Annotated in this window: 54 protein-coding genes and 1 pseudogene (2 of these 55 cut by a window edge); 14 read left to right on the top strand and 41 right to left on the bottom strand. The window is 62.6% G+C overall.

Annotated features, from left to right (window positions below):
• The 5 genes from phoU to ACRWQA_RS21920 form a co-directional block, all read right to left on the bottom strand.
• Window positions 1–511, bottom strand: the 5' portion of a protein-coding gene (gene phoU, locus ACRWQA_RS21900) for a phosphate signaling complex protein PhoU (protein WP_263581816.1). 218 nt of this gene lie to the left of the window's left edge; 511 of the gene's 729 nt are visible here — the first part of the coding sequence; the start codon lies at window positions 509–511; its stop codon lies off the left edge, out of view.
• Window positions 512–535: 24 nt separating this feature from the next.
• Window positions 536–1,348 carry a phosphate ABC transporter ATP-binding protein PstB gene (gene pstB / locus ACRWQA_RS21905; RefSeq protein WP_263581817.1) on the bottom strand — a complete coding sequence of 271 codons (813 nt, stop codon included), beginning with the start codon at window positions 1,346–1,348 and terminating at the stop codon, window positions 536–538.
• Window positions 1,349–1,365: 17 nt separating this feature from the next.
• Window positions 1,366–2,757, bottom strand: coding sequence for a phosphate ABC transporter permease PstA (gene pstA, locus ACRWQA_RS21910; RefSeq protein ID WP_434229024.1), 1,392 nt, complete (start codon window positions 2,755–2,757; stop codon window positions 1,366–1,368).
• Window positions 2,758–2,929: 172 nt separating this feature from the next.
• The gene (locus tag ACRWQA_RS21915; RefSeq protein ID WP_263581818.1) at window positions 2,930–4,063 is read right to left on the bottom strand and encodes an ABC transporter permease subunit; all 1,134 of its coding nucleotides are present in this window, start codon (window positions 4,061–4,063) and stop codon (window positions 2,930–2,932) included.
• Between the two features lie 43 nt (window positions 4,064–4,106).
• Complete coding sequence (locus ACRWQA_RS21920; RefSeq protein WP_263581819.1) at window positions 4,107–5,072, bottom strand: phosphate ABC transporter substrate-binding protein; 966 nt, start codon at window positions 5,070–5,072, stop codon at window positions 4,107–4,109.
• 165 nt (window positions 5,073–5,237) lie between these two features.
• Here ACRWQA_RS21920 and ACRWQA_RS21925 point away from each other — a divergent pair, with 165 nt between their 5' ends.
• Window positions 5,238–5,645, top strand: coding sequence for an acyl-CoA thioesterase (locus ACRWQA_RS21925; RefSeq protein WP_263581820.1), 408 nt, complete (start codon window positions 5,238–5,240; stop codon window positions 5,643–5,645).
• A gap of 66 nt (window positions 5,646–5,711) precedes the next feature.
• Here ACRWQA_RS21925 and ACRWQA_RS21930 read toward each other — a convergent pair whose 3' ends face one another.
• The 3 genes from ACRWQA_RS21930 to hexR form a co-directional block, all read right to left on the bottom strand.
• Complete coding sequence (locus tag ACRWQA_RS21930; RefSeq protein ID WP_263581821.1) at window positions 5,712–6,800, bottom strand: TRAP transporter substrate-binding protein; 1,089 nt, start codon at window positions 6,798–6,800, stop codon at window positions 5,712–5,714.
• A 145-nt stretch (window positions 6,801–6,945) separates the two neighbouring features.
• Window positions 6,946–9,153, bottom strand: a complete 2,208-nt coding sequence (uvrD, locus tag ACRWQA_RS21935) for a DNA helicase II (RefSeq protein WP_263581822.1) — start codon at window positions 9,151–9,153, stop codon at window positions 6,946–6,948.
• Between the two features lie 390 nt (window positions 9,154–9,543).
• Window positions 9,544–10,407, bottom strand: a complete 864-nt coding sequence (gene hexR, locus ACRWQA_RS21940; protein ID WP_263581823.1) for a transcriptional regulator HexR — start codon at window positions 10,405–10,407, stop codon at window positions 9,544–9,546.
• A 190-nt stretch (window positions 10,408–10,597) separates the two neighbouring features.
• Between hexR and ACRWQA_RS21945 the strand changes: the two genes are divergently transcribed.
• The gene (locus ACRWQA_RS21945) at window positions 10,598–10,798 is read left to right on the top strand and encodes a PA3496 family putative envelope integrity protein (protein ID WP_263581824.1); all 201 of its coding nucleotides are present in this window, start codon (window positions 10,598–10,600) and stop codon (window positions 10,796–10,798) included.
• An 83-nt stretch (window positions 10,799–10,881) separates the two neighbouring features.
• Here ACRWQA_RS21945 and ACRWQA_RS21950 read toward each other — a convergent pair whose 3' ends face one another.
• Both ACRWQA_RS21950 and ACRWQA_RS21955 read right to left on the bottom strand, forming a co-directional pair.
• Window positions 10,882–12,228 (bottom strand): sodium-dependent transporter, encoded by a 1,347-nt coding sequence (locus tag ACRWQA_RS21950; RefSeq protein ID WP_263581825.1) that lies wholly within the window; start codon window positions 12,226–12,228, stop codon window positions 10,882–10,884.
• A 130-nt stretch (window positions 12,229–12,358) separates the two neighbouring features.
• The gene (locus ACRWQA_RS21955) at window positions 12,359–13,225 is read right to left on the bottom strand and encodes a DUF72 domain-containing protein (protein ID WP_263581826.1); all 867 of its coding nucleotides are present in this window, start codon (window positions 13,223–13,225) and stop codon (window positions 12,359–12,361) included.
• Between the two features lie 103 nt (window positions 13,226–13,328).
• Here ACRWQA_RS21955 and ACRWQA_RS21960 point away from each other — a divergent pair, with 103 nt between their 5' ends.
• On the top strand, window positions 13,329–13,931 hold the full coding sequence (locus ACRWQA_RS21960) for a phosphatase PAP2 family protein (RefSeq protein ID WP_263581827.1): 603 nt from the start codon (window positions 13,329–13,331) through the stop codon (window positions 13,929–13,931).
• 32 nt (window positions 13,932–13,963) lie between these two features.
• Here ACRWQA_RS21960 and ACRWQA_RS21965 read toward each other — a convergent pair whose 3' ends face one another.
• From ACRWQA_RS21965 to ACRWQA_RS21985, 5 genes are all read right to left on the bottom strand, one after another.
• Window positions 13,964–15,673 carry a DUF945 family protein gene (locus ACRWQA_RS21965; protein WP_318153160.1) on the bottom strand — a complete coding sequence of 570 codons (1,710 nt, stop codon included), beginning with the start codon at window positions 15,671–15,673 and terminating at the stop codon, window positions 13,964–13,966.
• A 129-nt stretch (window positions 15,674–15,802) separates the two neighbouring features.
• Entirely contained in the window at window positions 15,803–17,638 is a 1,836-nt protein-coding gene (glmS, locus tag ACRWQA_RS21970; RefSeq protein ID WP_263581829.1) for a glutamine--fructose-6-phosphate transaminase (isomerizing), read from the bottom strand.
• 19 nt (window positions 17,639–17,657) lie between these two features.
• Complete coding sequence (glmU, locus tag ACRWQA_RS21975; RefSeq protein WP_263584038.1) at window positions 17,658–19,025, bottom strand: bifunctional UDP-N-acetylglucosamine diphosphorylase/glucosamine-1-phosphate N-acetyltransferase GlmU; 1,368 nt, start codon at window positions 19,023–19,025, stop codon at window positions 17,658–17,660.
• Window positions 19,026–19,127: 102 nt separating this feature from the next.
• Window positions 19,128–20,198, bottom strand: coding sequence for an FAD:protein FMN transferase (locus tag ACRWQA_RS21980; protein WP_263581830.1), 1,071 nt, complete (start codon window positions 20,196–20,198; stop codon window positions 19,128–19,130).
• A gap of 33 nt (window positions 20,199–20,231) precedes the next feature.
• Window positions 20,232–21,047, bottom strand: a complete 816-nt coding sequence (locus ACRWQA_RS21985) for an undecaprenyl-diphosphate phosphatase (protein WP_434228962.1) — start codon at window positions 21,045–21,047, stop codon at window positions 20,232–20,234.
• A 306-nt stretch (window positions 21,048–21,353) separates the two neighbouring features.
• Between ACRWQA_RS21985 and ACRWQA_RS21990 the strand changes: the two genes are divergently transcribed.
• On the top strand, window positions 21,354–22,523 hold the full coding sequence (locus ACRWQA_RS21990) for a cation diffusion facilitator family transporter (protein ID WP_263581832.1): 1,170 nt from the start codon (window positions 21,354–21,356) through the stop codon (window positions 22,521–22,523).
• A gap of 31 nt (window positions 22,524–22,554) precedes the next feature.
• Here the strand turns inward: ACRWQA_RS21990 and mgtE are convergent, their stop codons facing one another.
• From mgtE to argC, 19 genes are all read right to left on the bottom strand, one after another.
• Window positions 22,555–23,928 carry a magnesium transporter gene (gene mgtE, locus ACRWQA_RS21995; protein WP_434228960.1) on the bottom strand — a complete coding sequence of 458 codons (1,374 nt, stop codon included), beginning with the start codon at window positions 23,926–23,928 and terminating at the stop codon, window positions 22,555–22,557.
• 157 nt (window positions 23,929–24,085) lie between these two features.
• The gene (locus tag ACRWQA_RS22000; RefSeq protein WP_167112943.1) at window positions 24,086–24,514 is read right to left on the bottom strand and encodes a F0F1 ATP synthase subunit epsilon; all 429 of its coding nucleotides are present in this window, start codon (window positions 24,512–24,514) and stop codon (window positions 24,086–24,088) included.
• A gap of 24 nt (window positions 24,515–24,538) precedes the next feature.
• Complete coding sequence (atpD, locus tag ACRWQA_RS22005; protein WP_263581834.1) at window positions 24,539–25,915, bottom strand: F0F1 ATP synthase subunit beta; 1,377 nt, start codon at window positions 25,913–25,915, stop codon at window positions 24,539–24,541.
• A 68-nt stretch (window positions 25,916–25,983) separates the two neighbouring features.
• Entirely contained in the window at window positions 25,984–26,868 is an 885-nt protein-coding gene (gene atpG / locus ACRWQA_RS22010) for a F0F1 ATP synthase subunit gamma (RefSeq protein ID WP_263581835.1), read from the bottom strand.
• Window positions 26,869–26,936: 68 nt separating this feature from the next.
• On the bottom strand, window positions 26,937–28,481 hold the full coding sequence (gene atpA / locus ACRWQA_RS22015; protein WP_263581836.1) for a F0F1 ATP synthase subunit alpha: 1,545 nt from the start codon (window positions 28,479–28,481) through the stop codon (window positions 26,937–26,939).
• A gap of 16 nt (window positions 28,482–28,497) precedes the next feature.
• Window positions 28,498–29,034: a F0F1 ATP synthase subunit delta gene (locus ACRWQA_RS22020; protein WP_263581837.1), complete on the bottom strand. Its 537-nt coding sequence runs from the start codon at window positions 29,032–29,034 to the stop codon at window positions 28,498–28,500.
• An 11-nt stretch (window positions 29,035–29,045) separates the two neighbouring features.
• Complete coding sequence (locus tag ACRWQA_RS22025) at window positions 29,046–29,516, bottom strand: F0F1 ATP synthase subunit B (RefSeq protein ID WP_167112954.1); 471 nt, start codon at window positions 29,514–29,516, stop codon at window positions 29,046–29,048.
• 73 nt (window positions 29,517–29,589) lie between these two features.
• On the bottom strand, window positions 29,590–29,817 hold the full coding sequence (gene atpE / locus ACRWQA_RS22030; RefSeq protein WP_111415139.1) for a F0F1 ATP synthase subunit C: 228 nt from the start codon (window positions 29,815–29,817) through the stop codon (window positions 29,590–29,592).
• A gap of 66 nt (window positions 29,818–29,883) precedes the next feature.
• Window positions 29,884–30,711: a F0F1 ATP synthase subunit A gene (gene atpB, locus ACRWQA_RS22035; protein WP_263581838.1), complete on the bottom strand. Its 828-nt coding sequence runs from the start codon at window positions 30,709–30,711 to the stop codon at window positions 29,884–29,886.
• Window positions 30,712–30,718: 7 nt separating this feature from the next.
• Window positions 30,719–31,126 carry an ATP synthase subunit I gene (locus tag ACRWQA_RS22040; protein ID WP_412031185.1) on the bottom strand — a complete coding sequence of 136 codons (408 nt, stop codon included), beginning with the start codon at window positions 31,124–31,126 and terminating at the stop codon, window positions 30,719–30,721.
• Window positions 31,127–31,312: 186 nt separating this feature from the next.
• Entirely contained in the window at window positions 31,313–32,230 is a 918-nt protein-coding gene (locus tag ACRWQA_RS22045; RefSeq protein WP_434232594.1) for a ParB/RepB/Spo0J family partition protein, read from the bottom strand.
• A gap of 53 nt (window positions 32,231–32,283) precedes the next feature.
• Complete coding sequence (locus ACRWQA_RS22050; protein ID WP_263581841.1) at window positions 32,284–33,054, bottom strand: ParA family protein; 771 nt, start codon at window positions 33,052–33,054, stop codon at window positions 32,284–32,286.
• A gap of 28 nt (window positions 33,055–33,082) precedes the next feature.
• Complete coding sequence (gene rsmG / locus ACRWQA_RS22055; RefSeq protein ID WP_434232596.1) at window positions 33,083–33,748, bottom strand: 16S rRNA (guanine(527)-N(7))-methyltransferase RsmG; 666 nt, start codon at window positions 33,746–33,748, stop codon at window positions 33,083–33,085.
• Entirely contained in the window at window positions 33,745–35,640 is a 1,896-nt protein-coding gene (mnmG, locus tag ACRWQA_RS22060) for a tRNA uridine-5-carboxymethylaminomethyl(34) synthesis enzyme MnmG (RefSeq protein ID WP_434232599.1), read from the bottom strand. Before mnmG ends, rsmG begins: the two co-directional genes overlap by 4 nt.
• Before the next feature lie 527 nt (window positions 35,641–36,167).
• Window positions 36,168–36,941 carry an amino acid ABC transporter ATP-binding protein gene (locus ACRWQA_RS22065; protein ID WP_318153161.1) on the bottom strand — a complete coding sequence of 258 codons (774 nt, stop codon included), beginning with the start codon at window positions 36,939–36,941 and terminating at the stop codon, window positions 36,168–36,170.
• A 10-nt stretch (window positions 36,942–36,951) separates the two neighbouring features.
• Complete coding sequence (locus ACRWQA_RS22070; RefSeq protein ID WP_434232600.1) at window positions 36,952–37,623, bottom strand: amino acid ABC transporter permease; 672 nt, start codon at window positions 37,621–37,623, stop codon at window positions 36,952–36,954.
• A gap of 111 nt (window positions 37,624–37,734) precedes the next feature.
• On the bottom strand, window positions 37,735–38,499 hold the full coding sequence (locus ACRWQA_RS22075; RefSeq protein WP_263581845.1) for a transporter substrate-binding domain-containing protein: 765 nt from the start codon (window positions 38,497–38,499) through the stop codon (window positions 37,735–37,737).
• A 78-nt stretch (window positions 38,500–38,577) separates the two neighbouring features.
• On the bottom strand, window positions 38,578–38,931 hold the full coding sequence (erpA, locus tag ACRWQA_RS22080; protein WP_263581846.1) for an iron-sulfur cluster insertion protein ErpA: 354 nt from the start codon (window positions 38,929–38,931) through the stop codon (window positions 38,578–38,580).
• Window positions 38,932–39,185: 254 nt separating this feature from the next.
• Window positions 39,186–40,220 carry an N-acetyl-gamma-glutamyl-phosphate reductase gene (gene argC / locus ACRWQA_RS22085; protein ID WP_434232657.1) on the bottom strand — a complete coding sequence of 345 codons (1,035 nt, stop codon included), beginning with the start codon at window positions 40,218–40,220 and terminating at the stop codon, window positions 39,186–39,188.
• Between the two features lie 142 nt (window positions 40,221–40,362).
• On the opposite strand from argC, the gene ACRWQA_RS22090 reads away from it, so the two are divergent.
• The 6 genes and pseudogenes from ACRWQA_RS22090 to ACRWQA_RS22115 all read left to right on the top strand — a co-directional run bounded on the left by ACRWQA_RS22090 (window position 40,363) and on the right by ACRWQA_RS22115 (window position 46,531).
• Window positions 40,363–42,120, top strand: a complete 1,758-nt coding sequence (locus tag ACRWQA_RS22090) for a chloride channel protein (RefSeq protein ID WP_263581848.1) — start codon at window positions 40,363–40,365, stop codon at window positions 42,118–42,120.
• Between the two features lie 55 nt (window positions 42,121–42,175).
• Entirely contained in the window at window positions 42,176–42,607 is a 432-nt protein-coding gene (gene hemJ / locus ACRWQA_RS22095; RefSeq protein WP_263581849.1) for a protoporphyrinogen oxidase HemJ, read from the top strand.
• A 1-nt stretch (window position 42,608) separates the two neighbouring features.
• Window positions 42,609–43,397: pseudogene (gene thiD, locus ACRWQA_RS22100) on the top strand (bifunctional hydroxymethylpyrimidine kinase/phosphomethylpyrimidine kinase); the annotation flags it as partial.
• A 189-nt stretch (window positions 43,398–43,586) separates the two neighbouring features.
• On the top strand, window positions 43,587–44,876 hold the full coding sequence (gene hemL / locus ACRWQA_RS22105; RefSeq protein WP_263584040.1) for a glutamate-1-semialdehyde 2,1-aminomutase: 1,290 nt from the start codon (window positions 43,587–43,589) through the stop codon (window positions 44,874–44,876).
• Between the two features lie 28 nt (window positions 44,877–44,904).
• Window positions 44,905–46,149: a P-loop nucleotide/nucleoside kinase family protein gene (locus ACRWQA_RS22110; protein ID WP_434232489.1), complete on the top strand. Its 1,245-nt coding sequence runs from the start codon at window positions 44,905–44,907 to the stop codon at window positions 46,147–46,149.
• A gap of 7 nt (window positions 46,150–46,156) precedes the next feature.
• Window positions 46,157–46,531: a hypothetical protein gene (locus tag ACRWQA_RS22115; protein WP_434232491.1), complete on the top strand. Its 375-nt coding sequence runs from the start codon at window positions 46,157–46,159 to the stop codon at window positions 46,529–46,531.
• 74 nt (window positions 46,532–46,605) lie between these two features.
• Here the strand turns inward: ACRWQA_RS22115 and ACRWQA_RS22120 are convergent, their stop codons facing one another.
• From ACRWQA_RS22120 to ACRWQA_RS22150, 7 genes are all read right to left on the bottom strand, one after another.
• Window positions 46,606–47,571, bottom strand: coding sequence for a hypothetical protein (locus ACRWQA_RS22120; RefSeq protein ID WP_434232493.1), 966 nt, complete (start codon window positions 47,569–47,571; stop codon window positions 46,606–46,608).
• A 171-nt stretch (window positions 47,572–47,742) separates the two neighbouring features.
• Window positions 47,743–48,231, bottom strand: a complete 489-nt coding sequence (locus tag ACRWQA_RS22125; protein WP_434232495.1) for a hypothetical protein — start codon at window positions 48,229–48,231, stop codon at window positions 47,743–47,745.
• 210 nt (window positions 48,232–48,441) lie between these two features.
• Window positions 48,442–49,254 (bottom strand): CsgG/HfaB family protein, encoded by an 813-nt coding sequence (locus ACRWQA_RS22130; protein ID WP_446326229.1) that lies wholly within the window; start codon window positions 49,252–49,254, stop codon window positions 48,442–48,444.
• A gap of 35 nt (window positions 49,255–49,289) precedes the next feature.
• The gene (locus tag ACRWQA_RS22135; protein ID WP_434232501.1) at window positions 49,290–49,718 is read right to left on the bottom strand and encodes a curli assembly protein CsgF; all 429 of its coding nucleotides are present in this window, start codon (window positions 49,716–49,718) and stop codon (window positions 49,290–49,292) included.
• A gap of 29 nt (window positions 49,719–49,747) precedes the next feature.
• The gene (locus ACRWQA_RS22140; RefSeq protein ID WP_446326230.1) at window positions 49,748–50,254 is read right to left on the bottom strand and encodes a CsgE family curli-type amyloid fiber assembly protein; all 507 of its coding nucleotides are present in this window, start codon (window positions 50,252–50,254) and stop codon (window positions 49,748–49,750) included.
• A 46-nt stretch (window positions 50,255–50,300) separates the two neighbouring features.
• Complete coding sequence (locus ACRWQA_RS22145; RefSeq protein ID WP_434232506.1) at window positions 50,301–51,080, bottom strand: LuxR C-terminal-related transcriptional regulator; 780 nt, start codon at window positions 51,078–51,080, stop codon at window positions 50,301–50,303.
• Between the two features lie 635 nt (window positions 51,081–51,715).
• On the bottom strand, window positions 51,716–52,378 hold the full coding sequence (locus ACRWQA_RS22150) for a LuxR C-terminal-related transcriptional regulator (protein ID WP_434232509.1): 663 nt from the start codon (window positions 52,376–52,378) through the stop codon (window positions 51,716–51,718).
• A 1,241-nt stretch (window positions 52,379–53,619) separates the two neighbouring features.
• Between ACRWQA_RS22150 and rdgB the strand changes: the two genes are divergently transcribed.
• From rdgB to ACRWQA_RS22170, 4 genes are all read left to right on the top strand, one after another.
• Window positions 53,620–54,231 (top strand): RdgB/HAM1 family non-canonical purine NTP pyrophosphatase, encoded by a 612-nt coding sequence (gene rdgB / locus ACRWQA_RS22155; RefSeq protein ID WP_434232512.1) that lies wholly within the window; start codon window positions 53,620–53,622, stop codon window positions 54,229–54,231.
• A complete protein-coding gene (hemW, locus tag ACRWQA_RS22160) occupies window positions 54,231–55,430 on the top strand; it encodes a radical SAM family heme chaperone HemW (protein WP_434232515.1) in 1,200 nt (399 codons plus the stop codon). Before rdgB ends, hemW begins: the two co-directional genes overlap by 1 nt.
• Before the next feature lie 27 nt (window positions 55,431–55,457).
• Window positions 55,458–56,141: a YiaD family glycine zipper/OmpA-like lipoprotein gene (locus ACRWQA_RS22165; RefSeq protein WP_263581860.1), complete on the top strand. Its 684-nt coding sequence runs from the start codon at window positions 55,458–55,460 to the stop codon at window positions 56,139–56,141.
• 94 nt (window positions 56,142–56,235) lie between these two features.
• A protein-coding gene (locus ACRWQA_RS22170) for a 23S rRNA (adenine(2030)-N(6))-methyltransferase RlmJ (protein WP_434232518.1) crosses the window boundary here: on the top strand, window positions 56,236–56,563 show its 5' portion. The gene runs 515 nt beyond the window's last position; 328 of the gene's 843 nt are visible here — the first part of the coding sequence; the start codon lies at window positions 56,236–56,238; its stop codon lies off the right edge, out of view.

Raw genomic sequence — 56,563 nt, forward strand, 5'->3', positions numbered from 1 at the left:
ACTCGTCGTCCACCGATTCGTCCTCGTGCACCACCTGCAGGGCCAGCTCGGTGTCGAAGCGGGCGAAGGCGGTCAGCGCATCGCGCAGCATGCGCCGCACGTGCTCGCTGATATGGCGTACTTCGACCAGGCCGCGCACATTGTTGCCGCCGTCGATCAGGGTCAGGGCGTTGCGTGCGATCTTGCTCGCCTCGTCGCCGATCCGCTCCAGGTCGGCGGTGGCACGAATCACCGCCAGCACCAGGCGCAGGTCGGAGGCCGCTGGCTGGCGCCGCGCCAGCACGCGAGTGCACTCGTCGTCGATCTTGAGCTGCATGGCGTTGACGTCGCGATCTCGGTCGCGCACCTTCTCGGCCAGGCGACTGTCGCCCTCGAGCAGTGCCTGGATCGCCTCCTGGACCTGCTGCTCGACCAGCCCACCCATGGTCATCAGGTGGGTCTTGAGCGCTTCCAGCTCCTGGTTGAACTGACGGGAGATGTGCTGGCTGTGGGTATCGCTGGTAATGTCCATCGTTCGCTCCTCGGGCGGCCTCGGTCAGGCCATGCGGCCGGTGATGTAGTTTTCGGTACGACGCAGGCTGGGGTTGGTGAACAGGGTGTCGGTGGGGGCGTACTCCACCAGTTCGCCGTCCTGCAGGAAGGCGGTGTAGTCGGAGACCCGCGCCGCCTGCTGCATGTTGTGGGTCACGAGTATCAGCGTCAGCTGCGACTTCAGGCTGCGAATCAGCTCCTCGATCTTCAGCGTCGAGATCGGGTCCAGCGCCGAAGCCGGCTCATCGAGCAGCAGCACCTCGGGGCGCACCGCCAACGAGCGGGCAATCACCAGGCGCTGCTGCTGGCCGCCGGAGAGCGACCAGGCCGAGGCGCGCAGGCGATCCTTCACCTCGTCCCACAGCGCCGCGGCATGCAGCGCCCACTCGACGATATCGTCCATGCGCCGTCGCGTCAGCCCGCCTTGCAGACGCAGGCCGAAGGCCACGTTCTCGTAGATCGACATGGGGAACGGGTTGGGCACCTGGAACACCATGCCGACGCGTCGACGCAGTTCGTCCACGGCCACCTCTGGCGCATGGATGTCCTCGCCTTCGAGCAGAATCCTGCCCTCGTGGCTTACCTCCTCGTTGAGGTCGTGCAGGCGGTTGAGCGCACGCAGCAGGGTCGACTTGCCACACCCCGACGGGCCGATGAAGGCCGTGACCCGGTGCCGAGGCACCCGCAGCGAGACCCCCCGCAGCGCAGGCTTGCCGCCATAGGCCAGGCCCAGACCCTCGATCTGGAAACAGCTGGCCTCGGGGGGGAAATCGATGATCGAACCCGGGGCGGGTTGGAAGCGGGACGGCAAGGTCATCGGTGGGTGTTACCTCCTCAGGGACGCGGCTGCACACCGTGACGCACGCGAAAATAGTGCCGCAGAAAGATGGCAGTCAGATTAAGCACCACGATGACCAGCACCAGGAGCAGCGCCGTGGCGTATACCAGCGGCATGGCTGCCTGCACGTCGCTGCCGTGAAACGCCGTATCGTAGATGTGATAGCCCAGATGCATGAACTTGCGCTCAAGATGGAGGAAAGGGAACACGCCATCCACCGGCACCTGGGGCGCCAGCTTGGCCACGCCGACCAGCAGCAGCGGCGCCACCTCGCCGGCGGCCCGGGCCACCGCCAGGATCACCCCCGTCAGCATGGCCGGCACCGCCATCGGCAGCACCACCCGAGCCAATGTCTCGAATCGGGTGGCACCCAGCGCCAGGGCACCTTCGCGCTGCTCGACGGGGATCCGCGCCAGGCCCTCCTCGGTGGCCACGATCACCACCGGCAGCGTCAGCAGCGCCAGCGTCAGAGATGCCCACAGCAGCCCCCCGGTGCCGAAAGTGGGAGAAGGCAGAGCATCGCTGAAGAACCACTCGTCCAGTGAGCCGCCGATACCGTAGACGAACACCCCGAGGCCGAACACGCCATAAACGATCGACGGCACCCCCGCCAGGTTGCGCACGGCAATGCGTACCAGATTCGTCATCCTGCCCTGATGCGCCACCTCGTTGAGGTAGACCGCCGCCAGCACCCCGAAGGGCGTGACCAACAATGACATCAACATCACCATCAGCACGGTACCGAAGATTGCCGGCCATACGCCGCCGGCCGCGTTGCCGTCACGCGGGCCCTCGGCCAGGAAGCGCCATACGCCGCCTGCCCAGGCGGCCAGCTTCTGCGGCAGCGACATGGCGTTGGGCTGCCAGGCGCGCAGTACCTCGTCGAGGGGCTGGCGCAAGCGCCGCCCGTCAGCGCTCTCCAGCAACACCACTTCTCCGCGCATCGCCTCCTGTAGCTCGTGCACTCGGGCGTTGGCCTCGGCCAGCGCCCGTTGGGCGTCGATATCACCCGGGTCGGCGTCGAGCTGGCGGATCAACGGCCTGAGCACTTCCTGACGCAACCGTTCGCGCTCGACGCGCAGCCGCTCCAGCGCCGCCAGGCTGGCCTGGAGTCTGGCCCAGACGGCCTGTTGGGGCTCATGGCCTGGTGTCGCTCCGACGTCTCCCACGGCGACCAGTCGGCCGATGAACTGACCGTGGCGTCGGCGCTCCAGTACCGTCAGCTCCTCAGGCCGCTCGGTCGCGGCAATACCGTTTACCGACAACCAATGCCAGACATGGCCGTCGAGATCCCGGTTACCGGTGAAATAGAGCCGTTCGCGCCCTTGCCCTTGCTCCAGCGGCAGCTCGCGCACCGCGCGGCCAGCCAGTACCCGGCCATCCTCCATTTCGATCTGCACCACCGCTGCCGGCCAGAAGTGAGCCAGTCCGCGCACGGCGATGAACAGCAGCAGCCCACCCAACATCAACAGCGATAGCGCCACGCTACCGGCGGCGAGCCAGGCCCAGGGACCTTCCGAACGTGGCAGGCGACGCTTGCCGAGCCTCACGCGGGCGCCCTCATGCCGAACCACCGAGCCAGCGGTAGCGACGCCGCAATCGGCCCCTCACCACCTCGGCCAGGGTATTGACCAGAAAGGTGAACAGGAACAGCAGCAGCGCCGCCAGCAGCAGCAGCAGGTAGGCCTCGCTGCCGGGCACCGCCTCGGGCAGCTCGACGGCGATGCCCGCTGCCATGGTCCGCATACCCTCGAAGGGGCTGAGGCTCATCAAGGCGGTGTTGCCACTGGCCATCAGCACGATCATGGTCTCGCCCACGGCGCGGCCGGTGCCGATCATCACCGCGGCGAAGATACCCGGCGATGCTGCCGGCAGCACCACCCGCCACAGGGTCTGCCAGCGCGTCGCACCCAGCGCGTGCGCTCCCTCGCCGAGCCGACCCGGCACGCCTGAGAGCGCATCTTCGGCCAGAGCGTAGACGCTCGGCATCACGGCGAACCCCATCGCCAGACCCACGATCATGGCGTTGCGCGTGGCGTAGTCGAGCCCCAGCTCGGCATCCAGCCAGCCGCGCAGATCGCCGCCGAACAGCAGCGACTCGACCCAGGGCGAGAGCACCAGGGTGAACGATGCCAGTAGCGCCAACCAAGGCACCAGCCACAGCCCGGCCCGGGCCAGCGACAGCCGTCGGCGCCCTGCCGAAGGCAGACGCCGCCACACCGCGGCAGCCAGCAGCACGCTCAGCGGCAACACCAGCAATAGCGCCAGCGAACCCGTCAGGTGACGCTCCACCCAGGGGGCCAGAACCAGGCCGGCGACGAAACCGATCACCACCCCGGGGAGCGCCTCCATCATCTCCAGGGTAGGTTTCATGCGGCTGCGCAGCCGCTGCGACATGAACAGCGCCGAATGAACCGCCGCAGCCAGTGCCAGGGGAACGGCGAAGGCCATCGCCCAGAAGGCCGCCTTCAGCGTACCCCAGGCCATGGGCGTCAGCGTCATGCGGATGCGCGCCGAATCGAGGGCACCCCCCAGCAGTGCCGGCATGACCTCCATCACCAGGAACACACCGATGGCCAGCACTGCCACGATCACCCCGATGCCTCCGGCCGTGATCAGGACGGTAGCCAGCCGATCGCGCTGACGGCGCCACAGGGGCCGTGAGGTGGAGAGAGCGGGAGAGGGTTCTATCATGATCGGCAGCCTATAACGGCTTGATGACAGTTGGATGACAGCGTCACGGCAGCAAGGTGTCCAGCCCCAGCCGCTCACGCTGGAACGCCAATGCCGCATCAGACAGCGCCACGAAGCCCAGCTCCGACACCGTCTGCTGGCCCTCCGGCGAGAGAATGAGCTCCAGCAACGCCCGCTCCGGCCCCGAAAGCGCCTCTCCGGGCGGCAGGTTGGCATAGAGGTAGAGCGCCCGGCTCAGCGGATAGTCGCCGCGGCGAACCTGCTCGGCGTCGGGGAGTCGCAGCGTGCCCTCGGCATCTTCCAGGGCCAAGGGCTTCACCCCGGGTGTCAGATGGTTGAGGCCAACATAGCCGATCGCCTCGCGACTCTCGGTCACTGCCGCTACCACGGCGGCCGATCCGGGATGTTCATTGAGACGTTGGCGGTATTCACCCCCGCACAGAGCACGCTGTCGAAACAGGCCATAGCTGCCCGATGCCGGGTTACGCCCGTGCAGTTCGATTCGTCCGGCCCGGCCATCGATGGAAAGCTGCTCCCAGCGGGAGATGTCGCGCTCACCACCGCAGCGTCGGGTGCGCGAGAAGATGGCATCGACCTCGGCCAGCCGCAGCGACTCCAGTGCATGGTGACGGTGGACGATGACCGCCAGCGCATCCCGGGCCACCTCCACTTCCACCGGCGCATAGCCGTGGCGCTGGATGAAGGCCTGGCGCTCCTCCTCGTCCATCGGGCGCGACATGGGGCCGAGCCGGGTGGTGCCGGCCGCCAGGGCCGGGGGGGCGCTGGCCGATCCGCTGGCCTGAAGCTGCACGCGAATACCCGGGTGGCGCTCGCCAAGTTGCTCGCCCCAGCGCAACATCAGCCCCGCCATGGTGTCGGAGCCCACCACCCCCAGGGTGCCGACGGACGGCTCGCTCGCCTGGGCCACCGACACCGGTAGTGACAGCAGCACAGCGAGGCAGACGTGGCATAGTCCGCGCCAGCCATGCGTCTTGCCGAAGGGAATCATGCCGGTCTCCTTGTGGCTGTCTAAGGTTGCGATGGAATGAACGCATCGCCCATGGCGTCTTGTCGCAGCGCTGGTGAGCACCGATCTTGGCGTATAAGATGGCCACTGAGATCGCTGCGATGCAATATCACCGCCCACAACAACAAGCCGAGCTTACGACATTCCATGACCGACCTCGACGACGTCCCCGCCCCCCAGGGACAACTGACACTCAAGTTACTGGCCAATCGGCAGGATACCAACCTCTACGGCGACATTCCCGGTGGCTGGCTGGTACGCCACATGGATCAGGCCGCCGAGCTGATGGCAGGTCGTGAAGCGCATGGCCGCACCGCGACCGTCGCCATCGAGACCATGGACTTCCTGTGTCCGGTGCGCGTCGGCTCGATGGTCAACATCTTTACCGCCGTACGCGAAATCGGCCACAGTTCGATCAAGATCGACGTGGAGGTGTGGATCCGCCATCCCCACGAGCGTGAGACCAGCGAATTGCACAAGGTCACCGAAGCTCGCTTCGTGATGGTGGCGCTCGACGACAAGGGACGCATTCGCGCCGTGCGCCAGGCCGGCTGAGGGCCGTACACCCAAAAACGACAGGGGCGCCGTCTGGCGCCCCTGTCGAGTTCGTCGCCTGAACGATCAGACGCCGACGTTCTCGCGAGTCTTGAGGTAGTGATACTCGCCCACGTCGCTGAAGTTGCGCACCAGCTTCTGGAAGGCCTGGTAGGACTCGTAGACCTTGGCCGAATCGGGATCGCTCTCCACCTGTTCCTGGATGGCGCGCTGCGAGGACTCGTAGAGCGCCTGCATGACATCCTCCGGGAAGCTGCGCAGCTGCACGCCATGCTCCTCCACCAGGGTGGCGAGCGCCTGAGCGTTGCGATAGGCGAACTCGCTGATCATCGCCAGGTTGGAGGCGCGGGCCGCCTCGGTCACCACCGCCTTGAGATCGTCGGGTAGTTCATTCCATGCATCCAGGTTGACGGTGCCCTCGAGTACTGCAGAAGGCTCGTTCCAGGCCGAGGTGTAGTAGTAATCGGCTACCTGGTGCAGACCGAAGGCCATGTCGTTGTAGGGGCCGACCCAGTCCGCGGCGTCGAGTACCCCGGTCTGCATCGAGGTGAAGATCTCGCCGCCCGGCATGTTCACCGTGGTCACGCCGATGCCGTTCATGGCCTCGCCGGCCAGGCCCGGCAGGCGCAGCTTGAGCCCCTGCATGTCCTCGAGCGAATTGATCTCCTTCTTGAACCAGCCGGCCATCTGGGCGCCGGTGTTGCCGACGGCGAACGGCTTGAGGTTGTGCTTGCCGTAGACCTCGTCCCACAGCTCCTGACCTCCGCCGTGGTAGAGCCAGGCGTTGGTTTCGGTGGTGTTCATGCCGAACGGCACGGCAGTAAAGAACTGCGAGGCAGCAACCTTGCCACGCCAGTAGTAGGCCGCGGAGTGGCCCATCTCGGCGGTGCCTGCGGCAACGGCATCGAAGACTTCCAGTGGCGGCACCAGCTCGCCGGCACCGTGGACGCGAATGCGCATGCGGCCGTTGGAGAGCCGTTCGATGCGCTGGGCAAACTCGTTGGCGCCGGTGCCCAGCGCCGGGAAATTGGTCGGCCAGGAAGTGACCATGTCCCAGGTGATGGTTTCCTGCGCCTTGGCGGTGGAAACGAATGGCGCGGCGACGACACCGGCGGCGCCGAGACCGGCGGTCTTGAGGAATTTGCGGCGTTGCATGGCGAGCATGACTCCTGTGGTTATTCTGAGTCGCGTCTAATCAAGCGCGATATGTCCGCCTGTGAGTATGCTTAATGCCAATTTGGGCAGCAAGCGCGCCTTTTGACGTAGACGTCAACGTACCCATGGATACGCTGATTTACCTCTACAAAGGGGTGAGCTTGGCGAATCCCAACACCAGCCACTTGTCGCCCTCCCCCTCGAAGCTGACCTGCACCCGGGCACGCGCACCCTCACCCTCGGCATTGAGGATGACCCCCTCGCCGAAGACCGGATGCTGCACCCGCTGGCCGAGGCTCAGGCTGGGCAAGTCGCCGCCAGGGTCTACCGAGGTCTGCCGCGATAGCCCCACCGCCGGGCGCGTGGCCGTCACCGGCCGCGAGATCTGGCCGCGCAGGCGCACCTCCTCCAGGTACTCGGCGGGGATCTCGCGCAGGAAACGCGACGGCCGCTGGAAGGTCTCCTTGCCGTGCAGCCGGCGAATCTCGGCGTAAGTGAGATAGAGCTTGCGCATGGCCCGGGTCAGGCCGACGTAGCACAGGCGACGCTCCTCCTCGAGGCGTCCGGGCTCTTCCAGCGACATCTTGTGCGGGAACAGCCCCTCCTCGACTCCGGCGATGAAGACCACCGGAAACTCCAGCCCTTTCGCCGAGTGCAGCGTCATCAGCTGTACGCTGTCCTCGAACTCGTCGGCCTCGTGATCGCCGGCGTTGAGTGCCGCCTCGGCCAGGAAGGCCTCGAGCGCCACGCCCCCCTCCCCGGCTTCGGGCGGGTCGAAGGACTCGCCCTGGGTAAAGGCCCGGGCGGCGTTGATCAGCTCTTCCAGGTTTTCGACCCGGGCCTGGCCCTTCTCGCCCTTCTCGTTCTGGTGATGCTCGATGAGCCCCGATATCTCGTTCACATGCGCGATGATCTCGTGCAGTGCCATGCCAGCGGTGTCGTTGTCGAGCCGCTCGATCATATCGGCGAAGGCCTGCAGCGACGCGCCGGCACGCCCCTTCAGCGAACCGTCGGCGAGGCCGTCGTGCAGCGCCTGCCACAGCGACACCTCGGCCAGCCGAGCGCGCTCGCGCAGTTGCTCCACGGTGCGGGTACCGATGCCGCGGGGCGGCACGTTGACGATGCGCTCGAGCGAAGCATCGTCGTCGCGGTTGAGCAGCAGCCGCAGGTAGGCCAGGGCGTTCTTGATCTCCAGGCGTTCGTAGAAGCGTTGGCCGCCATAGATGCGATAGGGCATACCCTGGCGGATCAGGATCTCCTCGAGCACCCGGGACTGGGCGTTGGAGCGGTAGAGGATGGCCACGTCGCGACGGCGATAGCCCTCGTCGACCTTCTCCTTGATGGTATCGACGATGAAACGCGCTTCGTCGAGGTCGTTGAAGCCGGCATATACCGAGATCGGCTCGCCGCGGGCGCCGGCCGTCCACAGCTCCTTGCCCATGCGCTCGGCGTTGTGGCTGATCAACGCATTGGCGGCATCGAGAATGGCGCTGGTGGAGCGGTAGTTCTGCTCCAGCCGCACCGTCTTCGTCTCGGTGAACTCCCGCTCGAAGCGGCGGATGTTCTCGATCCGCGCCCCGCGCCAGCCGTAGATCGACTGGTCGTCGTCGCCGACCACGGTCATCGGCGTCTTCATACCGGTGAGCAGCTTGAGCCAGGCGTACTGCAGGGTATTGGTATCCTGGAACTCGTCGACCAGCACGTGGGCGAAGCGCTCCTGGTAGTGGGCCAGCAGCGCCGGGGTGTCGCGCAGCAGTTCCAGGCTTCGCAGCAGCAGTTCGCCGAAGTCGACCAGGCCGCCGCGCTCGCAGGTGAGCTGATAGCGCTCGTAGAGCTCGACCATCTGGGCCATGTAGGCGTCGCCGTGTACGTCGACCTGATGCGGGCGCAGCCCCTCCTCCTTGCAGCCGGAGATGAAGTACTGCACCTGGCGCGGCGGGAAGCGCTCGTCGTCGACCCGATGCTCCTTGAGCAGGCGCTTGACCAGACGCAGCTGGTCGTCGGAGTCGATGATCTGGAAGTGCTGCGGCAGCCGCGCATCCTGCCAGTGGGTGCGCAACAGGCGGTGGGAAATCGAGTGGAAGGTGCCGACCCAGACGTTACGCAGCGACAGGCCCAGCAGCGCTTCGAGGCGCGTGCGCATCTCGCGCGCGGCCTTGTTGGTGAAGGTCACGGCCAGCACGGCATAGGGCGACAAGCCCTCGGCCTGCATCAGCCAGGCGATGCGATGCACCAGCACCCGGGTCTTGCCAGAGCCGGCACCGGCCAGCACCAGCATGTTGCCCTGGGGCGCGCTCACCGCCTCGCGCTGAGCCGGATTCAACTGATCGAGAATCGCCGTGACGTCATCCATGGAAGGGGTCTGCCGCTGGAAAATTGATCGCCCAGCTTAGCATATTGAACCCCATGAGGCCTGGAGTTGGCAGGCGCGGTACGATTCGCGACACACTCGGAAGAAACCCTGACGCGGCACTGGCCGCCTGCGCGTCGCGTCGGAACAAGGTCCCTCTTGCCGACGCTAAATCGACATTCCTGTCGATTTCCGCGCGCGGCTGCGTTGACGTCAGCGTCCTCGCCAAGGTCGCTACATTTGCACCGCGCCCGCCCCGCTCTCGAGGCGAACGGCGCCGGGGACAGATCGAAGCGGAGGTCATCCTTCAGGGATGAAGGAGGTAGCGCCCAGGGACGGGTTCACAGCGCCTCCGCCTTGACCTGCCCCCGGAAAAGCCGCGTGTTCAGGCTGCTAGGGCTTCCCTTCCTGCTCCGGAAACCTCAGCGGCGTCAGGCTCTTCTTCACCGCCTTGAGCTGCTCGGCGAGCCTCGGCCCGCGGGTCTTGGCCACGCCCACGGCGAGCACGTCGACCAATACAAGGTGGGCGATACGCGAGCTCATCGGTGTATAGATCTCGGTGTCCTCGTGCACGTCGATATAGAGCGGCAGGGTCACCTCTTCGGCCAATGGCGAGCCGCTGGGGCACAGGCCGATCACCGTGGCACCCGCCTCGCGGGCCAGTCGCACGCTGGCCACCAGGGCGCGGGTGCGGCCGGTCTGGGAGATCGCCACCACCACGTCACCCTCCTTGAGCGTCACCGCCGACATGTTCTGCATGTGGGGGTCGGCATAAGCGGCGGTGGATATCTGCAGGCGGAAGAACTTGTGCTGGGCGTCAAAAGCCACCGCACCGGAGGCGCCGAAGCCGTAGAACTCGACCCGGTTGGCCATGGCCAGGGACTGGATCGCCCGACTCATGGCATCGTTGTCGAGACGATCGCGCACCGACAGCAGTGTGCCCACGGTAGAGTCGAAGATGCTCTGCGAGAACTCGGCGACCGAGTCGTCGTCGTTCATTGTGAACTGAGCGAACTGGCTACCCGATGCCAGCATCTGCGCCAGTTTGAGCTTGAAATCCTGGAAGCCGTTGCAGCCCAGCGCCCGACAGAAACGCACCACGGTCGGTTCGCTCACCTTGGCCTCGGTGGCCAGGTCGACAATGCGCATGTGGATGACTTCATCGGGGTTACGCAGCACGAAGCGCGCCACTTTCTGCTCGGAGCGGCGGAAATGCTCCATGCGGCGTCTCATTTCATCGAACAGGGCGCGGCTCACGCGGAACTCCTTGGTAGACGAACGCAGGGACTCAGTATGCCTGATCCGACTCGCTTGGGGGAATTTCCGTGAAAGCGTGAAATGGCCCACTTCGTCATGAAACTGTCAAGTAGGGTATAGTAAAGATGCTGTGATTTGGTCTTGCTGCACGAGAGAAGATAAGACACAGAAGAAGAAGGGAGAGTCGATCATGAGTAAGGTCGAACGGGTCACTTCCGTCAAGAACGAACTTCTCGACATCTTCATGAGCATCAACGTGGCCGAACACGAAAAACGCTCCCGCAGCGCCGCCCAGCGCAACCTGCGCGCCCGACGCGGTATCGAGCTGCATCAGGAGTTCAAGCAGTTGGAGCGCGACATCGCCGAACTGGCCGACGAAGAGAAACACTGAAACGGCCGCCCAGAGGCGGCCGTTAAGGCAGGCAACTCAAGCCCCGCCCGGCGGGGCTTGGGGGTGTCGTCACCCCAGCAGCGTCACCCCAGCAGAGAGTGAATGAACACCGCGATCACGCCCAGCGGCGCCACGTAGCGTGCCACCACGAGCCACAGCGACTCGCTGGCACCGGAGAGATTGAGTTCGGCGGCCACGCTTTTGCGGTCCAGGCACCAGGCAACGAACAGGATCGCGCCGAGGCCTGTCAGGGGCAGCAGGATCTTGCTGGTGAAGGTATCCAGCAGGTCGAAGATGTTGAGCCCCAGAATCAGGACATCTCCCAGCATATTGAACGAGAGCAGGGCGAGGATACCCAGTATCCATACCGCCACCCCGCTGATCAGGGTCGCCACGACGCGCGAGAGCGGCGTGCGCTCCTCGACGAACTCCACCACCGGTTCCAGCAGCGAGATCGCCGAGGTCAGCGCCGCGAAGGTCAGCAGCAAAAAGAAAGCCAGGCCGAGCAAGGTACCGCCGGCCATGTTGCCGAAGGCCAGCGGCAGCGTGACGAAGATCAGCCCCGGACCGGAAGCGAGGTCCAGTCCATTGGCGAAGACGATGGGGAAGATCGCCAGGCCCGCCAGCAAGGCGATGCCGGTATCGAGAAGAATGACCGTCCGGGCGGTACCCAGCAGGTTGACCTCCTCTCCCAGGTAGGAGCCGTAGGCCATCATGATGCCCATGCCCAGCGACAGGGTGAAGAAGGCTTGCCCCATGGCAGCCAGCACCACCTCGCCGTTGATGGCGCCCCAGTCGGGTCGGAACATGAAGGAGAGCGCCTCACCGAAGTGACCTGTCGTCATGCCGTAGCCCACCAGAACCAGCATCAGGATCACCAGCGCCGGCATCATGGTGCGTACTGCACCTTCGAGCCCCTTGGTCACGCCGCGTGCCACGATGCCGATGACCAGCACCATGAAGAGGGTGTGCCATAGCAGCAGCGCACCAGGGCTGGCCAGCATCCCGGTGAAGACGCCACCGACTTCTTCAGCGTTCTGACCGCGGAATGTACCGGTAATCGAACCCAGCGTGTAGGAGAGCGACCAGCCACCGATAACGCTGTAAAAGGAGAGGATCAGAAAGGCGCCGAGAACGCCGCTGACACCGACCAGCACCCAGGCCGGCAAGTGTCCGCCCCGGCGCGCGAGTTCAGACATGGCATTGATCGGATTTTCCTGACCGCGCCGACCGATCAGCCACTCTGCTACCAGGATCGGCAAACCGATGACGGCGATGCAAAGCAGATAGACCAGGACAAAAGCCGCCCCTCCGCTCTCGCCCACCATATAGGGAAACTTCCAGATATTGCCGAGCCCCACGGCCGAGCCAGCAGCCGCGAGCACGAAAGTCATCTTCGATGACCATTGTGCATGTACGAGTTTAGACATGGTTCACCTATTGTTGTGTGTCTGGTCGTTGATCTTTCTCAAGCGCAAAAACACAGCAGATAGCTAGGTTTTTGGCTCGAATGCCGGCAAATCTATCCGATCATACGCTCGAACGCCAGCAACGATAGGGTCAAAACAGGCTCGTTTGCCGTTCCCCGGCGAAGTCACCCAGCGGCAGTAGGCCGGCATCGTCGGCAAAGGCTTGATAAAGCCGCCTGGCCAACTGCGGCGCCTGACGGTTGTTGGCGGTATGCACAAACAAAAAAGGGGTTTTCCCCTGTTTTATCCACAGCCTGATCTGGTTTACCCAAGGCTGGAAATAATGCCAGTTGATGGCCTCGTCAAGATGCCCGATGAAGCGAATCAGCGGCTGCTCTCCCGTGGAAAGCACGTGTAATGGGCATCTTGGCTTTTCATTTTGCGCGTGGGCCAGGGCCGGGCTACCCTCCGCCGGAGTCGAGAACAGGGCGCGGACGTCGAGCATGGCGCGGTTGGCGCCGTGAGTTATCAACAGGCGGTTCAAGGCAACTTCTGCCGCCCCCTTGTGGAAAAACTCGGGATGACGAACCTCTACGGCACAGGGAAGGTCGGTCGGCCAGCGTGCGAGCAGCGCCTCGAGACGGGGCAGTTCTGCAAAGCCGAAATCCCGCGGCAGCTGAACGAGTAGCGGGCCCAGGCGATCGCGCAGCGGGGCGAGCGCGTCGAGAAAGACATCGAAACCCGCTTCGATGCCCTGCAGCCGCTGTTCATGGGTCAGGGTCGCCGGCAACTTGAAGCAGAAGCGGAAATGGGCAGGGGCTTGGCGCGACCAGCCTGCCACCGTCTCCGCCCTGGGCGCGCCGCTGTAGAAGGTCGTATTGCCTTCCACTGCGGAGAAGACCCGGGCATAGTCAGCCAGCCAGCTCTCTTGACCGGCGTAGGGCGGGTAAAGGGAGCCACACCACTCGGAGTTGGCCCACATGGGCAAACCCAGATACAGTCCGGACAACCTTGTCATGCTCCTGTAACAAAAATAATCGGAAACGGCGCGCGGCGAGTGGCAGCATGAGCGGCTCGCCCATGCTGCTCAAGGAAGAAGCGCTACCGCTGCGCCAACGTCCATGGAAACGACGCTCAATCTTGCCCTGTTTGCCCAGCTCAACGCTGCGCCCGACAGCGACCCTCGCCTGCTGCTGCTGGCGGAGGTCTTCGCCGTTTACCTGATCTGGCTGGTGCCGGCCCTGCTGGTCATCGGCTGGCTACGCGGCAGCGATCGCCTGAAACGTCCCCTACTCGAGGCCTTCGTAGCCACCCTGCTCGCCCTGACGGCGAGCTGGCTGATCGGGCAGCTCTGGCCCAGCCCGCGGCCGTTCATGATTCCGCTTGGCCAGACGTTCCTGGAACACGAGCCTACCCCGGCCTTTCCCAGCAATCATGCCACGATCATGCTGACCATGGCCTTCAGCCTGCTGCTGCATGCCGGCACCCGACGCATCGGGCGCTACCTGCTGCTGTTGGCGATTCCGGTTGCCTGGGCGCGGATCTTCCTCGGCGTGCATTTCCCCCAGGACATGCTCGGTGCCCTGCTGCTAGCCGCAAGCATGGCCACGCTGGTCGGCGCTAGCCGCGCCTGGCTGATCCTGCCGCTCTACCATCATGTGGCCATGCGGCTCTATCACCTGCTGTTCGCCCCGCTGATTCGCCGTGGCTGGGTGGAGCGCTGAGCGCCCCACCCCGGTGCGACAGGGTTGAGGATTCAGAACTGCCCCAGCAGCCAATCGCCGGGTTCGTCGTTCATCAGCAACTGGCCGTCCTGAAGCAACAGGTGCAAGGAGTAACGATCCTCCTTGTCGCGACGCACGACGCCAAGCTCCAGCATCGGCTGCAAGCTTTCGGCGACCAGCTCCTTGGCCATCGCATCGAGTTCGTTGCCCGAAACCATCCCGCTGTATTGCTGACGCAGCGACTCCCGGGCAACTTTGTGCAGCAGCACCGCTGGAGCATTCACATTCAGGTCCAAGCGGTTTTCAGGGGCCAGCAACAGGTGCTCGTCGAAGGTGCCAAAATCCTCGAAGCCGAGGTCGGCTTCCAGCTCCAGGTCCGCCCTCGCTTCACCGATACTGAACGACACCGGCTTGAAGCTGAAAACAGAGCGGCCTGATACCAATGTCTCTCCGACGTGTTCCATGCGCTCGAAAACGGGTAGCACGACCTCAGGGTCGTCCAGTTGGAAGACATCGATGGCTTCGTAAATCAGGCTCCACAGGGTGTCGTATTCCGTACGCGGCAGCTGCCCATAGCTCGACTCGACATGAAACGCGACCGGCTCCTCCATGCCCTGGATTCGCAGATCGCTGGCCGACCACAGTTGAGCGACCTGGAAGTGCGCCTCGGATTCCGGCGCCAGTCCCAGGCGGAAGTTGGCGCTTTGCGCCGTCACGCCCGGTGAATGCTGCTCGCGAACCGTCAGCCCATCGAGGCTGATACCCAGTTGGCCATACCAGCTGTTACCGCCCTGGCGGGATGCGTCGATATCGGCACTGATACCGTCCATGGCCAAGTAGAGAGCCGGCTCCTCCGATTCGAAGCCCTCTAGCTCGAAGTGCGTCGTGAAGTGCTCGAAACGTCCCTGCTCATCGAAGAGCAGCTTGATCTCGACGCGTTGCCCTTCGACTCGCGAGTCACTCACCTGCTGCAGATCGCGGCTTTTCGTCAGCATCGGAGCATCGTGCGTCCGAAACGAGATTTCACGCAGCATGCCCTGGGGAAAGGACGCCACGAGATTCGAGGTGGAACCCTCGAAGGTATGGATGGCGGTGGGCTCCACCAGCCGGGCCTGTCCCAGGCGATTGGTGCTGCGATACTCGCCACGGGCCGGGTCATAGCGGAATTCACCACCTTGATAATCGGCCTCATAGCGGATATCCAGCCCGGCATCGGTGAGCAGCGGTCCAGCAACCAGCGCCATCGCCGTGGGCTCCCATTCGCCCTGTACCACCCGGTCGAAGCCGACCCTTGCCTGGTAGCGAGAGAGATCTGAGCCCTCTTCCAGCCTGATCAACTGCTCGAACAGCCAGCCCGAGGCCTCGACTCGCCCTTCGAGACTGGCCAAGGCGCCCATGAAGGGGCCATGAGTGATCCGATCCCCGACGGCGATCCTCAACGGCTCCCCGTCGAACTCCAGCGCCATGTTGGCGGCAAGAAGCTGCTGGTATTCCTGGGCAAATTGCGGCTCGAGAACGAGTTCATAACTGGCTCGTGCTTCGAACCAATCACGCTCATAAGTCAGGTTCTCGATCTGGATATAATCGAAGTTCTCTAGTTGCTGCAGATGAGCGGCGTACTGCTGCTCTATCTGACGCCCCATCCAGTAGGGGGCTCCCAAGCCTGCGATTAGCGCTAACCCTACGATGACCGCCACTGATTTCTTCAGGGCGCTTCCCCGTTGATTCTGTCCTTTCCCCACGTCGATGTCCTTTTCTCGTTCTTCGTTTAATTGAAATTAGGCAGCAATAAGCCAAGCTTATTGCTGCCGGACTTCAATCACGAAGTTTAACGACAGGAAACGAGAAAAGTAAGTTTACTCACGCTAGTTTCATTCCACCGTCACCGACTTGGCCAGGTTACGCGGCTGGTCGACGTCCGTGCCCTTGAGTACCGCCACGTGATAACTCAACAGCTGCAGCGGCACGGTGTACAGGATCGGAGCAAGGGCATCGTGAACGTGAGGTAGCCGCAATACCCGGACGCCTTCTTCCTCGGTGATACCGACTCGTTCGTCGGCAAATACGAAGAGCTCGCCGCCCCTTGCCTTCACTTCCTGAAGGTTGGACTTCAGCTTGTCGAGCAGCTCATCGTTGGGGGCGACGGAAACGACCGGCATCTCGCTGTCGACCAGGGCCAGCGGCCCGTGCTTGAGTTCCCCGGCGGGATAGGCCTCGGCGTGGATGTAGGAGATCTCCTTGAGCTTGAGGGCCCCCTCCAGGGCTATCGGGTAATGCGCGCCGCGACCGAGAAACAGCGCATGGTGCTTCTCGGCGAAAGCCGTCGACAACGCCTCGATGTCGCCATCCAGCTCCAGTACGCGACTCACCAGCTGTGGCAGGGCTCGCAGCCCGGCCACAACGTCGGCCTGGGTCTCGGCGGCGAGCCCCTTGACCCGCCCCACGGCCAGGGTCAGCAGCATCAGGGCGGTGAGCTGGGTGGTAAAGGCCTTGGTAGAAGCGACGCCGATCTCAGGGCCGGCATGGGTCATCAGGGTCAGGTCCGACTCCCGCACCAGGGAGCTGCCCGGCACGTTGCAGATCGCCAGACTGCCGAGGTAGCCCTGCTCACGGGCGAAGCGCAGCGCCGCCAGGGTATCGGCGGTCTCGCCGGACTGCGACAGGGTGACGAACAGGGTGTTCTGAGGCACCACCACGGTGCGATAGCGATACTCCGAAGCCACCTCCACCTGCACGGGTATACCGGCATAGCGCTCGAGCCAGTAGCGCGCCACCAGCCCGGCGTGATAGCTGGTACCGCAGGCCACGATATGCATCTGCTCGACCCGCTCGAACAGCGCCTCGGCATCGGGGCCGAAGCATTCGGCCGGCACCGAGCGTTCGCCCAGCCGCCCTTCGAGGGCCGCCGCGATGACCGCTGGCTGTTCGAAGATCTCTTTCAGCATGAAGTGGCGATACTCGCCCTTGCTGGCGACGCCGTCCCCGTGTTCGAAGGTCTGCACCGGGCGCTGCACGGCGTGTCCCTTGGCGTCGAGGATCTCGACGCGAGCGCCGGCGGCGAGCCGCACCACGTCGCCTTCCTGGAGATAGATGAAGCGATCGGTGACCTGTAGCAGCGCCAGCGGGTCCGAGCCGAGGAAGGCCTCATCGATGCCCACCCCCACCACCAGGGGGCTGCCCTTGCGCGCGCCGACGATGACATCGGGCTCGTCGGCGTGCACCACCGCCAAGGCATAGGCGCCTTCGAGACGTGCCAGGCCCCGCTGCACGGCGGCCAGCAGCCCGTCGCCGCGCCGGTACTCCTGCTCCAGCAGATGGGCCACCACCTCGGTATCGGTTTGCGAGGAGAAGGTATAGCCGGCTGCCTCCAGCTCCCGCCGCAGCGGCTCGTGGTTCTCGATGATGCCGTTGTGCACCAGCGCCAGCCGATCGCCCGATTGGTGCGGGTGGGCATTGTCCTCGCTGGGCTTGCCGTGAGTAGCCCAACGGGTATGGGCAATGCCACAGCGGCCCGGCAGGGCGGCTTCCTCGAGCATGGCCTCGAGAGCGGCCACCTTGCCCAGCGCCCGGCGGCGGCGAAGCTCACCGCCACTGGTGAGCACGGCCATGCCGGCCGAGTCGTAGCCGCGGTATTCCAGCCGCCTGAGCCCCTCGAGCAGGATGCCTTCCACGTTGCGCTCGGCAACGGCACCAACGATTCCACACATGACGATTCCTCGCGCTTGCTTAGTCTCGGGTCTTCTTGGCCGGCCGCACCCAGTCGGTCTTGCCGATCTGGCGCCCACGGGAGACGGCCAGGGCGTTGTCGGGTACGTCCTTGCTGATGGTCGAGCCGGCACCGACCGTGGCGCCACGGCCGACACTGACCGGCGCCACCAGGGCGGTGTTGGAGCCAATGAAGGCGTCATCGCCGATTTCGGTGCGATGCTTGTTGGCACCGTCGTAGTTGCAGGTGATGGTTCCGGCGCCGACGTTGACGTCGCGTCCCAGCCGGGCATCGCCCACATAGCTGAGGTGGTTGATCTTGCTGCCCTCGCCCACTTCGGCGTTCTTGGTCTCGACGAAGTTGCCCACCTTCGCGCCCACCGCCAGGCGGGTGCCGGGACGCAGTCGGGCAAAGGGGCCGATACGGTTGCGTCCGGCCGCCACGGCGCCCTCGATCACGCTGTGGGGCTCGATGACGCTTTCGGCACCGATATGGCTGTCCCGCACGACACAGTGGGGCCCGATACGCACGCCTTCACCCAATTCCACTTCGCCCTCGAACACGCAGCCGACATCGATCTCGACGTCGTGCCCGCAGCTCAGGCGCCCACGCACGTCGATACGTGACGGGTCGAGCAGCGCCACCCCCTGGACCATGAGCTGCTCGGCGATGTGCATCTGGTGGGCGCGCTCCAGCCGGGCCATCTGTAACCGGTTGTTGACCCCTTCCACCTCCAGCGCATCGGCAGGCTGGGCAGTGGCGATGGCGACACCCTCGGCGGCGGCCATGGCGATGACGTCGGTCAGGTAATACTCGCCCTGGGCGTTGTCGGCGGAAAGCCGCGGCAGCCAGCGCTTCAGTTGGGATGCGGTCATGGCCATGATGCCGGTATTGCATTCGCGGATCGCCAGCTCGTTCTCGCTGGCATCCTTCTGTTCGACGATGGCCACCGCCTCGCCGCTCTCGTTGCGCACGATGCGACCATAGCCGCTCGGATCGTCCAGGGTCACGGTAAGCAGCCCCATGCGTGACTCGTTCACTTCACTCAGCAGGGCAGCCAAGGTCTCACGACGGATCAGCGGCACGTCGCCATACAGCACCAGCACCTTGCCGTCACCCAGGCCATCAAGGGCCTGAGCCACCGCATGGCCGGTACCCTTCTGTTCGGCCTGAAGCGCAAAGCGCACCGAATAGTCGCAGAGCGCCTCGCGCACCCGCTCGGCGCCATGGCCGACCACCACGTGCAGGCGATCCGCCTCGAGCTCTCGTGCGGTGTCGAGTACATGGCGCACCATCGGCTTACCGGCCAGGCGATGCAGCACCTTGGGCAGGGTCGAACGCATCCGCGTGCCCTGTCCGGCTGCCAGAATTACCACATCCAGGGTCATCGAAGACTCCTTGTCCATTCGATCGGCTCCAGTTCATCGGGGCCCGGCATCTCGCCTGTCCTCACATAATGAGCTTCGCTCGCACCGTTCTCAACGCGGCGCTCAGCGTACTTCCAGGCCCAACTCATCGCTCAGTTCCCCGCCCAGGAAATCGGCAAAGGCGGGACTCGCCACACTGCTCCAGCCTTCACCTTCACGTACCAGCAGCAGCACCTTCAGGTTCTGTTCCCGTGCCAGCACCAGACCTTCCTCGTCACCCAGCACATTCATTGCCGTGGCCCAGGCATCGGCCCAGGCATTGGAGGGGTGGGCCACCGTCACCGATGCCACCCGATGCTCGATGGGACGGCCGGTACGCGGGTCGATGGTGTGCGAGAAACGCTTTCCATTCTCTTCGAAGTAGTTGCGATAGTCGCCGGAAGTGGCAACAGACATATCATGCAGAGACACGATATGAGTAGCCTCCTGACGATCGTCGAGCGGCGCCTCGATGCCGATGCGCCACGGCTCACCGTCGCCATCGCGATAGCCGCGTGCGATCAGGTCGCCACCCAGGTTGACCAGGTAGTGCTCGATGCCCTCGGCGTCGAGGTAGGCGGCGACCCGATCGGTGGCGTGACCCTTGGCCACGCCACCGAGATTGATGAACACGTCGCGCAGGCGTCGCGCCTGCATGGCATTCTCGTCGATCTCGATACTGTCGGGCCCGACCTCGGCCAGGCGCGCCTGCAGGGTCTCGTCATCGGGAACCTCCTTCGGACGCGCCTCGGAGCCGAAGCTCCACAGGTTGACCAGCCCGCCGATGGTCACGTCGAAGGCGCCGTTGCTCGCCTCGGCCACCGATTGGCTGATCGCCAATACCTCGATCAGCTCGTTGGAGAGCGGCTGCCACTCCTCGAGCGGCGCCTGGTTGAAAGCCATCAGCTCCGAGTCGTCACGATAGATCGACATGGATGCATCCACCTGCTCGAGCACGTCGAGCAGGCCCTCCTCCAGTTCACGCGCCTGGCCCTGGGTCAGGCTGTCGGCAACGGTCACCTGGTAGAAAGAACCGAAGATCCCCCCCTCCAGGCGAACCGGCGCATCCAGCGGGCGGTCGTTCTCGGAGCAGCCGGCGAGCAGCAGCACCAGGCACAGCGCGAAGGCCACCACGGGACGCAGGACAGAGTTCATGGTAACAGGACTCCTCGATAGAGTGGTTCATGGCTACCAGAAGATCCACAGCAGCCATAGCCCGAGCACGATGCGATAGACAACGAAGGGCTGCATGCCGATCCGTTTGATGAAGGCGATGAAGTAGTGGATGCAGAGATAGGCGCTCAGCCCCGACAGGACCACTCCAACCGACAAGGCTTGCCAGTCGATGTCATTCGTTGCCTGCATCAGGCTGACGATCTCCAGCCCTGATGCCAGGACAATCACCGGAATCGACAGCAAAAAAGAGAAGCGCGCCGCGCCCTCGCGGCTCATGCCCAGCAGCAGTGCCGCGGTAATGGTGATGCCGGAGCGCGACGTGCCGGGAATCAGTGCCAGTGCTTGGGCAAGACCGATGATCATGGCGTCGCGCAGCATGAGCTGGTACTCGTTGCGGCCCTCTCGCTTTCGCCAGTCGGCATAGCTGAGCAGCAGGCCGAAGCCAATCAGCCCTACCGCGATCAGGAGAGGGGAACGCATGCCAACTTCGATCACGTCATGCAGGGCGAGGCCCACTACGCACACCGGAATGGTGGCCAGCAGCACCCACCAGGCCAGTCGGGCATCGGGATCGAGATTCGTACCTTGGCGCCGCATCACTCCACCCAGCGAACCGATCCAGCTCACCGCCATGCGCTGCAGGTCGTGGCGGAAGTAGAACACCACCGCCAGCAGGCTACCCAGATGCACCGCAACGTCGAAGACCAACCCCTGGTCGTTCCAGCCGGTCAGCACGGGCACCAGAATCAAGTGGGCCGAACTCGAGATGGGCAGGAATTCGGTCAGGCCCTGGACCACCGACAGAACGACGACTTGAAGCCAATCCATATGGCGCTCTCCTGTTAGCCAACGCACGGCAGGACGCGAAGAGGATACACGTCCCCTTGCCGCTTGTCCGCCGCGTCTCGTTACAATTCTGTTCGGCTACCTCCTGTGTTGCGCATCGCCGACACCTGGTCTTCAGCCGCCCGATGAATGTCGATCGGCGTCACGGTTCCAGTGCTGAGCCCGCCGGTCCAGCTTCAACTGAACCGGCGGGAGTGCGAGAATGAAAGAGAATCGTTCGCTTTCACCGAACCCATGAGCGGGCCGGGAATCCAGCCCGGTGCCAGCGCGATACGGAGCCACCGCAGCATGATCGCCACCCCTGACCTGGCCGTGAACAACCGCGACGCCAAGCGCGCCACCTGTGTGGCAGCCTGGCTGGATGGCCTGCTGGGTTGTGTCAAGGTCGTCGTCGGCAGCCTGGTCGGGTCGACGGCCCTGATCGCCGACGGCATTCACTCCTTTTCCGACCTGGTGACCGACGGCTTCGTGCTGGCGGCGACCCACTACGGTCGCCAGGGGCCGGACCAGGACCATCACTATGGCCACGGCCGCATCGAAACGCTGGCTACCCTGCTGCTGGGCAGCGTGCTCATCTTCGTCGCCGGTGCCATCGCCTGGTCGAGCCTGCAACGCCTGTTCGGCGACACCCAGGCCCCCGCCCCGGGCATCTGGGCCATGCTGCTGGCGCTGGCCGCCCTGCTCGTCAAGGAAGCCCTGTTCCACTACACCATGCGCGTCGCCAGGAGGGTGAAGTCGAAGCTGCTCGAGGCGAATGCCTGGCACTCGCGCTCCGACGTGCTCTCCACGGCCGTGGTTCTGATTGCACTGCTGGGCGCCCAATTCGGTATCGGCTGGCTCGACGCCGTGGCCGCGGTGATCGTCGGCCTGCTGGTGGGCAAGGTGGGCTGGGATCTGCTGTGGGAGTCGGCGCGCGAGCTGGTCGACACCGCCCTGCCCGCGGACGCCCAGCAACGTATGTATGAGGTAGCCTGTGGCGTGCCGGGCGTGGACAGCGTGCACGACCTGCGAACGCGGCAGTCGGCCGGCTGGGTCATGGTCGATCTACACATCGTGGTGGGTCCCATGGTGAGCGTGTCCGAGGCGCACGAGATCGGCAACGAAGTGAGCCGTCGCCTGCGCCATTCCTTCCCGGCCCTCACCGACGTGACCTTTCATATCGACCCCGAGGATGACGCAGGGGAAGGCGATCCCAGCCGCTTCCCGGGTCTCCCGCTGAGGCCGGCAGTGGTCGCCGCCCTGGACGCGCGCTGGAACTCTCACCCGGCCTGGCGCAACCTGACCGACCTGCAGCTCCACTACCTGGACGGCAAGGTCTCCGTGTCACTGATCATCGATGACACGGTCCATCAGCCGCCCCAATGCCTCGCCAGCCAGCTGAAGGCCCAAGCCAGCGATATCGAGTGGCTGGGCCATGTCGAGGTGCTGTACATTACCCGCGCCGCGAGCCCCCGTTAGGCCGACCCCCATCGCGTAGTTCCGATTCGTGTCAAAGTCCGGTCAGTACCGCGGTGGCGATGGAGAAGTAGATCAGCACCCCGCAGGCGTCGATCACCGTGGTCACCAGCGGCGCCGAGGCGGTCGCCGGGTCCCAGCCGACGCGGTTGAGCACGAACGGCAGGCACATGCCCAGCAGGCTGCCGAACAGCACGATGGTGACCATGCTGGCGGCAACTATCATGGCCACGGCCTCGCCGCCGCGCATCACGCCGATGGGCGCCACTGCCAGCGCCATGGTCAGCCCCAGGGAGCCGGCCACCAGCAGCTCGCGGCCGAGCAACTTGCCCCAGTCCTTGACGCCGACGTCGCCGGTGGCCATACCGCGGACCGTGAGCGTGGCGGCCTGAGCGCCGGCGTTGCCGCCGCTGCCGATCAGCAGCGGCAGGAAGAACACCAGCGCCACCTGGGCCGCAATGGTGTCCTCGAAGTAGGCGATGCCGGCACCGGAGAAGAGGTTGGCGAACACCAGCAGTACCAGCCAGGTCACGCGCTTGCGGTAGAGGCTCCAGAGCGGCACCCGGCTGACGCCATCTTCGAGCTGGCCGATGGACATCCCCTTGTGGAAATCCTCGGTGGCCTCCTCCTCGGCCACGTCCATGGCATCGTCGTGGGTGACGATGCCGATCAGACGCTCGTCGTGGTCGATGACCGGCACGGCCAGCATGTCATAACGGGCCACCAGGCGAGCGACCTCCTCCTGCGCCTCGTCCACCGACACGCTGATCACGTCCTTGATCATCAGGTCATCGACCTGTGCGCCTGGGCGGGCCACCATCAGCTGGCGCAGCGACAGCGTACCGGCCAGCTTGCCTTCCGGATCGATGATGTAAAGCTGGTAGACCGTCTCTGCGTCGGGTGCGGTCTGCCGTACCCGCATCATCGCCTGGGAGACGGTCATACCGCTGGGGATGGCGACGTAGTCCGAAGTCATGATCGCCCCGGCAGTGCCCTCCTCATAACTGGCCAGGCGCTTGAGATCCTCGCGCTCCTGGCGTGCCATTCGCCTCAGCAGCACTTCCTGACGATCCTCACCGAGCAGGTTGAACAGGTCGGCCCGTTCGTCCGAGCCCATCTCTTCCAGCACCGAGAGCAGCAGTTCGTCGGACATGGCTTCGGCAACGTCAACCTGGACCTCACCCGCAAGGTAACCCAGGACGTTGGCGCGGCGTTCCAGCGGCAGGCAGTCGAGTAGTTTGAGGACGGTGGGGAGATCGTCGTCCTCCTCGGCCATCTCCTCGAGTATCTCGGAGAGATCCGCGGCACGCAGTTCCGGCAGCCATTGGTCGAGGCGTTCGCGATCATCCTGCTCGACGGCGAGGATCAGGGTTTCCTTGTGTTCCTGCAGCTGTTCGCTCAACGACATGGCGTTCTCCTGGGGCCACGCAGAGGGAAGAGTCATCACGGCATGGCGGCATGAGTATGGGCTGGGACTCTCCCGATACCAGTTCGCTCATGATAACAGAGACGAAAACGCCCCCCGAACAGTGTTCGGGGGGCGTTTCGTGGCATACAGGCTGGATTCAGCCCTTGCCACCCTTCTTGCGCAATTGCTGGATCGTGCGCAGCTGGGCCACGGCTTCCGCGAGTTCGGCGGCAGCGCGGGTGTAGTCCATCTCCGCCGACTTCTCGTTGAAGGCACGCAGCGCATGCTGGCGGGCCTCCTCGGCAGCAGCCTCGTCGAGATCACTTGCCCGCGCGGCCGAATCGGCCAGCACGGTCACCACGTCCGGCTGCACTTCGAGGAAGCCGCCTGACACGTAGTAGTTCTCTTCCTGCCCGCCATCGTGGATGACACGAACGGGGCCTGGCTGCAGCTCGGTCAGCAGCGGGGCGTGCCCGGGCAGGATGCCCAGGTCGCCCATGATGCCCGAAGCCACGATCTGCTCGACCTCACCGGAGAAGATCGAGGCCTCGGCGCTGACGATGTTGCATGTGAAGCTTTTCGCCATAGCGAAGTCCCCCAGTGGACGGGATTACTTCATCTGGTTGGCTTTCTCGACGGCTTCGTCGATGCTGCCCACCATGTAGAAGGCCTGCTCGGGCAGGTTGTCGTACTCGCCGTCGAGGATGCCCTGGAAGCCGCGGATGGTGTCCTTCAGCGACACGTACTTGCCCGGAGAACCGGTGAAGACTTCGGCAACGAAGAACGGCTGCGACAGGAAGCGCTGGATCTTACGCGCCCGTGACACGGCCAGCTTGTCCTCATCGGACAGCTCGTCCATGCCCAGGATCGCGATGATGTCCTTGAGCTCCTTGTAGCGCTGCAGCACGTTCTGCACACCGCGAGCGGTGTTGTAGTGCTCCTCGCCGACCACCAGCGGATCCAGCTGACGCGAGGTGGAGTCCAGCGGATCGATGGCCGGATAGATACCCAGCTCGGCGATGGAGCGCGCCAGTACCACGGTGGCGTCCAGGTGCGAGAAGGTGGTTGCCGGCGACGGGTCGGTCAGGTCGTCCGCGGGCACGTAGACGGCCTGGACGGAGGTGATCGAGCCGGTCTTGGTGGAGGTGATACGCTCCTGCAGAACGCCCATCTCCTCGGCCAGGGTCGGCTGATAGCCCACCGCAGAGGGCATACGGCCCAGCAGTGCGGAGACCTCGGTGCCGGCCAGGGTATAACGGTAGATGTTGTCGACGAACAGCAGCACGTCGCGGCCTTCATCGCGGAACTTCTCGGCGATGGTCAGGCCGGTCAATGCCACGCGCAGACGGTTGCCCGGCGGCTCGTTCATCTGACCGTAGACCAGCGATACCTTGTCGATAACGTTGGATTCGGTCATCTCGTGAAAGAAGTCGTTACCCTCACGCGTCCGCTCACCCACACCGGCGAACACGGAGTAACCGCTGTGCTCGGTGGCGATGTTGCGGATCAGCTCCATCATGTTGACCGTCTTGCCCACCCCGGCGCCGCCGAACAGGCCGACCTTGCCGCCCTTGGCGAACGGGCAGACCAAGTCGATGACCTTGATGCCGGTCTCGAGCAGCTCGTTGGAAGCCGCCTGCTCGGCATAGGTCGGGGGCTTGCGGTGGATCGGCATCCGCTCCTGCTCACCGATCTCACCCGCTTCGTCGATCGGCTCGCCGAGCACGTTCATGATACGACCCAGCGTCTCCTTGCCCACGGGCACGGAGATGGCGGCACCAGTGTTGGCGACCTCCATACCACGCTTGAGGCCCTCGGTGGAGCCCATGGCGATGGTACGCACCACGCCGTCGCCCAACTGCTGCTGGGTTTCCAGCACGGTCTCGGCAGTCGAGACCTTCAGCGCGTCGTAGACCTTGGGAACATCGTCCCGCGGAAACTCTACGTCAATCACCGCGCCGATGATTTGTACGATACGTCCGCTCATCTTGGTTCCTCTCAAAAACCTGCAAATGAAACCTGTGTGCCGGGAGCGCTCGCTGCGCTCCCGAGGCGCTATACGGCAGCGGCGCCGCCGACGATCTCGGAAATCTCCTGGGTGATGGCGGCCTGACGGGCCTTGTTGTACACCATCTCCAGATCGTCGATCAGGCCGCCGGCGTTGTCGGTGGCGTTCTTCATGGCGATCATCCGGGCCGCCTGTTCGCAGGCCCCGTTCTCGACCACCGCCTGATACACCTGGGATTCGATGAAACGAATCAGCAGGCTATCCAACAGCGCCTTGGCATCCGGCTCATACAGGTAGTCCCAGCTACCGGGACGCTTGTTGTCCTCATCGTCCGCATCGGTTCCCATATCGGGAGCGAGCGGCAGCAACTGGCGAACCACCGGCCTTTGCGTCATGGTGTTGACGAACTCGTTGTACACCACGTAGAGGCGGTCCACTCGGCCCTCGTCGTAGGCATCCAGCATCACCTTGACGCTACCGATCAGATCCTCCATCTCGGGCGATTCGCCCAACCCGCTCTTGGCCGCGACCAGGTTGCCACCATAGTTGCGGAAGAAACCGCCGGCCTTGCTGCCCAGAGCGCAGAAGTCGAGCTCCGCGCCCTCGCTGCGCCACGCCACGGCGCTCTTGACCACGGCCTTGAACAGGTTGACGTTCAGACCGCCGCACAGGCCGCGGTCGGTGGACACCACGATGTAACCGACCCGCTTCACCTCGTCGCGCTCGACCATGTAGTCGTGCTTGTACTCGGGGTTGGCGTCGGCAAGGTGGCTGGCCACGTTGCGGATCTGCCGGGCATAAGGCTGGCTGGCCCTCATCAGATCTTGTGCTTTACGCATCTTCGACGCAGCGACCATTTCCATGGCGCTGGTGATCTTCTGCGTATTCTTGATGCTCCCGATCTGGGTGCGTATCTCTTTTGCAGCTGCCATAGCGATCTACCTCGTTCGTGGCCCTCAGAAGATGTCCATGGCCCGCCCTGACGGGCGGGCCGGCGGATTTACCAGCTCTGAGTGGCCTTGAACTGCTCGAGACCCTGCTTCAGCCCTTGCTGGATCTCGTCGCTGTAGTCGCCGGTCTGGTTGATCTTGTCGAGCAGCTCGGCGTGCTCGGACCTCATGTAGTCGTGCAGGGCACGCTCGAAGTCCAGCACCTTGCTGACATCGACGTCATCCAGGAAGCCTTCGTTGGCGGCGTACAGCGTCACGCCCATCTCGGCCACCGACAGCGGCGAATACTGCTTCTGCTTCATCAGCTCGGTGACGCGCTGACCGTGCTCCAGCTGCTTGCGGGTGGCTTCGTCCAGGTCGGAAGCGAACTGGGAGAAGGCCGCCAGCTCGCGGTACTGGGCGAGAGCCAGACGCACACCGCCGCCGAGCTTCTTGATGATCTTGGTCTGGGCCGCACCACCCACGCGGGATACCGACAGACCGGCGTTGATGGCCGGACGGACACCCGCATTGAACAGGTCGGTCTCGAGGAAGATCTGGCCGTCGGTGATCGAGATCACGTTGGTCGGAACGAACGCCGAAACGTCGCCGCCCTGGGTCTCGATGATCGGCAGCGCAGTCAGCGAGCCGGTCTTGCCGGTCACTTCACCGTTGGTGAACTTCTCGACGTAATCGACGTTGACGCGAGCGGCACGCTCGAGCAGACGCGAGTGGAGATAGAAGACGTCACCCGGGTAGGCTTCGCGGCCCGGCGGACGACGCAGCAGCAAGGACACCTGACGGTAGGCCCAGGCCTGCTTGGTCAGGTCGTCATAGACGATCAGGGCGTCCTGGCCGCGGTCACGGAAGTACTCGCCCATGGTGCAACCGGCGTAGGGTGCCAGGAACTGCATCGGGGCCGGGTCGGCGGCGCCGGCGGCGACCACGATGGTGTGCTCCATGGCACCGTGCTCTTCGAGCTTGCGCACCACGTTGGCAATGGTCGACTGCTTCTGACCGATGGCCACGTAGATACAGGTGACGCCCTTGCCCTTCTGGTTGATGATGGCATCGACGGCGATGGCGGACTTACCGATCTGGCGGTCGCCGATGATCAGCTCACGCTGACCGCGGCCGATCGGCACCATGGCGTCGATCGACTTGAGACCGGTCTGGATCGGCTGGTCCACCGACTGACGGGTGATGACGCCCGGGGCGACCTTTTCCACCGCGTCGGTCAACTTGGCGTCGATGTCACCCTTGCCGTCGATGGGGTTGCCCAGCGGGTCGACCACGCGGCCGATCAGCTCGGGACCCACCGGCACCTCGAGGATACGACCGGTACAGCTGGCGGTCATGCCCTCTTCGAGCTGCAGGTAGTCGCCCAACACCACGGCGCCCACGGAGTCGCGCTCGAGGTTGAGCACCATGCCGTAGATGCTGCCGGGAAATTCGATCATTTCACCGAACATCGCGTCCTCGAGGCCGTGAATACGCACGATGCCGTCGGAGACACTGACGATGGTGCCCTGATTGCGGGCTTCGGATGCGACATCCAGCTTTTCGATACGCTGTTTGATGATGTCGCTGATCTCGGAAGGATTCAGTTGCTGCATGCCATGTCCCTCAGACTCAAGCGGTAAGAGCTTCGGAGAGGCGGTTCAATCGACCGCGCACCGATCCGTCGATGACGGTATCGCCGGCGTGCAGGACGACGCCTCCGATAAGCTTCGGATCCACCTGAGTGGTAATGGAGATTTCGCGATTCAGCCGCTTCTTGAGCGCGCCGGCGAGCTTGTTCTGCTGCGTGTCATCGAGCGCATAGGCCGAGACGACGGTGACCTCGATGCGCTGGTCATGCTCGGCGCGCAGATATGCGAACCGCTCGGCGATCGCGGGAAGCGCCGTCAACCGGCCCTTTTCGCCCAGCATGTCGAGGAAGGCCTTTGCCGAGTCGTCGAGCTTGACCTCGGTCAGCTCGATGAGCATGGCCACCTTGCGCTCGGGCGAGAAGCGCGGGCTGGACAGTAGCTTCTGCACGTCGCGTACGGCGACGGCCTGGCCCAGCTTGTCGAGCCATTCGGACCAGCCGTCCAGCGCCTGTTTATCGCGTGCGTGTTCGAATGCCGCTCTAGCGTAGGGTCGCGCGACGGTAGAGAGTTCCGCCATGGATCACCTCCTCACAGTTCGGCAGCAAGCTTGTCGAGCAGCTTGCGATGCGCCTTCTCGTCGACGGAGGCTTCCAGGACGCGCTCGGCACCGACCACGGCGAGACTGGAGACCTGAGCCCGCAGCTCGTCCTTGGCACGCTGGATTTCCTGATCGATCTCGGCACGCGCGCTGGCGATCAGGCGCTCACCTTCGGCACGAGCCTGCACGCGGGCCTCCTCGACCATCTGCGCCGAGCGCTTGTTGGCCTGCTCGAGAATCTGCGAAGCCTGCTCCTTGCTCTCACGCAGCGTCTGGGACGCCTGCTCCTGAGCAAGCTCGAGGTCACGGGACGCCCGGCTGGCCGCATCGAGACCTTCGGCGATCCTCTTCTGGCGCTCGTGAAGCGCGGTGCTGATCGGCGGCCACACATACTTGATACAGAACCAGACAAAAATCGCGAAGGCGATCGTTTGTCCGATAAGCGTCATGTTGATATTCACGGGTATGTACCTCTGACAGGTTCGTGGCGACCGGAAACGAGCAAACCGAGCGCTTCAGCGCTCGGCAGCGTCGTTAACCGGCGACGACGAAGATCAGGTACATCGCGATACCTACACCGATCATCGGTACGGCGTCGAGCAGACCGGCCATCAGGAAGGTCTTGGTCTGCAGCTGGTCGCCAAGCTCGGGCTGGCGAGCGGTGGATTCGAGCAGCTTGCCGCCGAGGATGGCGAAGCCGATACCGGTACCCAGAGCGCCCAGACCGATCATGAGGGAAGCGGCGAGGTAAATGTAATCCATTGTGTGCTCCTAGTTTTCAAGTTGACTTTCAAGGGTTTAGGGTTAGAGAACTGCAAGTTGCTCGTTTCAGTGGTGCTCGTGCGCGGCGCTGAGATAGACCACGGTGAGCATGGTAAAGATGAAGGCCTGGAGAGTGATCACCAGGATGTGGAAGATGGCCCACGGCACGTCGAGCAGCCAGATGGCCCAGAAAGGCAGCAGGGCAATCAGAATGAAGATGACTTCACCGGCGAACATGTTGCCGAACAGTCGCATGGCCAGACTGAAGGGCTTGACGACCAGGCTCACGATTTCGAGAACCAGGTTGAACGGGATCAGCAGCCAGTGGTTGAACGGTGTCAGCGAGAGTTCGCGGGCGAAGCCGCCGACTCCCTTGACCTTGAAGCTGTAGAAGAGAATCAGCATGAACACGCCCAGCGCCATGCCCAAGGTAGCGTTGACGTCGGTCGTGGGTACGATCTTCATGTAGTCGACGCCAAGGCGTATGAACAGCTCCGGAAAGTAATCGACCGGAATGATCTTCAGCGTGTTCATGAGCAGGATCCACACGAACAGCGTCAGTGCCAGCGGCGCGATAATGGGGTTCTTGCCGTGGAAGGCGGAGCGCACCAGGCCCTCGATGAATTCGATGACCATCTCGACGGCGTTCTGCAACCCGCCTGGCACGCCGGTGGTGGCGATCTTGCCGGCCTTGCGGAACAACCAGATGAACAGCAGGCCCATGGCGATGGACCAGCCCATGGTATCAAGATGGATGGCCCAGAAGCCCATTTCACGAGCTTCCTCGGCGGAGTGGGCGATCGACCAGCCATTCTCGGGGTGGCGCCCGAAGGTCAGGTTCTGGAGGTGATGCTGGATATAGGACGCTGCCGTAACTTCGTTACCTGCTGCCATACTGTCATTACCTCGATTCAGGAGCCGGTCTTCCACGCTTGAACCAGGGCGCGAGCCAATGCGTGAACAGAACCGCCACGTATGCGACAAAGAAGAAAATCGGGTTTGAGGGGGGCGCTGCCGCGAACACCGCGGCCAACAGTGCCACCGTCAAACCGAACTTTCCTGCCTCGGCCCGGTACAGATTCGAGACGAAGCGACCCGCTTGCCTGCCTCCGCGTACCAAGCCGATGCGCCAGGCGAAATAGAGGGAGGGGATCAGACCCACCAGCCCACCCATCAGCGCAGACAGCGCACCTTCGGTTCCGGCTATCCCCGCACCGATAGCCGTGACAGACATGACCGCTGCGCCCTGCCACCCGATGAGACGAGTGGTATTGATACGCTCGCGCTTGCGACTCGGGTGTCTGTGCATCTGTCGACAGTCCAGCGCCACCTGAACGGTGGCATGAGGGCCATCTGAACCTGGCGTGTCGTCCAGGCAAACAACGGCGGATTATAGGGAAGCCCCTTGGCCTGTTCAACCAGACTGCGCGCTTTTCGCCCGCGAATGGTGCAGGTTTGCGACCAAAGAAGCAATGATTGTCGACACCGCTCGGCGTCAGCGAATGTGCTCGAGAATACCGTCGAGCTCGTCCAGGCTGGAGTAGCGTATCGTCAGCCTGCCCTTGCCGCCACGACCGTGCTGGATCCTCACCGAGGCGCCCAGGAGTTCGCCAAGCTTGGTCTCCAGGCGCGCAACGTCGGGACTGCCGGGTGTACTCTCGGTCTTTTTCACCTCGCCCTGGGCCAGGCGTTTCACCAGCGCCTCGGTATCGCGCACGGTGAGGTCCTTGTTGACCACCTCATGGGCCGCGCGACGCTGCTTGGCCCCGGAGAGGGCGAGCAAGGCGCGGGCATGTCCCATGTCCAGGTCGCCGCGTTCGAGCAGGGTCTGCACCTCGGGATCGAGCGCCAGCAGGCGCAGCAGGTTGGCGACCTGGGCGCGTGACTTGCCCACGGCATCGGCGACTTGCTGCTGGGTGAGTTCGAACTCCTCGAGCAGGCGCTTGAGCGCCATCGCCTCTTCGACCGGGTTGAGGTTCTCGCGCTGGATGTTCTCGATCAGTGCCAGCGCCAGGGCGACCTCGTCGGTGACCTCGCGAATCACCGCCGGGATGGTGTCGAGCTCGGCCAACTGGGCGGCGCGCCAGCGACGCTCGCCGGCAATGATCTCGTAGCGGGCCTCGCCGATGGGACGCACCACGATGGGCTGCATCACACCCTGGGCACGGATCGAATCGGCGAGCTCCTCCAGCGCCTCGGGCTGGATGTCTCGGCGCGGCTGGTACTTGCCGCGGCAGAGCTGGCCCAACGGCAGGCGCTCGAGTCGCTCCTCGGCGGCATGGGAGGCTTCGGCCGGCTCGCTCGTCTCGCCGAGCCGGGCATCCACCTCGGGCAGTTCGAGATTCTCGCGGCGACGGGCGCCAGCACCGATCAGGGCATCCAGGCCTCGGCCCAGGGCGCGTTTACGCGTCATCAGCATTCCCTCATCACGAAAATCGATCACGACAGGCGGTTGCGCCTGCCACGCTACAGCGACAGGCGACGAATCAGTTCCTTGGCCAGTACCCGGTGGGCCTGGCTGCCACGCGAGAAGCGCGCATACTTGGTCACCGGAAGGCCGTGGCTCGGCGCCTCGGCGACCCGCACGTTGCGCGGGATCGTGGTCTTGAGCAGCGCCTCGCCGAAGTAGTCGCGCAGCTGCTTGGATATGTCCCGGGTCAGACTGTTGCGGCTATCGAACATGGTGCGCAGGATGCCATAGATTGCCAGGTTCGGGTTCACGCTGTCCTTGATCTGCTCAACGGTGTCGAGTAGCGCCGAGAGCCCCTCCAGGGCGTAGAACTCGCACTGCAGCGGGATCAGCACGCCGTTGGCAGCGGTCAGGGCATTGACGGTGAGCATGTTGAGCGAGGGCGGACAGTCGATCAGCACCACGTCGTACTCGCCAGCGACGCTACCCAGGGCCTCGGTCAGGCTGCGCTCGCGACCTTCGGCCCGGTCCAGCAGCTCCACCTCGGCGGCGGTTAGGTCGCCGTTGCCAGGCAGCAACGAATAGCCGGCGGCGGGACAGTCGAGCATCACCTCGGGAGCGCTCTTCTCACCCAGCAGCAAATCGAGCACGCTGCCATCGAGCGCATGCTTGTCGATGCCGCTGCCCATGGTGGCATGCCCCTGGGGGTCGAGATCGACCAGCAGTACGCGGCGATCCAGGGCGGCGAGGCTGGCGGCCAGGTTGACGGCGGTAGTGGTCTTGCCCACGCCGCCCTTCTGGTTGGTCAAGGCGATGATTTGGGTCACGGGCGACTTCCTTGCGTCGAAGGCACGCTCACAGGCGGCCTGGGTTGGAATCGGTTCGCTCGACGATCAACAGCTGACGCTCCCCCGCGGTGAACGGCACGGCGAGCACATGGCGCTCGCGTATGGTCAGCCCGGCATTCAGGACGGCCATCTCTTCGTCGGCGGCCGGCCCCTTCATGGCCAGCCAGTGCCCGCCTTCCGCCAGCAGATGCTCGGTCAACTGCACGAAATCGGCCAGACTGGCGAAGGCCCGCGAAATCACCTGTACATAGCCGCCCGCCGGTGGCTCGAAGGCCTCGACCCGGGCCTGCACGGGCGTGGCGTTGCCGAGCCCTAGCTCCATTACCGCCTGACGCTGGAAGCGGACTTTCTTGCCGTTGCTATCGAGCAGCGTGACCGCCAAGCGCGGCTGCAGGATCGCCAGCACCAGCCCCGGCAGCCCCGGCCCGGCCCCCACGTCGAGCAGCGGTTCCTCGCCGACGAAAGGCAAGACCGCCGCGCTGTCGAGCAGGTGCCTGGCCACCATTTCTTCCGGTGAGCGTATCGCGGTGAGGTTATAGGCGCGGTTCCACTTGTGCAACAGCTCGACCAGACGCAGCAGCCGCTCGCGTTGTTCTCCATCGATGCCGATGCCCAGTGAAGCCAACCCTTCGTCGAGACGCGATTCCACCTGAGGCGTGATGGCGTCGCTCATCCGTTGGCCACCCGTGTGTCGTCGAGCAGACGGCGCTTCTTCAGGTGAATCAGCAGGATCGACACTGCCGCCGGGGTCACGCCGGAGATCCGCGATGCCTGGGCCAGGGTTTCGGGGCGAGCCTCGGCGAGCTTCTGGCGAATCTCGTGGGAGAGGCCCTCGACCCGGCCATAGTCGAGATCGGTCGGCAACGGCGTCGCCTCGTGGCGCTTGAGCTTGTCGATCTCGTCCTGCTGACGGTCGATGTAGCCCTGGTACTTGGCCTGGATCTGCACCTGTTCGGCGACCGCCTCGTCCCCGACCGGCTCGCCGGTGAGGTGCGCCACGTCACCGTAGCCGAGCTCGGGCCGCTTGAGCAGGTCGAGCAGGCTGTACTCGCGGGAGAGCGGCTTGCCGATCTTCGCTTCGAGGGAAGCCGCCGCGGCACTGCCGGGCTGGATCCAACTGGCCTTGAGCCGAGCGCTCTCGCGCTCGATCGCCTCGCGCTTCTCGCTGAACGCCGCCCAGCGCATGTCGTCGATCAGGCCAAGCTTGCGGCCGGCTTCGGTCAGGCGCAGGTCGGCGTTGTCCTCGCGCAGCAGCAGCCGGTACTCGGCGCGCGAGGTGAACATGCGGTAGGGCTCCTTGGTGCCCAGGGTGATCAGGTCGTCGACCAGCACGCCGAGGTAGGCCTCGTCGCGGCGCGGCCACCAGGCCTCGAGCCCCTTGGCGCGGCGCGCGGCGTTGAGCCCGGCGAGCAGCCCCTGGGCACCGGCTTCCTCGTAGCCAGTGGTGCCATTGATCTGCCCGGCGAAAAACAGGTTGTGGATGAATTTGGTTTCCAGCGAGTGCTTGAGGTCGCGCGGATCGAAGAAATCGTACTCGATGGCATAACCGGGCCGGGTGATATGCGCATTCTCGAGTCCCTTGATCGAGCGCACCACCTGGAGCTGCACGTCGAAGGGCAGCGAAGTGGAGATGCCGTTGGGGTAGAGCTCGTGGGTATCGAGCCCCTCGGGCTCGATGAAGACCTGGTGGCTCGCCTTGTCGGCGAAGCGGTGCACCTTGTCTTCGATCGACGGGCAGTAACGCGGCCCGACACCCTCGATCACGCCGGAGTACATCGGCGAGCGGTCGAGGTTGGCGAAGATGATCTCGTGGCTACGCTCGTTGGTGTGGGCGATGTGGCAGCTCACCTGGCGCGGATGCATGTCGCGCCGACCCAGGAAGGACATCACCGGTGTCGGGGTGTCGCCCGGCTGCTCCTCGAGCAGCGAGAAATCCACACTCCTGGCATCCAGCCGCGGCGGCGTCCCGGTCTTGAGCCGGTCGACCCGGAACGGCAGCGCGCGCAGACGCTCCGCCAGGGCATTGGAGGGCGGATCGCCGGCGCGACCGCCGCGGCTCTGTTCGAGGCCGATGTGGATCACCCCGCCAAGGAAGGTTCCGGTACACAGCACCACCGTCTCGGCCAGCAAGCGGATGCCGCTCTCGGTGATCACACCGCGCACGGTGTCGTTGTCCACCAGCAGATCGCCGGCGGCCTGCTGGAAGATCGTCAGGTTGGCCTGATTCTCGAGCATGCCGCGGATGGCGGCCTTGTAGCGGACACGATCGGCCTGGGCTCGGGTGGCTCGCACTGCCGGGCCCTTGCGTGCGTTGAGCACGCGAAACTGGATCCCACCCAGGTCGGTGGCCAGGCCCATGGCACCGCCCATGGCATCGATCTCCTTGACCAGATGGCTCTTGCCGATGCCGCCAATGGCGGGATTGCAGGACATCTGCCCGAGAGTCTCGATGTTGTGGGTCAGCAACAGGGTCTGACAGCCCATGCGGGCGGAGGCCAGAGCGGCTTCGGTTCCCGCATGGCCGCCGCCGATGACGATGACGTCAAAGCGGTCGGGATACTTCAAGGTGCACCTCGTTGCGCTTGCGCGCGGATTTCCAAAGGGGGCGAAAAACAGCCTGCCAGTATAAACCGCCTGTGGGTAACCGTCAGGGGTTTTCCACACCGGGTTCGTCAGCCGGCCCTCCATTCCACCAGACTAAACAAAACAGAATGATTAAAAGAGAGAAGTTCTGTAGTGGTTGTAACTACTAGTGTGGACAAAAACCGGGGATAACCTGAAATAGATTTTTTGGAACAAGAAGTTACGTTGTTGACTTCTACGCTTGGAAGAGGGTGACGAGCTGAGGGCGACCGGTGTCGAGCCTGTGGATGAAAGCCATCGTTTTCCACAGCGTGAATGCTCCACCCCTTTTCCACCGCCGCCTACCGTACTTGTTACCGCGCCTGTGAACAACCGATCGCCATCGAGACGCATGCGCCAACCATGCGCTCCGAGAGCAATAATGGAAGCATTATCGGAAAAACTTATCCACAGGCAAAAAAAAGCCCTGGCATGGCGCCAGGGCATCGTAATGTCGTGCCCGGAAGGCTCTAGTGCTTGAGCACGCGAGAAAGAAAGCTCTGAGTTCGCTCGTGTCGTGGGGAGTCGAACAGGACATCTGGAGGCGCTTGTTCGACGATTTGCCCTTGATGGATGAAGATGACGCGGTCGGCGACTTCGCGGGCGAAGCCCATCTCGTGGGTGACGATGACCATGGTCATGCCTTCGCGGGCGAGTTCGCGCATGGCGTCGAGCACTTCACCGATCATTTCCGGATCGAGTGCCGAAGTCGGCTCGTCGAACAGCATCAGGCGCGGCTCCATGGCAAGCGCCCGGGCCAGGGCGACGCGCTGTTGCTGCCCTCCGGAGAGCTGACTGGGGTACTTGTCGGCCTGGTCGGCGATGCCCACGCGTTCGAGCAGGCGCTCGGCGGTCTCGATCGCATCGGCGCGACTCCAGCCACGTACCTTCATCGGTGCCAGCGTGACGTTGTCGAGGACCTTGAGATGGGGGAAGAGGTTGAACTGCTGAAAGACCATGCCGACCTCGGTGCGGATCCTCTGCAGGGCCCGACTGCTCCTACCGTTGGGCAGCAGTTCGTTGCCATCGACCTCGATATGCCCCCGCTGGAACTCCTCGAGGCCGTTGATGCAGCGAATCAGGGTCGATTTGCCGGAGCCGCTGGCACCGATCACCACCACCACCTCGCCGGGTACGATCTCCAGATCGATGTCCCTGAGCACGTGCAGCTCGCCGAAGTGCTTGTTGACCCTGTCCATGTGCACGATGGGTGCGACATCGGAGTGAGTATTGTCTTGGTTCATGTCGCGCTCCTTATTGTCCGACCAGACCCTTGCGCTCGAGCAGGCGCAGTGCGAATGACAGGCTCAGGGTTATCACCAGGTAGAGGAGGGCGACCATTAGATAGACTTCCAAGGCATTGAAAGTGGTGGCGATATAGACCTGACCCTGGCGTACCAGCTCGCCGACGCCGATCACCGAGAATAGCGAAGTGTCCTTGATGCTGATGATGCCCTGGTTGCCGAGCGGCGGGATCATGCGGCGCAAGGCCTGAGGCCAGATGATGTAGCGGAACGACTGCACCCGAGACAGCCCCAGCGACAGGCTGGCCTCGCGCTGGCCGCGTTCGATGGACTGGACGCCGCCACGCACGATCTCCGAGATATACGCGCCGGAGTTCACGGCAATGGCGGCTATGCCGGCCACCAGGGCATTGATCGGGCCGCCAAGCAACTGGGGCAGGCCATAGAAGATGAACAGCACCTGAACCAGTACCGGGGTGCCGCGAAAGATCTCGATATAGGCGATCGCCGGCACTCGCAGCCAGGCGATGGGACTGATGCGCAGCAGGCCGAAGATGATGCCGATGATGAAACCGATGGCCAGCCCGCCGAAGGAGATCAGCAGGGTGTAGGGGATCCCCTTCAGCAGAAAGGGGATGGAGGCGAAGGCCGCCTCCCAGTCGAATTGGAAGGTGACGTCCACTAGGGTTCTCCGGTCAGGACGCGTCTCTCACGTACCGAGAGATGCAGGCAGGTGACAACGCCGCGGGGCCGAGTCCTCGACCCGACCCCGCGTCAGGATCGCGCTGGGCAATCACTCGTCGCTGGTGCTGCCGAACCACTTCTCGTGGATCTCGTCGTAGGTGCCGTCCTCGCGCATCTCGGCCAGTGCCTCGTTGGCGGGTTCGACCCATTCGCTGCCCTTGACGAAGACGATGCCGTATTGCTGGCCCTCGTAGAGCGGGCCGACTACCTTGGCCCGGCCTTCACCGCGGGTCTGGGCGAAATAGCTGACGTTGGGGGCATCATAGAACACGGCGTCGGCGCTACCGCCGAGCAGGGCCATGTACATGTCGCTGCTGCCGGGGTAGGGGGTGATCTCGGCGCTGTCGCCGAGGTTCTCCTGCAGGAAGTCATAGCTGGTGGAGCCGACCTTGGTGGCAATGGTCTTGCCTTCGAGATCCTCGATCTCCTCGACGCCATCCTCATCGGCGCGTACCAGGATCTTCAGCCCGCTGTCGTAGTAGGGATCCGAGAAGTCGACGATCTGGGCGCGCTCCTCGGTGATGGTGATGCCGGCGATGGCGATATCCACATTGCCGGTCTGAACGGCGGGAATGATGCCGTTGAAGTCCATGGTGTTGAGTTCGTAATCGAACCCGGCCCGCTCGGCGACCGCGGCAATGATGTCCATGTCGAAACCGACCATTTCGCCGGTTTCCTGATCCATCATCTCGAAAGGGACGAAGCTCGGGTCGGTGACCACGTCTAGCGTTTCATTGGCGGCAACCAGACTGGACATTCCCAGCCCGCAGGCGATACCGGTAACCAGGGTGGCCGTCTTCACGTGTCGTTTCATACGTTTCCCCATGGTGAATTGTTGTGAAATCCGCTTTTAAACCATGGCGAGTTCACGGGGAAGCGTCAAGTCAAGGGGTTAGACCATGAAGGAGGCGCCGCAGCCGCAGGTAGTCGTTGCGTTGGGGTTCTGGACCAGGAAGCGCGCACCGGCGAGCCCCTCCTCGTAGTCGACGGTGGAACCCACGAGATACTGGTAGGAGAGTTCGTCGACGACCAAGGCGACCTCGCCGAACTCGATGAGGGTGTCGTCTTCGCCGACCGAGTCGGCAAAATCGAAGCCGTATTGGAAACCCGAACAGCCGCCCCCCGTCACATAGACGCGAAGCTTGAGCTGGGGTTTGCCTTCTTCCTTGATGAGTGCCTGCAGCCGCTTTCTGGCAGCATCGGAGAGCATCATGGGAGTGGGCATGAAGGTTTCAGCGCCGCTCATGGGCATCCTCCCCTGAGGAAACGCCGCTCAAATGGCTGCACGAGCGAATCGGTTGCGCGGTGCTCAAAATCCTCACCTATACCCCATAGGTTCCGGTTCTTGCGCTCCGTGCGCCTTGCGTTTCATCTCGTTCGCCAATTTGTTCAGCATTTCCTTGAGCTGAATGAATGGGTAACAGGGGATTATCCCTAATCCCCAGTAAAAGGGTCAACTATTACCGGGGATGGGGCTTCTTTACCTCAGGGCCAAGGGCGTCAGGGCATCAGGGCGGGAGCGGCTAGCCCGGCGTTCTCGGTGAAGCCGAACATCAGGTTGAGATTCTGCACCGCCTGGCCCGAGGCGCCCTTGACCAGGTTGTCGATCACCGACAGCACGACCACCGTGTCGCCACCTCCGGGACGATGCACCGCCAGGCGGCAGACATTGGCGCCCTTGACGCTGCGCGTCTCGGGATGACTTCCGATGGGCATCACGTCGACAAAGGGTTCATCGGCGAAGCGCTGCTCGAACAATGCCTGCAGATCGCCCGGCTCGCCTGTCAGGCGCCCGTAGAGCGTGGCATGGATGCCGCGGATCATCGGCGTCAGGTGCGGCACGAAGGTCAGGCCAACCGGCCCCCCCGCGGCATCGCTCAGGCCTTGGCTGATCTCGGGCAGATGGCGGTGGCCGGAGGCTCCGTAGGCTTTCATCGATTCGCTGGCCTCGGCCAGCAGCGAGGGCACCTTGGCACCGCGCCCGGCACCGGTCACGCCGGACTTGCAGTCGGCGATGATGTGATCGGCGTCGATCAGCCCGGCCTCGAGCAGCGGCAGCAGGCCCAACTGTACCGCCGTGGGGTAGCAACCCGGCACGGCGATCAGGCGCGCCTGGCGAATGCGCTCGCGATGCATCTCGGGCAGGCCATAGACGGCTTCGTCGAGCAGCTCCGGTGCACCGTGCGGCTGGCCGTACCACTCCGACCACACCTGAGCGTCGCGCAGGCGGAAGTCGGCGGAAAGGTCGATCACCCGGGTGCCCTGGGCGAGCAGCTCGCCGGCCAGGGCGTGGGCGACGCCGTGCGGAGTGGCAAAGAACACCGCATCGCAGGCGCCCAGGCGGCGCGGATCGGGTTCGCTGAAGGCCAGGTCATCGTAGTGGCCGCGCAGATTGGGGTACATGTCGCACACGCGCAAGCCGGCCTCGGAGCGCGAGGTGATCGCGTCGACCTCGACCTCTGAGTGCTGGGCCAGCAGCCTGAGCAGCTCGACGCCGGTATAACCGGTGCCGCCGACGATTCCGACCTTGATCACAACGAGACTCCTTCGAAGTTAACCTGGCTTGAGGCGGCCTCCAACGGGACCGTCCTGTCTGGATATGATACACAAGAGAGGGGGCGGCGACTCAACCGCCGCGACATCGTATTCCCGGAACCGTTTGCACAGGAATCAAGCCGTGCCGCGCCTCTCGTTTCCCACCTTCAGCCTGGAAGGGTTTCGTCGCAAGCTGGCCAGCGTCGATGCCCTGCCCCAGCTGTGCGTACTGGGAGTCATCTCCGGGCTTGTGACCGGTGCCGTGATGGTCGCCTTCCGGCTATTGCTCGAACTGGGGGGCGTGCTGTTCATGCCCGGTGGCGACCACGAGGCCTTCGAAGGGCTGCCGCCGATGGTGCGCTCGAGCCTGCCGCTGGTCGCCGTGGCGTTGATCGGCATCTTCCTGTGGCGCCAGCCGGCGGCAGCACGCAAGCTGGGCGTCGCTCATGTCATCGAGCGCCTTACCTACCACCAGGGCCGCTTCCCCCTGCGCAACTGGATCAATCAGTGGTGGGTCGGGGTGGCCACGGTGCTGGGTGGCCTGTCGGCAGGCCGCGAGGGGCCTGCCATTCACCTCGGTGCAGCCGCGGCCAGCGGCCTTGGCCAGCGGCTACGCCTGCCGCACAACAGCCTGCGGGTACTGGTGGCCTGCGGCACGGCGGCGGGTATCTCGGCTTCTTTCAATACGCCGATCGCCGGTGTCATCTTCGCCATGGAAGTGGTGATGATGGAGTACACCATTGCCGGCTTCATGCCGGTGATCCTGGCTTCCACCATGGGCGCCCTGATGGCCATGCTGGTGTACGGTTCGGAACCGGCCATCCAGGTACCCAGCGTCAGCTTGGGTTCGCTGATGAACTTGCCCTGGATCGTGATCACGGCACTGTTCATCGGTCTGCTGGCTGGGCTCTTCATCCATGTAGCGAGAAGCGAGCGCATCAGCGGATTGCCGGTAGTGTTGCGCCTGGCGCTGGTGGCCCTGGCCACGGCGGCGGTGGCGTGGTGGTATCCCGACGTACAGGGCATTGGCTACGACAGCCTCGATGCTTCGTTGGCAGGCAACCTGACCGTCGACGTGCTGCTGGCGCTGGTGGTAGCCAAGCTGTTGCTGACGGCCATTACCGTGGCCAGCAAAATTCCCATCGGCATCATCGGGCCCGTGCTGGTGGTCGGAGCGGCGGCCGGAGCGTTGGCCGACCTGGTGGGCGCATGGCTCTTTCCCCAACTGGGGGTAGAGCCTGGGTTCTATGCCATGCTCGGCATGGCGGCGATGATGGGGGCGGTATTGCAGGCGCCGTTGGCCGCGCTGATGGCACTGCTGGAATTGACCCACAACCCCAATATCATTCTCCCGGGCATGCTGGCGGTGGTGGTCTCGGGTTTGACGGCCCGTCAACTGTGTCGCTGCGACGGTTTCTTCATCAGCGTGACCCGCCATGGCCTGCACCCGCTGCAGCAGCCTTTGATGCAGGCGCTTTCGCGGGTCTCGGTGCCGGCGGTAATGGAGCGCAGCTTCGTGACCACGCCGCGCATGGTGACTCGCGAGCAGGCCCGTGCTTTGCTCGATGCCAAGCCGGCCTGGATCCTGATCCTTCGCTCCACCGGCGATAAGCCGACGTTGGCCCTCAAGGCGGCCGATCTGGCCCGGGCGCTGATCGATGAGCAGGAATTGGAGGAGATCACCACCGAGGAGGCACTGATCGACCTGCTCGAGGTGCCGGGGCTGCGTCTGGAGATGGCTCCGATTCACTTGCAGGCGACCCTGTCGGAAGCCTTCGAGCGGCTCAACGATCAGGCCGTCGATGCCCTCTACGTGGAGTATGGACGGCGTCCGAAGCACAAACGGATTTCCGGTATCATCACCCGCGGCGCCATCGAGCGTTACTATTCGCTCAAGTGAGTGCACCTGACGCGCGCATGCTGCCGTGTCGCCATTATCCTCCTGGGGAGAAAGCATGTACCTGTGGATCAAGGCCCTGCACATCGTGGCCGTCGTGACCTGGTTTGCCGCGCTGTTCTACCTGCCGCGCCTGTATGTCTACCATGCCATGGCGCGCGACAACGGGGAGCAACAGGCCATCGACACCTTCCGCGTGATGGAGCGCAAGCTCTACCGCGGCATCATGACGCCGTCGATGATCGCAGTGATCGCGTTGGGGGGCTGGCTGCTCTATCTCATGCCGCACTGGCTCGGCATGGGCTGGATGCATGCCAAGCTGGTGCTGGTGCTGGCGCTGGTGGCCTATCACCATGTCTGCCTTATCTATCTCAAGCAATTCGCCGCGGGCCGCTGCCAGCGTAGCCACGTATTCTTCCGCTGGTTCAATGAACTGCCAGTGATTGCGCTGCTCGTCATCGTGATCCTGGTAGTGCTCAAGCCATTCTGATATGTCGAACGACAACGAAAAGCTCCCGGTCGTGCTGGTACTGGCCGGGCACGATCCCACGGGTGGGGCGGGGCTCACCGCCGATGGCGAGGCGATTGCCGCCTGTGGTGGCTGGGCCATGACCGTGCCGACGGCGCTGACGGTGCAGGACTGTGAGGACGTTCATCGCGTGGTGCCGGTACCGGTAGACCTGATACGCGAGATGGCGGCCCGGATCGCCGCGTTCTGTCCGGCGGCGATCAAGGTCGGGCTGCTGGCCAGCCACGAGACGCTCGATGCCGTGGTGGAGATCGTCAAGGCGCATCCCACGGTGCCGGTGGTGGTCGATCCGGTGCTCAAGGCCGGGGGAGGAAAAGAGTTATCCACAGCGACTTTGGTCGAGACTTTTCGCTCGCGACTGCTTCCCCTTGTGGATATTCTGACGCCCAATCGACTCGAACTGGCGCGTCTTGCCGGACCCGAGGCACAGGATGATCCGGCGCGCGTTCAGCGCTTGCTGTCGCTCGGCTGTCGCGCCGTGCTGGTGACCGGTAGTGACGATCCAGAAGGCGGTGTGCCTGGCGACGAAGTAGAGGTGGCGCTGTACGACGGCAACGGTCGCTTCGCCTGGCGCTGGCCGCGGCTGGCAGGCGGCTTTCACGGTTCGGGCTGTACCCTGGCTGCCGCCTTGGCGGCACGCCTCGCTGCCGGTGAATCGCTACACGCTGCCTGCGAACAGGCCCAGCGCTTTACCTGGCATGCCCTTGAACATGCCTGGCAGCCGGGAAACGCCCAGGCGCTGCCGCGGCGCAGGGTGTTTCAGGCGGGTTCGCAAATGCCGGCGCCGGACGTGACCCCAGGCCTGGCGATGGGCGAAGTTCAGCCTGACTTCACCGTTAACGCCAAGGTTATCCAAGAAGTTATCCACAGACCGGGCAGCACGAGCCTGGCACCTCCCGTGACGGGACCCATCCATTTTCGAGACAGCAACGAGGCTGACATGACCACTTCCGCAATGCTCTTCGAACAGGCCTGCCGTCACATTCCCGGTGGCGTCAATTCTCCGGTGCGTGCCTTCAAGGGGCTTCACCGGCCCCCGGTGTTCATGGAGCGAGCCCAGGGCGCGTACCTGTTCGACGTGGAAGGCAAGCGCTACGTCGATTACGTCGGCTCATGGGGACCGATGATCACCGGTCACGCCGACCCCGATGTGCTGAATGCCGTACGCAGCCGGCTCGACCAGGGTCTTTCGTTCGGCACGCCGACCGCGATCGAGACCACCATGGCCGATCTGATCTGCGAGATGATTCCTTCGATCGAACTGGTGCGCATGGTCAATTCGGGTACCGAGGCCACCATGTCGGCGATCAGGCTGGCGCGTGGTTTCACCGGGCGCGACAAGATCGTCAAGTTCGAGGGCAACTATCACGGCCACTCCGATTCGCTGCTGGTCAAGGCCGGTTCCGGCGCGTTGACCCATGGCGAGCCCAGTTCACCTGGCGTTCCCGCCTCCCTGGCCGAGCACACCATTACCCTGTCCTACAATGACAGCGACGAGGTGGAGGCCTGCTTCGAGGAGATCGGCGGCGAGATCGCCTGCATCATCGTCGAGCCGGTCGCCGGCAACATGAATTGCATCCCGCCGCAGCCCGGCTTCCTCGAGACACTGCGTCGGGTTTGCACCGAGTACGGTAGTGTGCTGATCTTTGACGAGGTGATGACCGGTTTCCGTGTCGCCATGGGCGGTGCCCAGTCTCACTTCGGCGTTACGCCCGACCTGACCTGCCTGGGCAAGATCGTCGGCGGTGGCATGCCGGTAGGCGCCTTCGGCGGCAAGCGCGAGATCATGGAGCAGATCTCGCCGCTGGGGCCGGTCTATCAGGCGGGGACGCTCTCGGGCAATCCGCTGGCCATGGCGGCGGGCATCGCGCTGCTGACCAAGCTGCGCGAGCCCGGCTTCCATGACGCCTTGGCTCAGCGCGTGGAGACGCTATGTCACGGATTGCAGGAGCGTGCCGATGCCGCGGGTGTCGACATGATCACCCAGCGGGTAGGTGGTATGTTCGGATTGTTCTTCACCGGGCAGTCCCGGGTCGACAACTTTGCCCAGGCCACGGCCTGCGATGCCGATGCCTTCCGCCGCTTCTTTGCGGCAATGCTGGACGAAGGTGTCTACCTGGCGCCGTCGGCCTATGAGGCGGGCTTCATGTCGAGCGCCCATACGCCGGAAGACATTCAATTGACGCTGGATGCCGCCGAGAAGGCTTTCGCCCAGGTGCACCAGCCTTGACGGGGCGCCACTGCCACAAGGAGTGAATATGGATGCCACCTCAGCGAACTGCCAGACGTCTCCCTCCACGGCTCTCAGCCTGGATGAACTGATCGATTCGCTGGTGGCATCCCATCGTACGATTGTCGACGACCTGCCTTACGTGGGTTCGTCTTGCTGCCTGGCGGCAACTCGTTCGCTGGTGGAGGACGAAGTGAGCGTGCTAGATGCCCGTCTGACGGGGGAGGAGGATCGGCGGCGCCTGGATGGCCTGAGGGAATGGCTGGAACAGGAGCTGGTGAGACTCGAGCCGTGGTTCCACGAGCGTGGCGAACCTCGCCCAAGCTGGGTCGTCGACCGTCAGGTCATGTCATTGTGTGTTCGACAGCGCCTCATCATGTCCAACGCCCTCGATCTCGAGGCCTCGGATCCGCTGGCCAAGCGCCGCCTGGACTCGGGCTTCGACCTGGTGTCGCTGCTGGTGGGGCTCTATGTCCGCGATGAGACCCGGCTCGCTCACTATGCGCTCGATCGCTATCTACGACTTTCGGGGGATTACTCGCTCACGCGTCTCATTTCGGTGTTTGCGGTTTGCCGCTCGCTCGCAGGGGCCAGTCGAGCGCTGCAGCGATGGGAGTCGGGGCGCGGTACGGCGTTTCACCTGGCCGAGATCATGACGGAGTGTCGGCGCTATTTCGAACTGGCCGAGCAGGCTGCCAACTTTCGCTTTCCTCCGCTGATCATCGGTGTTGGGGTCTCCGGCAGTGGCAAGAGCCGCTTCATGGCCGAGATCGTCGAGCGGCTGGGAGCGGTGCGGCTTTGCTCGGACGTTGAGCGTCGGCGTCTCTACGGAATCGATTCACAGGCAGTAGCTCAAGAACCGGCTGTGGATATCTTTTCTGCCGAGGCCACCGAGCGCACCTACCAGCGCCTGGCCAGCCTGGCCGGACTTCTGCTGAATGGCGGCATCCCCACCTGCATCGATGCCACCTGTCTGACGCGCAGCCAGCGCCAATTGCTGCAACAGCAGGGCGAGGCACGCGGTCTACCGGTGCTCTTCGTCAGCTTCGAAGCCGACGAAGAGACGCTCAGGGCGCGTATCGTCAAGCGGGCCAGGCGTCAGGGGGGCGACCCGGCAACGAGCCTTGAGGTACTCAACCGGCAGTTGGACATGTGCGAGGATTTCAGCGACGAGGAGCGTCAGCAGCTGTTGCATCTCGATACTACCGCCGAGAATGTCGGTGAGACCTTGGCGATGCTGGTCGAGAAACGGATAAGGCTGAGTTATAGCTGAGGATAGAATGAGACGATTGCTGTTCACCTTGCTAATTGCCTTGATCGGAATGAGTGACATCTTAGCAGGCGACCGCTCCCTCTCACGGGGAGTAGTGACACCTATGGATGATAGCTCCTCCAATGTTATTGACATCGTGTTTGGTGGTGAGTCGGGTACACGCTTCGTGGCCACGCTGAAAATCCATCGAGAGAATGGGGTAGAGAAGCATGAGCTGGCGGAAACCGTTCCTAGCGAGCATCGGTATCGAGGCGAGGCGCTGGAAGCCAGCGTGCGACAGCTGACGGAGGGAGGCCTGACGGTAGAGGTTCGCAAAGGCGGAAACGTTAGTCGTTCGAGTTCGCGTGGCGAGAATAGCCAGCTGAGCTTGCAAATCAGGTAAGAACACCCGGCCTCTTTTCATCATTCCTCTTAAAGAAAGAGCCTGCCAAGGTGGCAGGCCCTTTTTCTGCAGGCTCAGTTCTGGTGAACGTAAGCCGTGTTGCCCCCGCCCACTTGTGTGGTAACGGCGGAGTTGTTGACGCCCATCTGTACATGCGTGGCACTGTTGCTGGCCAAGCTAGCCAGCCCACCGAAGAAGCCCGGCAACGCCGACTGGCTGATGGACGAATCATGGCCCAGACCCGTCTGGGAGGAATACGCCACATCGTTAAAGCCGCTCTGCATCACGTCGGATGTATTATAACGGCCACTTTGGGTGATGACGGCATCGCTGTTATAGCTGCTTTGTTCCACCGTCGCCGTATTGTATTTCCCATCCTGTTCGATGTCGGATTCGTTTTTCAGTCCGCTCTGGCTCACCATTGCCTTGTTCAGTGTGCCGTTCTGATCAATGGAAGAGTTGTTGAAGCTTCCGCTCTGGTCAACATCGGCGTAATTGTAGTCGCCGGATTGAGTAATGTCGGAGGAAAGTTTGGTGCCCTCCTGATCTACCATCGCGAAATTCTTGTCTTCCCACTGAACGACGTCAGAGTCGTTGAAACTTCCGCTCTGGTTGACCTCGGCAAAGTTTCTCCAGCCATTTTGATACGAGGTGGATTTGTTCTTAACCCCTTCCTGGTCAACCTGAAGGGTGTTCCGGCTGCCGTACTGCTGGCTTTCAGAAGAGTTGTACGCTCCGGATTGAGCCAGACTAGCGCTGTTTCTTGTCCCGTGCTGCAGTGCATTGGCGTGATTTCCCACACCTTCCTGATCGATGGCTGATTCGTTATAGCCCTGCCACCCTTGCTGGAGTACGGTTGCGTCATTATAGGCGCCAGTTTGTGCTACGTCAGAAACGTTGCTTCCTGCGCCCTGGGTAAGCTGTGTTACACTTGTGCTATTGTGAATGCCTTCTTGGTCGATGTACGACTCGTTTTGGTTTGCCAGAGCCGTACCTGAGAAGGCGATAGCCGCCGCCATAATCGTCATCTTGAACTTCATTTTTTATTCCCTCTCGTTGAAATCCCTGGGTAAGCTTCTGCTGCCAGGGTGGAGTTCGACAGCGATAGCTTGGCTATCGCTCCCGTTTGCCACTTCCGGTTTAAGCGCTTTGTTTTTCCTTTTTATTGGTTATGCGTCCTGCATCTTCCCCACGAACCTGGAACGGCAGCATTAATAGCGGTAGATTTGAACGGCTGCCTGCCCCCGTGAGAACTGTGTAATGGTGATGGGACTGGTACGCTGGCTTCCCAACTGGTGGATCTCGGCGCTGCCGTATACGCCGTGCTGATTGATGGTGGCCTCCTTGCCGTATCCGGCCTGCACGATTTCAGCACCGTGTCCGTGGCCCTTTTGCAGGATCGAAGCTTCCAGTTGAACGCCGGACTGCACTATCCGAGCTTCATGAGTTGCCCCTATTTGCCTTGCACTGGCTGCATTAGCTGAGCCCAGCTGCATGATCTGAGAGTTGTTGTTTTTGCCGCTCTGAATAATTACGGAATCGTTACCGTAGCCAGCCTGGTATACGGTGGCATTCTGGTAATGGCGTACTCCTGTCGGCTCAGGGTCGAGCTCCGAACTCGGCATGAGATCGGCCGCCATGGTGGCGTTTGCCAGCAGAGCCATTCCTATCGAAAACAAAACTAATCCATATTTTCTCATGGCGGCATACTCTGTTGTATTTACGTTCTGTAACAGTGTCGTCTTGCTGGCAAAGGCCTTCCATAATTCGTATGCCTTAATTTAAGCATTAATTTTTTAGCACTCATATGGTCACTGCAAGAATGACTCAGCTCGTTGCCAATTGAGCATTACTGATCTTCAGATCGTAAAAAAGGCACCAATGTTTTGGCGCCTTGAAGCAGAAGGGTTTTATAGCATCGGTGGAGAGGATTCCCGGTAAGCCATGAAAATCTCGTGATCACGATCTGCAGCATTGGCCAGATTCCAAAGCCCTCGGTCTACTCCTTGGGTAACGAGATGAATGACGGCGGATTCGATGGCCGACATTACGGCCATCTGGACCGGTTCATTGTGTGTATACCCTGCCTCGGCTTCCAGCAGACGGCGGAAGCTGACGAAACGATAGACACCAGCACGAACTTCATAGGAATAGACCGTCTTGCTGGTGGTAACGTTAGCCAGGACTTCACCGGTGGCGATATCCACGGCGCGAAGGTTGACGGTAACCTGATCGACCTGGTACTGACCGGATGACCCGATGCCGAAGTATTCTGCGCCCACGCCGCCTGTCTTCATGTTGGAGTCGTAGGCGATGATTCCCCCTTCCATCAGGATGCGTGCAGCGTTCAGTGAGCCCAGTTCGTTTTCGCGTCCGTTTCTCTCCAGGTTGGCCCGTATGATGCGGCGCTCGGTGAGCAGATTCTGTAGCCCGACACGCTCTAGGGGTACGAACCACCCCGAATCCGCCAGAGCGGAACTCAGCATGGCGGCGCCGCCTTGCGTCACTGCCGTCGAAAAGGTACTGGCGGGCTGAGGACGGTACTGGCCGGTCTGATCCCTGAAGTCGTAGACGGCCGTGAGTATCGGAGCTGCCGGGCGTGGCAGGCTGGTCAAGTCGAAATACGTACCGGCACGAGGGGCCAAGGTAGCTGGCGCTCCCTCCAGCCCTTCGGGAGAGGTGACCATGCCGACGCATCCGCCAAGGAAGATCAGTCCTGACATGAAACCGATTCTTAGTGCTTTCATGCTCTGGCCCCTTAAAATGGCGTTCCGAAATCTATCCGTGTCACTTCATTCGTCCTCTTGTCGGTGATGACCATCTGGAAAGCACCGCCCCCCACGTTGACGAACCTGACGTTGAGCGAAGAATTGTCGATGACGCTCTCACTTCCTCCGGGATTGTTAGGATCTAGCGCATCGTCGATGGCACGGTTGATAAGATCGCCACGCAGATCCTGGAGGAAGAAATCGACTTCGGAGAAGCCTCCGAAATCCGGAGCGTTGGGATCCTTGTGCGTATCCTGCGCCTGGGCCTTGTTGAGCAGATGGTTGCCCAGCATGGGATCCCCTCCGAATGAAGGATTGATGGGGCGATAGATGAGTTCCCCCGCCTGGGCTCCCGCTGAGCAGGAGAAGAGCAATCCGACAAGAGAGAACTTCAGTAGTAGTGAGCGTGCATGTTTCATGGTCTTCTCCTTCTAGTACATCCTTTCTACTAGATTTCTTCGTCGGCCAGATCCGGGTCGCTCTCGAGCGCTTGCATAATGCTGCGTTGCACTAGGAGCTGTTCCACCTGCTCGATGGCCACCTCGGCATACCGATCGATATCGCTAAGTCGGGGGGGGAGCGCGGCCTGGAAGAGGATGCGATTGTTCTCCGCGATCCAGACTTGGCTTCCCCAGCGGGCATCGGGGCGCTCGTGTACGGACAGCGTCGTGCTGGACAGAATGTGGCTTTCCGAACTCAACTGGCTGAAACGTCTGTAGAAAGTCTTTCCCATCATGGTGATGGTACGGTCGACTATCACGCCCGACAGGCCTGGCTCGCCCAAGCGAAACTGGCGAGACAGCTCTTCCGTTGCCTTTCCTTCTTCCAGCGCCTCCTTCCCTTCGATCGGGCCCTGAGGAGCCGACGGCTCCCTTGGCACCGCAGGCAGTCCGGCGCCCGGCGTTTCCGCCTCAGCCAAGGCAAGGGAGCCAAACGCCAGCAACAAAATGGCCATTGACGATTTCGCATGAAAGAAAGCCATTGTCCTGTTCGCTCTCGAATCAGTGACTGGATGAGGCTCTATCGCACCGTCGTAGCGCCTGCGGGGGAGGGGCCCCCAAGTTCTGGCGGGCCCAGTTCACGGCCTGCATGCGGTTGTTGACCTTGATCTTGCGAAAAATATTATAAAGATGTGATTTCACCGTATGCTCACTCACAAAGAGAAGCTCGGCGATTTTGGTATTGGAGGCGCCGGAACCGAGCAGGCCGATGATCTCCAGCTCGCGTTGCGTGATGCCGCAGGCGGGGCGATAGCAGTTGATCTGCTGGCGGCGGTAAAAGTCGATCAATCGCGTCATCAGCGATCGCGACAGCCAGAAATCGTCTTCCAGCAGGCGTTGGATCCCTTTACAGATCATTTCGAGGCTATCGTTGCGGTAAAAGACGCCTTTCAGCTCCATGAGGCTGAGCAACTGCGTGGCATGTTCTTCATTCTTTATATTGAAAGCCGTCAACACCCATCCTGGCTGATGTTGATATTGTGCCTGCCATGCCTGCATGACCGCTTCTTCGAGATGGTCGATATCCAGAAGCACAATAATACGAGAACCGCCCTCTTCTTCCATGAGATCGACAGCACCTTCAGGGACCTCTGGTGGTACGATATACAATTCGCGTTGCAGCTTCTCGTGTATGTAACAGACGAAAAGCTGAGTTTGTGGGTTGCTTTCGGTAGCTAGCAGGATAATCCCTTTTCCAAGTTCCATGCTCTTTATCCCCTGATTGATATTCCCTTTTTCTTGGTAAACCTTGCCGGATCTGACGAAAAGGACTGGAAACATCTTGGTTCAGGCGGAGTAATTTTGTAAAGTTATGTTATGGTGTGTTTTGTTTGGTTGTTCAGAACTAGATTTCCCATACCCGTGCATGAAATTCTTTAATATCATAAAGTTACGTTCTTAGGTTTTGTTCTTGTCTTCAATAATTCTCACATCCCTTTGCATCCCGCTGAATTTATTTCATCCGCCCCTCGTTTGTTACGTTTGATAACGTTTTATCTTGAAGTCTCTGCATGCGGTTCTTGCCGCGAACGCTTCCACGGCCGGCTATGGCGCGTGAGGAAGAATTATCTACGATTATGGTTGGTGTCGCTCGTTGAGGACCATATTCAGCTCGCAAAGGTTGCCGGCCTGTCGTGGCCTGAAGGAGCGTCATGGCTTAAGCGCTGAGACCAGCCAGGCCAGACTGGGGACCTTTCAATTCCTCGCTGTGGTACCGTCGGGGAAGTGCGGACCGAAGGGATTTGCTGGCTTGCTGTGGGCTGGGACAGCACCCATTCGCAGCCGTTGTCGAGAAAGAGTGCCGTCAGTATCTTGAGGGAACGATCAGAGACCCGAGCCACCATCACGACATTCGGGGGACTCCATAGCGGTTATCCCGATGGGTACGCTCCAGCGTGCCCTCTCCCTTGCTGTTCTCAGTGCCTCGCTTCCCGCTTGCAGCTAGGAGGCACACTGAACAGGTTCCGTCTGGCCCAGTTCATCGCTTGCAGGCGGTTATGAACCTTGATTTTCCTAAAGATATTATAGAGATGAGATTTTACGGTATGTTCGCTGACGAACAGTTTCTCGGCGATTTCCGAGTTGGTGGCTCCCGTACCGAGAAGCCCGATGATTTCCAGCTCGCGCTGTGTCAATCCACAGGCCGGACGGTAGGAGTTCATCTGCTGGCGGCGCAGTAACTGGATCATGCGTGACATCAAGGTTCGCGACATCCAGAGGCTGCCGCTGTGAAGCGCTTCGATTCCCTTGCAGATCAGCTCGACGCTGTCATTACGGTAGAAAATTCCCTGTAGATTGAGAGACGAGAGCAGCTCCACGGCGTGCCCTTCATCACGCACGTTGAAGGCAGCAAGACTGATGTTCTCCTTGCCATCTGCTGCGGCCTGCCAGCGCTGCATGGTCGCTTCGCTCAAATGATCCAGGTCGAGAATCACCAGGATGTCCTTTCCCTCACCCAGGGATGGCATGGTCTCGGTGTCGACAGCAACGACCTCATGCTCCAGTTGGAGCTGAAGATGCTCGATGAACAGCTTAGATTGGGGATTGATGGCGGTGACCAGAAAAATCCGGAAATCCATGCTTGTCATATTTCCTTCCCCCTTATTGATTCGCAATTCAACATGTAAAGAAATGTAATTACCTGCATTTTTGGAGTCTCGGCTAAAAATAGCAAGGAGGTTAATACCTTTTTTTCATAAAAAAATTTTCCTTATTACTTTTCTTTCTTTTAACTCATGCCTACCGCTTCCTATGGGGGTAGCTGCGAAGACAAAAGTGTAGAACTACATTTTTTCCTTTTAACTTTTTATTACTTAAAAACATAAAGTTAGGTTGGTAATGTGCAGAAACGGCACAGCAGCGTAACAAAAAGTCGGTACTTTTGTCAGTGCTCGGAGCATTAGACTGAAGACCTCGCAGGTAGGCATCTATTTCATACCTATTTTTCAGCGAATGGGTCTTTTCTACGCCTCCCTGCCGTTACACGTCCTACCGCCTGTTACTCAGCGAGCCTTTTCAAAAATTTACATTACTGGTCTGGGCCTAGATTAGTGCGAGTCAGTCACAAGAGGGAGGCGCCTGTTAAGAAAGCAGTGCATGTCCCTACGTGAACTAGCTGAAAGCAGTACAAGAGACCAACCGTCCACCCATGCACGCTAGGAGAACCAGGTGAGTGCTATGCACGACACAAGACTACTACGAATCAGATGCGTCTCCCGGCCGAAAGCACCTGCTTGTCGCTGAGTGGCATGACCGTCGCTCCTCTTAAGTATGGCCCAGGTAATTGCTTTGGATGCAATGTTCGTCCTCGAGTTTTCAGCACGACCTACAGGGCGGCCTCCATGAGCGACGCTGGTGCGCTCAGCGGTATTAATGGAGCCCATGAGTATGGCCCTGGGCGTGCTGGATGCTCACTAGCCATTGAAGATCTCAGTCAGGTGCTTTCCGGTGGCAGCGAGCAAGTATTGTTACTATTTTTTACGCTTGGGGAGGTTTCAGTCGGAACGGATAGGTGAATGTTTTGTCCTAATTTCCTAAATGGCTGTTGAGCGATATAGTTTATTTCGCTTTTGCTAAATTAAATTGCCAAAACTGATGGCGAGCGTTCAGGAAAATGAAGCCTAGCCGGCGGCGCCTGCATCAGGCAACTTGTAAAGTCAGGTTACGAATGGGCGTGGACAAGTCTGACGTGCTTGGCTTTGGCCTCGATTCGCTACGCGAATTGTATATCTCCAGTACGTACATGAACCGTGTTAGCGGTTCAGCCCCGCGCTCGCCTCGTGTAACATATGCGGAGTGAAAACAGGCATTAGGAGCCGTTGTGTCCCTCACCAATGAGCTGGTCGTGGCCAGCGGAAATCCCGGCAAGCTTCGTGAGTTCGGCCAGCTTTTCGAGTCCCTTGGGCTACGGATTCGACCCCAGGCCGAATTCGGTGTGACCGATGTCGAGGAAACCGGGCTCACCTTCGTCGAGAACGCCCTGCTCAAGGCGCGTGCAGCCAGTAGTGCCAGTGGCCTGCCGGCACTCGCCGACGATTCGGGACTCGAAGTCGATGCGCTGGCGGGACGGCCGGGCATCTATTCGGCTCGCTTCGCCGGTGAACCCAAGAGCGACGCGCGCAACAATGCCAAGCTGCTGGCGTCCCTGGCCGAGGTATCGGGTGCCGCCCGCAGTGCACGCTACTGGTGCGCGCTGGTCTATCTGCGCCATGCCGACGACCCGGTGCCGCTGATCGTCCAGCGCAGCTGGGAAGGTGAGATCCTCGAGCAGCCGCGCGGAGAGGGCGGGTTCGGCTATGACCCGCTGTTCTGGCTGCCTTCGCTTGGCAAGAGCGTCGCCGAGCTAGGCGCCGAGGAGAAGAACCGCCTCAGCCACCGTGGCCGGGCCCTGGAGTCCATGCTGACGGCCCTGCGCGGGATGACCCAACGCTGATGTCGGCATCGTCGCGAGAAGTGCCGACACTGCCGCCCTTGGCGCTATACGTGCACGTGCCCTGGTGCGTGCGCAAGTGCCCCTACTGCGATTTCAACTCCCATGGCGTGGGCAGAAGCGCCGAATTGCCTGAAGAGGAGTACCTGGCCGCACTACTCGACGATCTCGATGCCGACCTGCCGCTGGCGGCTGGCCGACCTCTGGTCAGCATCTTCATCGGTGGCGGGACACCGAGCCTGATGTCGGCCGGCTTCTATGCGCGTTTCCTTGACGAGCTGGCGCGGCGCCTGCCGCTCGGCGAGAACGTCGAAATCACCTTGGAAGCCAATCCGGGCACGCTGGAGCGTGGACGCTTCCTTGGCTATCGACAGGCCGGTATCAATCGGCTCTCGCTCGGCGTGCAGAGCTTCCAGGCGGCCCAGCTCGAAGCCCTGGGCAGGATCCACAGTGGCGAAGACGCCATGGCGGCCGTGGAGGAGGCGCGTGAGGCCGGCTTCGACAATCTCAACCTCGACCTCATGCACGGCCTGCCGGGGCAGACCCCCGAGCTGGCCGTGGCCGACCTGGAGCGTGCCCTGGCGCTGGCACCGGAACATCTCTCCTGGTACCAGCTCACCGTCGAGCCCAATACCGAATTCCACTCACGGCCGCCCGTGCTGCCGGAGGAGGAAACCCTGTGGGACATCCAGGATCTGGGCCACGAGCGGCTCGAAGCGGCGGGCTTTTCACGCTACGAGATCTCCGCTTATGCGCAGCCGGGGCGACGCTCCCGGCACAACCTCAACTACTGGCGCTTCGGCGACTACCTGGGGATCGGGGCCGGTAGCCACGGCAAGCTGAGTGCCGTGGACGAGCAGGGCAACCTCCGGATCGAGCGCCGTTGGAAGGCGCGTCAGCCCGAGGCCTACCTGCGCCGTCGCCGCGACCCGCGTGGTTTCGTTGCGGGCAGCAGCCAGGTCAGCGATGTCGAGCTGCCACTGGAGTTCGCCATGAATGCCCTGCGCCTGGTCGATGGCGTGGCCATGGCCGACTGGCAGGCTCACACCGGGCGCCCCCTGCCGGTACTGAGCGAACGGCTTGCCACTGCACGCAATAAAGGACTTCTCGTGGAAGATGTGCAGAGACTTCAAGCTTCGCCTCGAGGTCTATTATTCTTGAACGAGTTGCTGGCGCTCGTGAGTGACGCCGGTACAGAATAAGCCCTTACCCTGACTTGGAGATTGTCTATGCTCAAAGCTACCCGACTCGTTGCCCCTCTTGCGGCTGTCTTTCTGCTCGTCGGTTGTGCAACGACCGACCCCTATTCGGGACAAACCCAGCGCAACAAGACCCTGTCGGGGGCCGGGATAGGCGCGGCAGTTGGCGCCGCCGCCGGTGCTCTGTCGGGCGATGGCAGCACCAGCCGCCGCGATCGGGCGGCGATCGGTGCTGTCGTGGGCGCCGCCGCGGGTGCCGGCATCGGTGCCTATATGGACCGCCAGGAGCAACAGCTGCGCGAGAGCATGCAGGGTACCGGCGTCGACGTGGAGCGCCGCGGCGATGACATCGTGCTCAACATGCCGAGCAGTGTGACCTTCGGCTTCGATTCCAGCGAGCTGACGCCGAACGCGCGTTCGGCGCTCAACGACGTGGCCTCGGTGCTGACCCAATACACCGATACGCGGGTCAACATTGCCGGCCATACCGACAGCACTGGCAGCGTCAGCTACAACCAGCGCCTCTCAGAGCGCCGTGCCGAAGCGGTCGGCGGCTTTCTGGCCCAGGCCGGGGTGGCACGCAACCGTCTCAACATGATCGGCCATGGGCCGAGCCAGCCGGTTGCAAGCAACAACACCGAGGAGGGTCGGGCTCAGAACCGTCGCGTCGAGATCACGCTGACGCCGATCGAGTCGCAGTTTCAACAACAGTAAGCATCGAACGAGATAGCGTCTCTTTGCAGGCCCGCCACTGGCTGAGTGGCGGGCCTGCTCGCTTGCCGCTTTCGTTTCGCGAGAGGTTCCGTCCATGCTCTCCTACCAGCATGCTTACCACGCCGGCAACTTCGCCGACGTGCACAAGCACCTCGTGCTCCACGCCGTCCTCGACCACATGCTGCGCAAGGGTTCGCCGATCACCTTCGTCGATACTCACTCCGGACGCGGCGTCTACCCGCTGGATGCGCCCGAGACCCAGCGTCTCGGCGAGTATCGTCATGGTGCCTTGCCGCTGTGGCGGGCAGGCGAACGTCTGGCGGATGAGCCGCTGCTCTCGGCCTGGCTCGATGCCATTGCCAGCCTGCAGCAGGGGCCACGGCTCGAGCGGTATCCCGGTTCGCCCTGGTGGCTGGCCCAGC

It is taken from the genome of Billgrantia sp. C5P2 (assembly GCF_051062895.2).

Bases quoted from the DNA above. Each gene is read 5' to 3' on its own strand.
- ACRWQA_RS22150 (WP_434232509.1), bottom strand. From the start codon at position 52,378: ATGGATTTCCGGATTTTTCTGGTCACCGCCATCAATCCCCAATCTAAG.
- hemL (WP_263584040.1), top strand. From the start codon at position 43,587: ATGACCACTTCCGCAATGCTCTTCGAACAGGCCTGCCGTCACATTCCC.
- ACRWQA_RS22140 (WP_446326230.1), bottom strand. From the start codon at position 50,254: ATGGCCATTTTGTTGCTGGCGTTTGGCTCCCTTGCCTTGGCTGAGGCG.
- glmS (WP_263581829.1), bottom strand. From the start codon at position 17,638: ATGTGTGGAATCGTTGGTGCCGTTGCCGAGCGCAACGTGGAAGGCATC.
- erpA (WP_263581846.1), bottom strand. From the start codon at position 38,931: ATGAGCGGCGCTGAAACCTTCATGCCCACTCCCATGATGCTCTCCGAT.
- ACRWQA_RS22075 (WP_263581845.1), bottom strand. From the start codon at position 38,499: ATGAAACGACACGTGAAGACGGCCACCCTGGTTACCGGTATCGCCTGC.
- ACRWQA_RS21955 (WP_263581826.1), bottom strand. From the start codon at position 13,225: ATGACAAGGTTGTCCGGACTGTATCTGGGTTTGCCCATGTGGGCCAAC.
- ACRWQA_RS22115 (WP_434232491.1), top strand. From the start codon at position 46,157: ATGAGACGATTGCTGTTCACCTTGCTAATTGCCTTGATCGGAATGAGT.
- ACRWQA_RS22130 (WP_446326229.1), bottom strand. From the start codon at position 49,254: ATGTCAGGACTGATCTTCCTTGGCGGATGCGTCGGCATGGTCACCTCT.
- ACRWQA_RS21985 (WP_434228962.1), bottom strand. From the start codon at position 21,047: ATGGATTGGCTTCAAGTCGTCGTTCTGTCGGTGGTCCAGGGCCTGACC.
- ACRWQA_RS22165 (WP_263581860.1), top strand. From the start codon at position 55,458: ATGCTCAAAGCTACCCGACTCGTTGCCCCTCTTGCGGCTGTCTTTCTG.
- ACRWQA_RS21950 (WP_263581825.1), bottom strand. From the start codon at position 12,228: ATGTCTAAACTCGTACATGCACAATGGTCATCGAAGATGACTTTCGTG.
- ACRWQA_RS21945 (WP_263581824.1), top strand. From the start codon at position 10,598: ATGAGTAAGGTCGAACGGGTCACTTCCGTCAAGAACGAACTTCTCGAC.
- ACRWQA_RS22065 (WP_318153161.1), bottom strand. From the start codon at position 36,941: ATGAACCAAGACAATACTCACTCCGATGTCGCACCCATCGTGCACATG.
- ACRWQA_RS22040 (WP_412031185.1), bottom strand. From the start codon at position 31,126: ATGCACAGACACCCGAGTCGCAAGCGCGAGCGTATCAATACCACTCGT.
- uvrD (WP_263581822.1), bottom strand. From the start codon at position 9,153: ATGGATGACGTCACGGCGATTCTCGATCAGTTGAATCCGGCTCAGCGC.
- atpG (WP_263581835.1), bottom strand. From the start codon at position 26,868: ATGGCAGCTGCAAAAGAGATACGCACCCAGATCGGGAGCATCAAGAAT.
- atpE (WP_111415139.1), bottom strand. From the start codon at position 29,817: ATGGATTACATTTACCTCGCCGCTTCCCTCATGATCGGTCTGGGCGCT.
- rsmG (WP_434232596.1), bottom strand. From the start codon at position 33,748: ATGAGCGACGCCATCACGCCTCAGGTGGAATCGCGTCTCGACGAAGGG.
- ACRWQA_RS21980 (WP_263581830.1), bottom strand. From the start codon at position 20,198: ATGAACTCTGTCCTGCGTCCCGTGGTGGCCTTCGCGCTGTGCCTGGTG.
- pstB (WP_263581817.1), bottom strand. From the start codon at position 1,348: ATGACCTTGCCGTCCCGCTTCCAACCCGCCCCGGGTTCGATCATCGAT.
- ACRWQA_RS22110 (WP_434232489.1), top strand. From the start codon at position 44,905: ATGGATGCCACCTCAGCGAACTGCCAGACGTCTCCCTCCACGGCTCTC.
- ACRWQA_RS22020 (WP_263581837.1), bottom strand. From the start codon at position 29,034: ATGGCGGAACTCTCTACCGTCGCGCGACCCTACGCTAGAGCGGCATTC.
- mgtE (WP_434228960.1), bottom strand. From the start codon at position 23,928: ATGTCGTTGAGCGAACAGCTGCAGGAACACAAGGAAACCCTGATCCTC.
- ACRWQA_RS22145 (WP_434232506.1), bottom strand. From the start codon at position 51,080: ATGTTTCCAGTCCTTTTCGTCAGATCCGGCAAGGTTTACCAAGAAAAA.
- ACRWQA_RS22000 (WP_167112943.1), bottom strand. From the start codon at position 24,514: ATGGCGAAAAGCTTCACATGCAACATCGTCAGCGCCGAGGCCTCGATC.
- glmU (WP_263584038.1), bottom strand. From the start codon at position 19,025: ATGACCCTGGATGTGGTAATTCTGGCAGCCGGACAGGGCACGCGGATG.
- ACRWQA_RS21990 (WP_263581832.1), top strand. From the start codon at position 21,354: ATGATCGCCACCCCTGACCTGGCCGTGAACAACCGCGACGCCAAGCGC.
- ACRWQA_RS22045 (WP_434232594.1), bottom strand. From the start codon at position 32,230: ATGACGCGTAAACGCGCCCTGGGCCGAGGCCTGGATGCCCTGATCGGT.
- pstA (WP_434229024.1), bottom strand. From the start codon at position 2,757: ATGGAGGATGGCCGGGTACTGGCTGGCCGCGCGGTGCGCGAGCTGCCG.
- ACRWQA_RS22125 (WP_434232495.1), bottom strand. From the start codon at position 48,231: ATGAGAAAATATGGATTAGTTTTGTTTTCGATAGGAATGGCTCTGCTG.
- ACRWQA_RS21960 (WP_263581827.1), top strand. From the start codon at position 13,329: ATGGAAACGACGCTCAATCTTGCCCTGTTTGCCCAGCTCAACGCTGCG.
- atpA (WP_263581836.1), bottom strand. From the start codon at position 28,481: ATGCAGCAACTGAATCCTTCCGAGATCAGCGACATCATCAAACAGCGT.
- ACRWQA_RS21915 (WP_263581818.1), bottom strand. From the start codon at position 4,063: ATGATAGAACCCTCTCCCGCTCTCTCCACCTCACGGCCCCTGTGGCGC.
- ACRWQA_RS22120 (WP_434232493.1), bottom strand. From the start codon at position 47,571: ATGAAGTTCAAGATGACGATTATGGCGGCGGCTATCGCCTTCTCAGGT.
- hemW (WP_434232515.1), top strand. From the start codon at position 54,231: ATGTCGGCATCGTCGCGAGAAGTGCCGACACTGCCGCCCTTGGCGCTA.
- ACRWQA_RS21930 (WP_263581821.1), bottom strand. From the start codon at position 6,800: ATGCAACGCCGCAAATTCCTCAAGACCGCCGGTCTCGGCGCCGCCGGT.
- ACRWQA_RS21925 (WP_263581820.1), top strand. From the start codon at position 5,238: ATGACCGACCTCGACGACGTCCCCGCCCCCCAGGGACAACTGACACTC.
- hemJ (WP_263581849.1), top strand. From the start codon at position 42,176: ATGTACCTGTGGATCAAGGCCCTGCACATCGTGGCCGTCGTGACCTGG.
- atpD (WP_263581834.1), bottom strand. From the start codon at position 25,915: ATGAGCGGACGTATCGTACAAATCATCGGCGCGGTGATTGACGTAGAG.
- ACRWQA_RS22135 (WP_434232501.1), bottom strand. From the start codon at position 49,718: ATGAAACATGCACGCTCACTACTACTGAAGTTCTCTCTTGTCGGATTG.
- ACRWQA_RS21920 (WP_263581819.1), bottom strand. From the start codon at position 5,072: ATGATTCCCTTCGGCAAGACGCATGGCTGGCGCGGACTATGCCACGTC.
- atpB (WP_263581838.1), bottom strand. From the start codon at position 30,711: ATGGCAGCAGGTAACGAAGTTACGGCAGCGTCCTATATCCAGCATCAC.